Origin of the sequence: Pseudoclavibacter sp. CFCC 13796 (genome assembly GCF_008831185.1) — a bacterium.
In the GTDB taxonomy this organism is placed as follows: Bacteria; Actinomycetota; Actinomycetes; order Actinomycetales; family Microbacteriaceae; genus Pseudoclavibacter_A.
In genome coordinates, this window is the sequence record NZ_WBKD01000001.1 from 1948269 (window position 1) to 1996367 (window position 48099).

Genomic DNA, 48099 nt, shown 5'->3' on the forward strand with positions numbered 1-48099 from the left:
GCGCCGACGACCGAGCAGCCAGCAGCCACAGCACCAGGAGCACCGGCACCAGGCCGAAGCCGATCTGCGCCAGCTGGATCAGCAGATCGAGCCAGGGCTGCGACGCCTGACTGGCGTTCAGCGTGCTCGTCTGCGCACCGAGGCCACCCTCGGCCGTCAGCTTGCGCAGCAGCGAGAGCACGGCGAACACCGCCGACTGGCCGAGAGTGAGCCCGAGCACGATCCAGACCTCGGCGCGCACGCGCGGCCGGGCCCAGGCCGGCGTCACCTCGGTCTGCGGCCAGCGGAAGCTTTGGGTCATAGCAGCACCCTACTCGTCGGCGTCTCTGCGGTATCGTGGAACCCGTCGCCGGCAGAGAGGCAGTCATGATCACAGAGCGCGAGACGCATTCCGTCTTCTTCGTGTCGGACGGCACCGGCATCACAGCCGAGACCCTCGGCAACACGCTGCTGACGCAGTTTCCGAACGACAGCTTCATCCGCGCCACGATCCCGTTCGTGAACACCGTCGAATACGCGCGCACCGTGGTGCGCCACATCGACTCGCTCTCGAAGACGCAGCCCACTCCCCTCGTCTTCTCGACCGTGGTCTCAGACGAGATCCGTGAGGTGTTCACCGCCTCTGGGGCTCTGGTCATCGATCTGCTCGGCGAGGCGACCAAGCGTCTCGAGCAGACGCTGCACACTGAGGCCAGCCACTCCCCCGGCCGCGCGCACGGTCAGGGCGACCTCGAGCGATACAACGCCCGCATGCATGCCGTGGAGTTCGCGATCGAACACGACGACGGCCAGAGTCTGCGTGCGCTGGATCGCAGCGACATCATCCTCATCGCCCCGTCACGCTGCGGCAAGACGCCGACGACCATGTATCTGGCGCTTCAGCACGGCGTGCTGGTCGCCAACTACCCGCTCATCCACGAAGACTTCGGCTCGACCGAACTCCCGGCGCCGATCGCTCCCCTGGCCGACAAGTGCTTCGGGCTGCTCTCGACTCCGCAGCGGCTGAGCGAGGTGCGCTCGCAGCGCCGCCCCGACTCACGCTATGCATCGCTCGACCAGTGCCGCTACGAGCTGCGCAACGCCGAAGAGATGTACCGGCGTCACAACATTCCCTTCGTCAACTCGGCGAGCAAGTCGATCGAAGAGATGTCGTCTGTGATTCTGCACAGCATGAGCCTGCGCAAGTGACCTGTGCGACCGTGTCACCACGCGGAAACATATCGTGACTATACTTTTTTGCAGGGTGACGATGATGATCCATCGTCACCACTACCTCTGAAGGAGACCAGTGTCAGAAAACGTCCTGTGGTTCACCGAGGCCGGCCTCGATGACATCGACAAAGTCGGCGGCAAGAACGCTTCGTTGGGTGAGCTGATTCAGAACCTCTCATCGGCAGGCGTCAACGTTCCCGAGGGTTTCGCCACGACCTCGGCTGCGTTCCACACCTTCCTCGACGAGTCGGGTGTGCGTGACTACATCTTCAAGACTCTTGCCGATCTCGATGCGGATGACGTGGTCGCCCTGGCTGCGGCCGGCAAAGACATCCGTGCGAAGGTTCGCGACACGCCGTTCCCCTCGGCGCTCGAGGCCGACATCCGCAGCGCCTTCGACACGCTGACCGGATCATACGACGATCCCACGGCCGTCTCGTTCGCCGTGCGCTCTTCTGCCACTGCAGAGGATCTGCCCGACGCCTCGTTCGCCGGTCAGCAGGAGACCTTTCTGAACGTGCGTGGCATCGACCACATTCTGGCCGCCATCAAAGAGGTCTTCGCGTCGCTCTACAACGACCGCGCGATCGCCTACCGCGTGCACAACGACTACAGCCATGAAGACGTCGCGCTGTCGGCGGGCATCCAGCGAATGGTGCGCTCCGACATCGGCGCCTCCGGTGTGATGTTCACTCTCGACACTGAGTCGGGCTTCGACGACGCGGTGTTCATCACCAGCGCGTTCGGCCTCGGCGAAGGCGTTGTGCAGGGTGCCGTCAACCCCGACGAGTTCTACGTGTACAAGCCGGCGCTGCGTGCCGGCCGACCGGCCATTCTCAAGCGCTCTGTCGGCGGCAAGGCGCTGAAGATGATCTACACCGACGACCAGACCGTCGGTCGCAGCACCGAGTTCGTCGACGTCGCCGAGCCAGACCGTCTCAGGCTCAGCCTGACCGACGACGAGGTGCAGGAGCTGGCCCGGCATGCACTGGCCATCGAAGAGCACTATGGGCGCCCGATGGATATCGAGTGGGGCAAAGACGGGGTCGACGGCCGCATCTACGTGCTGCAGGCCCGGCCTGAGACGGTGCTCTCGCGCGACGACTCATCGGCGCTCGAGCGCTTCAGCATCGGCAAAGAGGGCAAGGGCGACGTGCTGATCGAGGGTCGCGCCATCGGCCAGCGCATCGGCGCCGGGCCGGTGCGCGTCATGCACTCGCTCGATCAGATGGTCGACTTCGTCGAGGGTGAAGTGCTCGTCGCAGACATCACCGACCCTGACTGGGAGCCGATCATGAAGCGCGCCAGCGCCATCGTGACGAACCGCGGCGGGCGCACCTGCCACGCCGCGATCATCGCGCGCGAGCTCGGCATCCCCGCGGTCGTCGGCACCGGCGACGCCACGCACGCCCTCGCCGACGGCAGATCGGTCACCGTCTCCTGCGCCGAGGGCGAGACCGGATTCGTCTACGACGGCATCGCCGACTTCGAGCTCAAGCGCACAGAACTCGATCACATGCCTGAGATCCCGGTCAAGGTCATGATGAACGTCGGCACGCCTGATCAGGCCTTCAGCTTCGCGAAGCTGCCGAACGCCGGAGTCGGTCTCGCCCGACTCGAGTTCATCATCAACCGCCAGGTGGGCATCCACCCGCGCGCGCTGCTGGAGCTGGACGACCAGGAGCCCGCGCTCAAAGCCGAGATCGAGAAGCGCATCGCGGCGTACGAGAGCCCCACCGACTACTTCGTCAAACGCGTGGCCGAGGGCGTCTCGATGATCGCTGCGGCGTTCGCGCCCAAGCCGGTGGTCGTGCGCATGAGCGACTTCAAGTCGAACGAATACGCCAACCTGGTCGGCGGAGCGCGCTACGAGCCCCATGAAGAGAACCCGATGCTCGGCTGGCGCGGTGCCTCGCGCTATGTCTCGCCTGACTTCCGGGCCTGCTTCGAACTCGAGTGCCGGGCCATGAAGTTCGTGCGCGACGAGATCGGGCTCACCAACGTGAAGCTGATGGTGCCGTTCGTGCGCACGGTCGAAGAGGCCAGAAACGTCATCGAGCTGATGGAGCACAACGGGCTGAAGCGCGGCGAGAACGGCCTCGAGATCTACATGATGTGCGAGATCCCGAGCAATGCGCTGCTCGCCGATGAGTTCCTCGAGTACTTCGACGGCTTCTCGATCGGTTCGAACGACATGACGCAGCTGTCGCTCGGCCTCGACCGTGACTCATCACTGGTCGCCGACGAGTTCGACGAGCGCAACCCAGCGGTCAAGAAGCTGCTGGCAATGGCGATCGAGCACTGCAATGCAGCCGGTAAGTACGTCGGCATCTGCGGTCAGGGGCCGAGCGACCACCCGGATCTCGCCGAGTGGCTGCTTGATCAGCACATCGTCTCGATGTCACTGAACCCCGATACGGTCGTCGACACGTGGCTGCGTCTGGCCGAGCACCAGAAGTGATCATGTGCCCGGTGTCGTGCTGAGCGTCAGGCTCGTCACGACACCGGAGCAGAAGGGCCGGCGCACGAAGTGCGCCGGCCCTTCTGCATCTGTGCGGGACGTCTGTTCGATCAGCTGTTCCACAGACCGAACGACGCGGCGAGGCGGCTGATCTTCTTCGCACGAGACAGTCGGGGCAGGTAGCTGCCGTCAGCTCCCCCATCGCCCTGTGCGTCTTTGTCGAGCAGGTCGCGCGCCCAAGCGATCTCAGACTGCGTGGGTGCGAGGTGATCGTTGATCTGGGCCGTCTGCTGCGGCTTGAGCACCAGCTTGCCGGTCATGCCCATCTCGGCCGTGACCTGGCAGGCCGCCGTGATCACGGCGGGGTCGTCGCTGAGCACAGGCCCGTCGATGGGCCCGGGCAGCTCGCCGACGCGCGAAGCCACCACAAGACGTGAGCGTGCGTACGCGAGCGCCAAGGCGGTGTTGCCCGCCCCGGTGTCTCGCCGAAAGTCGCCCACGCCGAAGGCCAGCCGAAAGGTTCCCGGGGCCTTTGCGATGAACGGCGCGTTCTCGACGCCCAGGCCGCTCTCGAGCAGCGCCACCACCGGTGTGCCCGGGTTGAGACCCTGCCCGGTGAGTGCGACCTGCTCAGCGGTCTCGGTCTTGGCAAGCATGACGCCGCGCAGCCCCTCGGCGCCACGCAGCGCGTCGAGGTCACGGTGCCACAGCTCGCTGCCTGCCGGGTTGATGCGCACCCACGCGCTCATCCCGTTGTTCAGTGCGTCGGCTGCCAGTGCGCGAGCGGCGTCTTTGCCCTCGTCTGGAATGCCGTCTTCGATGTCGAAGACGACGGAGTCTGCCTCACTCGCCAGCGCGTCGAGCAGCGACTGCTCGTCATGTGGCGGCGCGAGAAGCCAGCTTCGCGAGAGTTTGGCCGGAAGATTTGCCGCACGTTCGTTTCGAATGCCCATACCAGCCATGCTAGTCATGCGCCGACGTCTTGGCGTGTCTCACCGAGTTCCGACGCAACGACATATACGACTCGGAGCATACGCGTCTCGATTCGCCGGCTCAGGCGCTGACCGACCCGTGCACAATCGGAATCTCGCTCGTCACCACGGGGATCGACGTCGTGAGCAGCGTGCCGTCCTCACGCCGGAAGCCCTCGAGCTGATCGATGTCCGGTTCGCCCTCGATGATCGGCCCCTGGCCGTCGAGTACCACCGAGACCGGCTCACCGGCTCGCACCACGAAACGCTGTGCCCGCACCCAGAAGGTCAGCTGCGTTCCCTCCTCGACCTCGGCGAAGAACGTGTCTCGCGTGACGGTGAAGCGCACCCGTGTGCCGGCCTGCGCCAGCGGGAACGAGAGTTCCTGCCAGCCTGCGGGCAGCCGAGGGTCGAAACGCAGCACGCCGCCGACGTCGCGCAGACCGCCGAAGCCGCTGACGATGGTGCTCCAGATGCCTCCGGCGGATGCGATGTGGGCACCGTCCTCCGTGTTACGGTGCAGGTTGTCGAGATCAGTGAACAGCGAGCACATGAAGTGGTCGTAGGCGAGCTCCTGGTAGCCGACCTCGGCGGCGACGATCGACTGCACGCCTGCAGAGAGTGTGGAGTCTCCGGTGGTCAGCGGCTCGTAGTACTCGAAGTCTGCGCGCTTCTCGGCGTCGCTGAACAGATCGCTGCGCAGGTAGAGGGCGAGCACGACGTCTGCCTGTTTGACCACCTGGAACCGATAGATCACCAGCGGATGAAAGTGCAGCAGCAGCGGTCGCTGCTCGGGCGGGGTGTTCTCGACGTCCCAGATCTCGCGATTGAGAAACTGCTCGTCTTGAGGGTGGATGCCGAAGTGCTCGTCGAAGGGCAGCTCCATACGATCGGCGATCAGCTCCCAACGTCGGATCTCGTCGTCGGTGACGGCGAGCCGTTCGCGGGCGCGCAGCGCGTCGTCAGGGCGCAGCTGGGAGATCTGCTCAAGGGCGCTCACCGCATAGCGCAGATTGAACTGCGCCATGGCGTTCGTGAACAGGTTGTTGTTGACGACGGTGGTGTACTCGTCAGGCCCTGTGACGCCATGGATGTTGAAGCTGCGCTCTCCGTTCTTCCCTCGCCAGAACCCCAGCGAAGCCCACATGCGCGCGGTCTCGACCACCACGTCGATCGCCTCGCGTGCGAGAAACTCGTAGTCGCTCGTCGCCCCCATGTACTTCGCGATTGCATAGGTGATGTCCGCATCGAGGTGATACTGCGCGGTGCCGGCGGCGTAGTAGGCCGATGACTCCTCGCCGTTGATGGTGCGCCACGGAAAGAGCGCCCCTTCGACGCCGAGCTGCTCGGCACGCTGTCGGGCCTGTGGCAGCATCTGCACGCGAAAGCGCAGGGCGTTGCGGGCGACGTCAGGGTTGGTGTACGAGAGAAACGGCAGCACGAACACCTCCGTGTCCCAGAAGTAATGGCCGCTGTATCCCGATCCGGTGAGGCCTTTTGCCGGCACACCCCACCCTTCGGCACGTGCAGAGGCCTGAATGAGCTGGAAGAGATTCCAGCGCACCGCCTGCTGGATCACCGGCTGCCCAGGAATGCGCACGTCTGACCGCTCCCAGAACGCGTCGAGCCAGCGTCGCTGCTGCCGACGCAGCCCGTCGGCCCCGTACTCGTGCGCCCGTGACAGGCTGCGCACGCAGCGGTCGACGAGCTCCTGCACGGGATACCCGTTCGACGTGTGATACGTCACGAACTTGGTCACCGTCGTCGGCACTCCCTCGCGCGCATCCACCTCGAACACGTTGCGGGCGAGGTCGTCGGTGATGGTGTGCGAGCTTCGATACGCGTTGCGCGTCTCGATGAGGTGATCGGCTGCCACCGCGATCGTCTGGCCTGATTCCGCCACACGGTAGCCGAGCACGCTGCGCTGATCGTTCTGCATGCGATAGCGCGGCAGGAACACTCGGTGCTCGAACTGCTTCGCCTTGCGCGGCTCGATCCCTTTGCCCAACGCATGCTGACGTACGCCGAAGTCGTCTTCGCCATCCTGCCGATTCATGATCTGACACGAGATCGCGATGGGGGCATCCCCTTCGAGCATCGTCACCGTGAGGGTCAGCAGCGCCAGGTGACGCTGAGTGAACGAGACCAGACGCGACGATGTGATGCGCACTCGTTTGCCGGCCGGGGTTCGCCAGACCAGATCGCGAGTGAGCTGCCCGGTGCGAAAGTCAAGGCGACGGTGGTAGTCGACGATCTCGGCCTTGTCCGGTATGAACGGCTCATCATCGACGTAGACGCGAATCGGCCGCGCGTCGGGAGCGTTGATCATGCTCTGCCCGACCTTGGCGAATCCGAAGGCCTCTTCGGCGTGACGAATCTCCCAGGTCTCGTGCAGCCCGCTCACATACGTGCCCTGCTCGTAGCTGGAGCGTCCCTCTGAGAAGTTGCCGCGAAAGCCGATGTATCCGTTCGACACGGCGAACAGCGTCTCGGTGATGCCGATGTCGTCGACGTTGAAGCGATCTTCGCGCAGCCCCCACTCGTCGATGCGAAATCGCGTTCGGTCGATGTCGGTCGGGCTCCACTCGCGCCCCAACGCGAGACGTCCGGATGTCGTCATGCGTGCTTCCTCTCGCCCGTTTCACTCTGTTCTGCGGATGACTCGGCTGATGTTGGCAGTTCGTCATCGGTCTCGATGAGCTCGGCGAGATCGGTGACGACCACGTCCGCGCCGTGCTCGCGAAGCGCGGCGGCACCGGCTCCGCGGTCGACGCCGACCACGAGGCCGAACCCGCCGGCGTGCCCGGAGGCCACTCCCGAGAGCGCATCCTCGACGACGACGGCATGACGCGGATCGACCTGCAGACGACGTGCGGCCTCGAGGTACGTGTCGGGGGCGGGCTTGCCGGCGAGCCCGTGCTCAGCCGCGTAGGCGCCGTCGACGATCACCGAAAAACGCTGCAGCAGCCCCGCGGCCTCGAGCACACGTCGGGCGTTGCGCGAGCTGGAGACCACGGCGACGGGAGTGCCCCGGCGCTGCAACGCGTCGAGCAGTGCCCTCGACCCCGGATAGGCTTCGACGCCGTCACGGGCGAGCACCTCGGTGAAGAGCTCGTTCTTGAGATTGCCCAGTGCGCAGACCGTGCTGAACCCCGGAGCGTCGGTTGGCGCACCCTCGTCGAGGGTCACCCCTCGTGAGGCGAGCACCGCCGCCACCCCGGCATAGCGTGGGCGCCCGTCGACGAACCGAAGATAGTCGTCTGTCGTGTAAGGGCGTTCGACGCCGAAGTGTGCAAACGCGCGCTCGAAGAGCTGACTCCAGGCACGCTCGTGCACCAGCGCCGTCGGCGTCAGCACGCCGTCAAGGTCGAAGAGCACTGCCTGACACTGTTGATTGGTCGTCACCCTGTCAAGACTAGCGACGTCGCGAGCTCGTTGTGTCGCCGATCATTTCACTCAATGGTTACACCCGTGTCTTCGGCTGTGCACAGTGGGCAAAGTACTTTGGGGCGAAAGCACGCGCTCGTCGGCAGTCCCCAACCGCACTGACCGCTTCTCTCGTTCCATCCGCAGTCTGACCGCCTGATCTCCGTCAGGGGGCGCCCCGCATCCAGTGGGCGTCTTCTTGCGGCCGCTGAATCGACGATGACCCCGTGTGAGCCTCTGCTCCCGGCGATCCGTCGACAGGCTCCCGGCACCTGCCGCTCTTCGGCTGACAGGCGCCGCGCTCTCATCTGATTCCAGCCTTGATCCTGCCGTGGAGGCGTCCATTATGTCCCCTTCCAGACTGCTGTTCGCACGTCTCATCGCCGTTCTCGTCGCGGGGTTCGGCACCGCATACATCGTCTGGCGGTGGTCGGAGACCATCGCCTGGTCTGCTGCATGGCTCGCAGTTCCGCTGGTGGTCGCCGAGACCTACTACCTCTCGGAGTCGCTGCTCTACGCGCTGACGATTTGGAATGCCAGAAAGCGTCCACGTCCGCCTGCCGCTCCCCCGGGGCGCACCGTCGACGTGTTCATCACGACGTACGACGAGCCGCTCGGGCTCGTTCTGCGCACGGCGATCGCCGCCAAGAAGATTCGATACCCGCATCACACCTGGATTCTGGACGATGGGGACCGCCCCGAGTTCCGTCTGGCTGCGCGACGCATCGGTGTCGGATACATCACACGAGGCCCGGAGTGGCAGGGCCGGCCCCGTCTCGCCAAGGCCGGCAACATCAACAATGCCCTGTTTCGCACAGATGGAGAGTTCTTCGCCGTGCTCGACGCCGATCAGGTGCCTGAGCCCTCGTTCCTGGACGCCGTGCTCGGTTATTTCACCGACGACCGCGTCGCCTTCGTGCAGACTCCCCAAGAGTTCTGGAACATCGGGCGGCGCGACCCGCTCGGCAGCAGAGCCGAGCTCTTCTACGGCCCGATCCAGCAGGGCAAGGACGGCTGGGACGCCGCCTTCTTCTGCGGCTCCAACGCGGTGCTGCGTCGCGAAGCGGTGATGGCTCTGGGGCTCAAGCGCATTCCCTCACGCGCCCGGGTGCGCATCCACCGGCATCTGCGTCGGTCCCGGCATCGGCTGACGGCGCTTCGCAGGTCGGTGCGGGCCACCGACCAGGCTGCCGCATATGTGCTCGCAGACGTGCTGTCTGCGATCGATGAGGCTGCCGGCTCCCTTCGGCGGGCACAGCCGTTGGCGGCCGTCGTGCTGCGATTCCGTGCTCGTGTGCGCACGGCGTGCAGCATGGAGGTCATTCTTCCCCTCGAGGTGGCTGAGGCGATCGACGCCGTGCAGCAGCGCATGACCGTCACACGCAGCGATGCTGCGCTCGCCGTGCAGCCGGTGCGCACCACCTCGATCACCGAGGATATGGCGACGGCCATGCATCTGCATGCACTCGGCTGGTCCAGCGTCTTCCACGACGAGGTGTTGGTGCGCGGGCTGGCGCCCGAGCATATTCGCGACGCTCTCGCCCAACGGCACCGCTGGGCGACCGGCACGATGCAGGTGTTCTTCACGCAGAATCCGCTGGTCGTGCGCGGGCTGTCGATCGGGCAGCGGCTCATGTATCTCGCCACCATGACCAGCTACCTCAGCGGCTTCGCTGCGGTGGCTCTGTTGAGCGCTCCGATCGTGTTTCTCACCCTCGGCATCGCACCGATGGAGGCGAGTGCGATCGATTTCGCCGTGCGCTTCATGCCGCTCTTCGTGCTCTGCCAGCTGCTGTTCATCGTCACAGGCTGGCGTCGGCGAGGGCTGTGGCGAGGTCAGCAGATGTCGATCGCGCTCTTCCCCACCTGGATGCGCGCCTCGCTCGACGGCGTGCTCTCTGCACTCATCGGCCGTCCGGTGCAGTTCGCCGTCACTCCCAAGTCGGCCGACGGAGCCGCTCGCGGTGGATTCCGCGTGGTCATGCCGCAGCTGGTGGCGCTGTCGCTGCTGCTCGTAGCGGGTCTGATCGGCGGGATTCGCCTGATCATCGGAGCAACCGATCTTCAGGCGTCGCTGCTGGCCTTCGGCTGGACGGCTCTGGACGTCGTTCTGCTCTCGGTCGTGGTTCCGGCGGCGATCTATCGCGGGCCGAATCCGAATGCCGTGCGAGAGCCCTCGCCTCCTGAGGACGCGCTGTTCGCCGATCTGGTGGCCGCGGCGGCGAGCAGGCAGGACGCTGCCGCGGCGACCCGAGACGCGAGTGTCTCAGAAACTGCGACAGCGCTGTGCGGGCCGATCTCGGACCGAGCCGATGCGGTGGTCTTCACTCCGGATGCGATGACGCTCGATTCTCGTGCCGCCCTGCGGCTGCGCAATGAGGTCGCCGGGTTCCTGAGCGAAGACCGTCTGGTGCTCATCGACGTCTCCGAGGTTCGGAAGGTCACGCCGGCGGGGCTCGCGGGAATGCTGCAGCTGCTGCATCTCGTCCGGGCCGAGGGAGCAGACCTGCGCCTGTTCGGACTGTCGGCGGCCATGCGCAGTGCGCACGAGGCCTACCGGCTCGATCTGCTGACGCCGATACATCGGCAGGAGGCTGACGCCCTGCGATGGAACCCTGCACCGGCAGTCGCTCAGCCGCGGGGGCGCCGTCGACAGCAGTCTCTCACCGCACGACACGCGGGCACACGGAGGAACGATGTCAGATGAGTGCGGCGGCGGCCGACCGACGCATTCAGGCGAGTTCGCTGAGCGCCTGCCGAAACGCCGCAGCGCTCTCGGGGCTGGAGTCGATGCGCCAGTCTCGTTCTTTGTCCATCTGGAACCAGATGATCCCCAAGAGTCGCTCCTGGCTCGCGCTCAGCCGCATCAGCGAGTCGATCCACGCGGCTTTGCGCCGGGTGGCGCTGGTGTCCTCTGCGGAACCCGTCTCCGAGATCAGCAGCGGCGCCGTCGTCTCCAAGGCTCTCAGCTCGTCGAGCGATGCCCCGAACAGCTCCGCAGGCTCGGTCCAGTGATGCCCCTGACCGTCGCCCCAGTTGTACCCGCTCACCCCGATGAGGTCGACGGTCTCGGCACCGGGAAAGGTGTCGGGAATCGGGGTCGTCACGCCGCTCACCTTGACATTCGGCGACCAGAGCATCTGCACGTTGTCGGCTCTGTGCTCGGCCAGTATCCGATCGAGCCGGTGCCAGACCCGCACGTACTCTTCGGCGGTGTTGCCGTTGACGCCGACAGCCCACGGATACCAGTTCGCGTTCATCTCGTGGCCAAAGCGCAGGATGATCGGCGCCTCGACGGCCGCCAGCGCCTGCGCCCAGCGGTGCAGAGCGACGTCATGCTCTCCGGCGGCCAGCGTGCGCAGTGCGTACGACGGCTGATCGACGCCTGCCCCGGGCTGCCAGGGTTCCAGCGCCACGACCGGGGTGGCTCCAGTGGCGAGGTCTGCACGGATGCCGTCGACCGGCACCGGATCGTCCAGCGCTGCGAATCGCATGAGGTAGTCAGGCGTGTCACCGGCCACTTCGGTCACGTGTGCATAGTCGCTCGACGCCTGCCCGTCGTGCGGCAGGAAGACGCCCCAAGTCAGATCGTGCCGGGCACTGGTCGGTGCGTTCTCCGACTGCCCGCGCTCTGCCGGTGCACCCTTAGGCGATGCGGCACATCCCATCGCCATCACGGCGACCGCCATCACGCAGGCGGCTGCAGACAGCACAGACTGACGTCGACCTTGTCCAGTCTTCCTGTTGCTCGGCATTCCGGGCCTCCTGACCGCCGCATCCGATTGCATTGGAGTCTGACATGAACACCTCTGAGAATCGACCCCGAAGACTTGGTCGAACACGCGCATCCGTCGTCCTTCCTGTCGTCTTGATGGCGCTGTCCGCCACAGGAATCACCCTGGGGATGCGGCAGGCGCTTCCGCCCGAGCCCACTGCGGCTCAGTGCGCGATCACTGATCGAAACCTGCTCGACAGCACCGATGACGGCGTGCTGCTAGGTGTGAACCTCGATTGGGAGGCCAAGTCATTGGCCGAGCACGGCAAGTCGCTGTCGCATGACCCCGCAGTCGTCGTTCAGTTCACGGATATTCCCTATGATGACGAGACGTGGCAGCATACCGTCGAGGCGGCCGCCCAGGTCAGAGCGACCGGCGGGGCGCTGCTTCTCACCTTGGAACCGCACGGCGGGCTCACCACGCTCAGCGAACCAGTCGTCGACAAGCTGGTCGCCGACCTCGCATCCCTCAATGGGTCGGGCGTGCCGGTGATCGTCAGGCTGGCCCATGAGATGAACGGCTCCTGGTACGCCTGGGGCCAGCAGCCGACGGCGTACCGTGAGGTCTTTCGGCGCGTCGCCGAGGCCGTCTACGACGGTGCGCCCGGAAGCTCGATGATGTGGGCCCCGAACTACGGCGGCGGCTATCCCTTCGTCGGCGGCCAGTTCGCCGCGGTTCCGGGCAGTGTCGATCACCACCTTCTCGACACTGACGGCGACGGCACGATCACCATGCATGACGACCCGTATGCCCCCTACTATCCGGGCGATGACGTCGTCGACTGGGCGGGAGTCTCGCTCTATCACTGGGGCAATCAGCGCCCTTGGGGCGACAACGACCCGCTGATCGAGAGAACGAAGTTCACCGATATGCTCACCGGCACATATCAGGGCACAGCTGGCGACGACTCGGCTCTGCCAGATTTCTACGCGGTCTACGGCGAGCAGCACGGCAAGCCCATCGGCATTCCCGAGACGGCAGCCATCTACACGCCGTCTCGTGGCGGAGCCGACGAGCTGACGGTCAAGCAGGCGTGGTGGAACCAGGTGTTCGACGACTCCGTGCATGAGCAGTATCCACAGATCCGCATGATCAACTGGTTCGAGTGGCGCAAGTTCGAGATCGAGATCAACGACACCGTCGACTGGCGGGCTGCCGGGTCCGATGAGACGCGGGATGCGTTCCTTGCTGATCTGCCCGACTGGCTGCTGTACTCGTCTGCGCTCGGCACCTGCCGCGCTGGCCGGTAATCAGCGCCCGAACCGAAGCACCTCGGCCTGTGAAGAGCCGTGTGGCTCACCCGCACAGGATGAGCGCCGCCCCGAGCGCTCACCGCACTCGCAAAGAGATCCTGCCCGGGCACGCCCACAGATGAGGAAGGGGCCGGCACCGCATTATGCGGGCCAGCCCCTTCCTGCTCCAGCTGGGAAGCCTCACGCCGAGAGCGTGCGGTCAGACTCCTGCTGGCCTTCGCGCCTGAGGTTCGTCCTGTGACTCAGGCAGCCGGATCAGATCTCCACGGCCTCGGTAAGCGTGATCGCCTGACCGATGCCCGCCATCACCGCAGCGATGCGCAGCGTCTCGAAGACCTGCTCACGAGAGATGCCCTCGCGACGCACGGTCGCCTCATGAGCGTCGAGGCACTGCTCGCACCCGTTGATCGCCGATACGGCAAGCGACCAGAGTTCGAAGTCGGCCTTGTCGACGCCTCCTGCAGACCCGATGATGTTCATGCGCAGGCCCGCACGCAGATCGTCATAGGTGCCGTGCAGAAAGTGACGAGCACGGTAGAACACGTTGTTCATGCCCATGATCGAGGCCGCACCGAGCGCCGCTTTCAGCGCCGTCTCGTCGAGATGCTCTTTGGCTTCGCCGACGACCTCGACGATGACCGACTCGACTCTCGTCGCCGCAGCCGTGGCCGCCATCGCACCCCAGAGCTGCTGCTCGGTCAGCGTCGAATCGCGCAGCAGCGTGCCGATGTTGAGTTTGAGGTCTTTGGCGTAGTCCGGCAGTGCGTTCTTCAGGTTCTCGATGGTCATCAGTGCACCAGTTCGTGGAACGCGTCGATGGTGGCTGCGCCCTTCTGCCAGTTGCAGGCGCAGAGTTCGTCAGACTGCAGCGCGTCGAGCTGACGCAGCACCTCGTCGGTGTTGCGCCCGACCGAGCCTGCGTCGACCATGACGAACTGCACCGTGTTGTTCGGGTCGATGATGAAGGTGGCACGGTCGGCCACACCGTCTTTGTTCAGCACACCGGTGGCTGTGACCAGCTCGCGCTTGATGTCGCTGGCCATCACGAAAGGCAGATCGCGCAGGTCTTCGTGCGAACGACGCCATGCGTAGTGCGTGTACTCGTTGTCGACCGAAGCGCCGATGACGACGGTGTCCCGATCTGCGAAGTCATCGTGCAGCTTGCCGAAGGCCGCGATCTCCGTCGGGCAGACGAACGTGAAGTCCTTCGGCCAGAAGAAGACGACACGCCACTTGCCGGGGTTGTCCTTCGACGAGACCGTCGTGAAGAAGTCTTCCGGCTTGTTCGCCTCGACCTTGCTCAGATCGCCGGGCACCACACCCGTGAGCTCGTAATCGGGAAACTGATCGCCGATCGTCAGTACAGACATTCCGTGTTCCTCCATCTCTGCGGCACGGCATCACTCTGCACGACGCCGCGCCAAGGCGGCCCGATTGGGTCGTCGACTTATTTTGTCTGACTCAAATATACCGCATCTGTCGGAGAGTGACGACACGAACACGACGGGCATACAGCGCACAGCATCCGATCCGAGTCTGCGGGTGAAGCCGTCGTTGCCATTGGACGAGCTCACACGCCACAGGATCAGACCTCGTGCATGGCGAGCGTGCGCACCACGGCTTCGCCGGCCTCGTCCGAGGCGTCGAGATCGACCTCAGCGGTGATCTGCCAGTCGCGGTTCTCCTCCGGGTCTTCGAGCCGCTGCCGCACCGTCCACACTCGAGGGTTCGTCTCATCGATCTCGAGCAGGCGAGGGTTGCGTGCCTTCGCGTCGAAGCCGATCGCGTCGTACTGCTCACGATATCGGTCGAGCGCCTGCTGCCAGCCGGCAGCGTCCAGGCCGCCGTTCTCGGCATCCGCCGCCGCCAGATCATCGACACGCCAGAAAGCAGCAAGCTGCACTCTCCGGAACATCTCGTTGCGCACCAGCACGATGAAGCCGCGACGGTTGTCGGTGAGTCGCGGCGGGTTGGCCGGAAGAGTCCCGGGGCGCAGCGACTGCTCGGCATCGCGGGCGAGCTGCTCGGCATCGGGATGCGCAAGCTGCTCCCACTCGTCGATCAGGCTGGAGTCGACCTGACGCACCAGCACGCCGAGCCATTCGATGATCGTCGTGAGCGCCTCGTCTTTCCGGCCCTCGGGCACGGTGTGCGACAGCGCGCGGAAGGCATCAGAGAGATAGCGCAGCACGACCCCCTCGGAGCGCTGCAGATCGTAGAAGCCGATGACGTCGCGAAAGTCCATCGCCCGCTCGAACATGTCGCGCACCACCGACTTCGGCCGAAGCTCTTCGTCGGCAGCCCACGGCACCGACTGCAGGTACTGGTCGAAAGCCGCACTCAGCAGCTCGTCGAGCGGTTTGGGCCATTCGATCTGCTCAATGATCTCCATGCGCTCGTCGTACTCGACGCCCTCGGCCTTCAGCTCGGCGATCGCCGCACCGCGCGCCTTCTTCTGCTGCGCGACCAGCACGACTCGGGGATTCTCGAGAGTGGCCTCGATGATCGAGACCACGTCGAGCGCATAGGTCTCGCTCTCGGGGTCGAGCAGCTCGAGCGCCGCCAGAGCGAACGGCGACAGCGGCTGGTCGAGCGCGACCTGCTCGCCCACTCCGTCGGCGAGACGAATCACCAGGCGCCCATCGTCGAAGCGCTTCTGCTCGACGACGCCCGCAGCGCGCAGGGTTCGATAGATCTGCAGGGCGCGTCGGGCCAGGGCGTACTTGTTCTCGAGCGGCTCGGCGCTGTCGAAGATGAGCGATCGCACCCGGGCGAAGACATCGCCGCCGAAAGCGATCGCGTTGAGCAGGATGCCATGGGTGATGCGCATCTGCGAGCGCAGGGGCTCCGGTTGGGCCGCGATCAGCTTCTGAAAGCTGGGCTCGCCCCAGCTCACCATGCCCGCAGGCGCCTTCTTGCGCATGACTTTGCGGCGCTTCTTCGGGTCGTCGGCGTACTTCTTCGAGATCTTCGCATTCTCGATCTCGTGCTCGGGGGCCTGCGCGATGACGTCGCCCTCGGTGTCGAATCCGGCCCGCCCGGCACGGCCTGCGATCTGGTGGAACTCACGAGCCGTGAGATGACGCTGACGCACCCCGTCGAACTTGGTGAGACCGGTGAACAGCACGGTGTGAATGGGCACGTTGATGCCGACGCCCAATGTGTCTGTGCCACAGATGACGGCGAGCAGCCCCTGTTGCGACAGCTGCTCGACCAGCCGCCGATAGCGCGGCAGCATGCCCGCATGGTGCACGCCGATGCCAGCGCGCACCAGCCGCGACAGCGTCTTGCCGAATCCTGTGGTGAAGCGGAAGTCTCCGAGCGCCTCTTTGATGCGGTCACGACGCTCACGGCCGACCAGGCCGGCGTTGACCAGCCCCTGCGCGGTCTCGATCGCCGCCGCCTGTGCGAAGTGCACGACGTAGATCGGTTCGCGACGCGAATGCATCAGCTCTTCGGCGAGCTCGTGCAGCGGCGTCAGCGAGTATTCGAAGTGCAGCGGCACCGGCCGCTCGGCGTCGTCGACGAGGGCGACTGGGCGATCGGTGCGGCGGGCCAGGTCGGCTCGCAGCCCACTCACGTCGCCGAGCGTGGCCGACATCAGCAGAAAGCGCGCATCGGCGAGCAGCAGCAGCGGAACCTGCCAGGCCCATCCGCGTTCGCTGTCGCCGTAGTAGTGGAACTCGTCCATCACGACGGTGTCGAGACCGGCCCGGTCGCCGTCGCGCAGTGCCTGGTTGGCCACGATCTCGGCCGTGCAGCAGATCACGTCGGCGTCGCTGTTCACTGCGGAGTCACCGGTGAGCATGCCGACGCGATCTGCGCCGAAGATCTCGATCATGTCGAAGAACTTCTCGCTGACCAGGGCCTTGATCGGGGCGGTGTAGGCGGCCCGTCCGCCACGCCACAGCGCGAGGAAGATCGCTCCGATGGCAACCAGCGACTTGCCCGAGCCGGTCGGCGTGGCGAGGATCACATGTGCGTCACCGGCAAGCTCGAGCACGGCCTCCTGCTGATGCTCATAGGGCTCGATGCCTCGTGCGCTCACCCAGTCGAAGAACTGCTCGAATGCGGCGTCCAGATCGTCGCGATCGCGATCGGGCGTCAGCCGTTCGGCCAGCGACGGCACCGACGGCCCGTCGGCGTCACCGCCGTTCGCGCGTACAGCGTCATCGCGCTGCACATAGTCGAAAGCGGCATCGGTGTCAGAAGTCTGGTCAGCCATCACGTTCAGTCTAGGGGTGGCCGCCGACGGCCAGTAGACTGACGCCATGAGCGACCTGAACCAGCACCCCAGTGACCGGAGTCAGTATCTGCAGCCGGCGCCCGACGGCTATGTCGTTCGAGATTCGGGTGACGCCTGGGTCACCGGGCCTGACGGCAGCAGATACTGGGGGCGGTTCGGGGCGGCCGGACTGCTCGCCCATGACACCGACCGCGGCGTCCTCATGCAGCACCGAGTCGAGTGGAGTCACTTCGGCGGCACCTGGGGCATTCCCGGCGGCGCTCGCCGCGAGGGCGAGACCGCTCTACAGGCCGCCCTGCGCGAAGCCGGCGAGGAGGCCGGAGTGCCGAGCGACGCGATCGACCCCATCACCGAGCACCGATACGACTTGGGTTTCTGGTCGTACGTCACCGTGCTCGCCCGCGTCACACGGCCGTTCGACGCGGTGCGCTCCGATGCAGAGAGCCTCGAGGTCGCCTGGATCCCGCTGACGCAGGTCGCCCGTCTCGAGCTGCATCCCGGGTTCGCCAAGGCCTGGCCCGACCTGCAGCGCACGCTGCTCGAGCATCAGATCTGAGCAGAACCGCTACAGGACGATGTGCTCCGCCCACGTCAGTTCGGCGGCGTCTCGAACGCCAGCCGCAGCGAAGGCGGCGTCGTCAGAGAACTCTGCGACCGACGCATCCGCCGGCACCTTGAGCCGACGCAGGGCCTGTCTTGCGACGGCCTCGGCGCTGTCGAGCAGCACCGTTCCGGGCGGCAGGGCAGCGGCGATCACGTCGGCGACCAACGGGTAGTGCGTGCAGCCCAGAACCACGGCCGGCACTCGGGGCGTGCGCGAGACGGCGTCCCGAACAGCCGCCTCGATGCGGTCGGCGTCTGCGTGCTCGATCGCATCGGCGAGGCCATGGCTGCCGACGATGTCGACCTGCTTCGTACCGGCGAACACCTGCACCAGGTCGGCGAGGTAGTCGCTGTGCGCGGTCGTCTCAGTCGCCCAGACCGCGAAGTGGTCGAATCGCTGTGCGGCCGGCTTCACTGCGGGCACGGTCGCGATGATGGGGATGCGCGGCTCGAACTGGTCGCGCAGCGGCTCCCGTGCCACGATGCTCGCGGTGTTGCAGGCCAGCGCAATGCCCTGGGCGCCGGCGTCTCGGGCCCGACGGGCCATGGCGAAGACGCGTTCGACGACGTCTCCGGGGTCGCGTTCGCCCCACGGCGAACCGGCCGGGTCGGTCATCAGCAGCACACGCAGGTCGGGGGCCAGACGGTGGATCCACTGTGCGGTGGGCAGCAGCCCCTTTCCGGAGTCGATCAGCGCAACGCATTTCTCGGTAGACACGCTGTGCATTCTACGCCGCGGCGCTTCGACGCCTGCGCGGATTGCACGCAGGCGCACATCGCACACTAGGCTTGACGCATGCGCCTTGGGGTTCTTGACGTCGGATCGAACACCGTTCACATGGTCGTGGTGGATGCCCACCCCGGCGCAAACCCGTCACCGTACTCGACGCATAAGTCCGTACTGCGTCTGATGCGGTATCTGACGGCCGACGGTTCGATCAGCGATGAGGGCGTCGACCATCTCGTGACCTCGATCGGACAGGCCGTCGCGAGCGCGCGAGCAGAGAAGGTGCACGACCTCGTGGCCATCGCGACGTCGGCGGTGCGCGAGGCGACCAACGGCCCCGCAGTGCTCGAACACATCGAGAACGAGACCGGCGTGCACCTGCGGGTACTCGACGGAGAGGACGAGGCACGACTGACGTTTCTGGCAGTACGCCGCTGGTTCGGCTGGTCGTCGGGCACGATCATGCTCATCGACATCGGCGGCGGGTCGCTCGAGATGGCGATCGGCCCCTCGGAGTATCCGATCTCGGCACGTTCGGTGCCGCTCGGCGCAGGTCGCAGCACGATCGGCTATCTGCATGACGACCCTCCGACCAAAGATCAGATTCGTCGGCTGCGTCGCCATGCCTTCGAGCTGGTGTCCGACGCGGCAGACGTGTTCGCCGAGATGCCACGTCCAGACCACGTGGTCGGCAGCTCGAAGACCATCCGATCCCTCGCAAGACTGGCCGGCGAGACGCACACGCACGGCAACATCTCGTCACAGTGGCTGAAGCGCAGCGATCTCAAGAAGTGGCTGCCGAAACTCGCAGAGCTGCCTGCCGACCAGCGGCAGAGCCTGCGCGGCATCACCGCAGACCGGGCCTTCCAAATCGTCGGCGGCGGCATCGTCCTGCATCAGACCATGAAGGCGCTCGATGTGGACGAGCTGCAGGTGAGCCCCTGGGCGCTGCGCGAAGGCGTGATTCTGCGCTACCTCGACTCGCTGGAGCAGGGCGGGTCAGATCTCTGATCTGCCGACCGAGACGCTGAGGGCCTCGTGCGCTCTGCGTGCACGAGGCCCTCAGCCCTGCGATGGCCGGTCACGGCCGTCAGATCGACGTCAGTTCGCCGCACCCTGCCAGAGCACATCGAACGGGGCGTTCGACTCGACGCGCCCCTTGATGCCTGCGGTCACGAAGTCCTTCGCACGATGTGCGGCTTCGAGCGGGCTGTCCCCGAGAGCAAGGCCAGCCGTCACGGCGGCCGCGAGAGAGCATCCGGCGCCGGCCACCACATGCTCGCCGACTTTGGGCACGCGGAGCACCTCGAGCGTGGTGCCGTCGTAGAACACGTCGATCGCGTCGGGGCCGGGAATGCGGACGCCTCCCTTGGCGAGCACAGCCGCTCCGCTCTTGTCGTAGATGCGCTTGGCCGCCTCTACGAGGTCCTGCTCGCCGTCGATGCGGGCCATACCCGAGAGCTGTTCGCTCTCGAAGTGGTTCGGGGTGACGAACGTGGCGAGAGGCAGCACCTTCTCGGTCAGCGCGGTGTCGGTGTCAAGCGCGGCGCCGGGCTCCTGCCCCTTGCAGATCAACACGGGATCGAGCACGACGTTCTGGTACGAGCGCTCAGTCAGCGCGGCGGCCACACGGTCGATGGTCGGTGTGGTGCCCAGCATGCCGACCTTCACGGTCTTCAGCTGATCAGGGCCGTACGCTGCGGTGATCGCCTCGATCTGATCGCTGATCACCTGCGGCTCGACCGGCACGAACCGGTGGCTCCAGTTGTTCTTGGGGTCGAACGAGACGATGCAGGTCAGTGCGATGGAGCCGAAGACTCCGAGCTGCTGAAAGGTCTTCAGGTCGGCCTGGGCTCCGGCGCCTCCGGTGGCCTCAGAGCCCGCGATGGTCATGGCGAATGCAGGTGTCGATGGCATGCAGAGTATTCTACGCGCGACACGCATGGTCGATGTTCACATCAGCCGACGGTCGGTGACGACGCCGCGCACCCGACCCGCGGTGACCTGCACCAGGTGGGCGAGTGCGGCATCCGTCTCTGCGAGCGGCACGCCCAATCGCAGGGTCACCGACGCTTCCCAGACAGCACCGATCTGTGCCCAGCCGCGCTGACGAGCCGCGCGCTGCACAATGGCCGCATCGTGGTGGGCGGCAGCAACCTCGATGACCGCGCACTCGCGCACTTCGCGCAGCGACGCCCGGTCGATCGCGGCTGTGGCGGCCTCTCGGTATGCACGGGCGAGGCCGCCCGTGCCGAGCAGGATCCCGCCGAAATACCGGGTCACCACACAGACGACGTGCCCGAGACCAGCGCTCTGCAGCGCGTCGAGAATCGGGCGGCCGGCGGTGCCCGAAGGCTCGCCGTCGTCATTGGTGCGCAGAATGTCGGCGCGTTCGCCGACGATGAAGGCGCTGCAGTGGTGCCTGGCCTGTGGATGCGCCGAGCGCGCCTGCGCGATGGCTGCCCGAGCCTCCGTCTCGCTCTCGACCGAGACGAGCCTGCTGAGAAAGCGCGAGCGCTGCACCAGAATCTCACCATCGACCGGCAGTGACGGGGTCAGGAAATGCGTCATGTGGCGATGATACCGCCGGGTCTGAGACGCCAAGAGAAAGAGAGGGCCGCCTGCTGACGTGCAGCGAAGCGGCCCAATCGGCTCCCCCCGGATTGTGCACGCCAAGCGCTCACAGCCGATACCTCAAGATTAGCAAGCAGGTCTTCGTCAGCCGAACAGGTTGCCGAGAATAGATACCAAAGTATGCATACAGACGCGCTGGCCGTGCGCTTGGCATCAGAACAGCGGGATCACCACGCGCAGACTCCAGCGTTTTCCGTCCGCAGTCGCTGAGAGTTCCCCGCCGAGCGTCTCGACTCGGGCAGAGAGTCGGTCGAGCCCCAGATGCGTCGACTCGTCGAGGTCATCGTCGACGACGCCGACGGAGTTCGTAAGCAGACCCGTGACAGAGGCCCCCTGACGCACGATGTCCATGGTCACCGTCGGTGCCGGGCCGGCGTGCCTGACGATGTTGGTCGTCGCCTCTCGTATCACGCGCACCAGCGTGCTGGCCACTGCCGGCGGAAGACTCTCGAGGCCTTCCGTCCGGCTGTTCACAGTGGCTCCGATCGACTCCAGCTCGACCTGCGCGGTGCGCGCAGCTGCTGCGACGTCGGTACCCAACGGCTGATCATCGACGAGTTCGTCGGTTCGAACAGTGTTCAGCAGCCTGCGGATGTCAGCGAGCGACCGTGTGGCGCTGCCCTTGATCACGGCCAGTGACTCGCGATTCACCTCGGGATCGTCCATGGCCTCCATGACCCGCGCATGCATGGCAATGAGCGTCACATCATGGGCGAGGATGTCATGCAGCTCCGAGGTGATGCGCTCGCGCTCCGCAGCGACAGCCTGCACTCGCTCCGTTTCGTTGCGGGACGCAGCGTCTGCAAGCTCGACCGAGCGAAAATAGGCTCGCTTGGCGCCGACGCCGATCAACGCCGAGACGAGGGCGATGAAGGCCAGCGCGAATGGCCCCAAGCTCGTGAGTGTTCCCGCCTGTGCGTTGGCGATGACGCCCGCGGCGGTGATCACCGCCACATGCGTCCAGAGACACCACCGCGGGCAGGCGTAGACGACGAGCCCGATCGTGGCGGCAGCGAAGAGCAGATACCCGCCCGGAGACAGCATGACCGCCTGCGCGAAGACCAGTGCCGCCAGCGATATCGCGGCGGCGACCGGCGCCAGAGCGAACAGCGGAAGCATCAGCACCATCGCCAGTTCGAGGAGCTGCTGCTGCCAGGAGGTCGTCGAGTCAGAGACGAAGCTGATGCTCTCCAAGACGATGACGCCCGCAGCGATGACCACCAGGGCGAGACTTCCCCACCGCGGCAGACGCGCGTTCGGCTGGTCTGTCTGCGATCGAAAGACCTGATGGTTCGAAGAGCTCACACCACCATTGTCGCCCAAGGCGCATAAAACGGCCCCCTCGAGCCTGTCTGACGACGAATGGACATGACGATACACCGCGGGCCCGAGCACTGATACATACCAAAGTACTGACTTGGCAGAGGCCTGCACTCGTTGAACGTACGATGATCTCGTGAATCAGATCCGCGTGGCCGTCGTCGACGACGAAGCACTCGTGCGGCATGCTCTTCGCATGTTCATCGGGCTGGACTCCTCGCTCACCCTCGTCGCCGAGGGAGCCACCGGCCTCGACGCCATCGCGCTGGCCAAACACCACATGCCCGACGTCATCCTGATGGACACCCAGATGCCTCAGATGTCGGGCATCGACGCCACCAAGGCGATCACCCGTCTGCCCGTGGTCATGCGAGTGCTGATGCTGACGACGTTCTCGTCAGACCGACACGTCATCCCCGCCCTGCGCGCCGGGGCGTCTGGCTACTTGGTGAAAGACACCGAACCGCGCGACATCATCCGCGCTGTGCACGAGGTGTACGAAGGCCGACCGGTTCTCTCTCCCTCGATCTCACAGGAACTCGTCGCCAAGGTCGCTTCAGCCCCTGACCCTCGCGACGACGTGGCTCGCGAACCGCTGACCGCCCGCGAACTCGACATCGTGAGGCTCATCGCGCAGGGCAGGAGCAACGCTGAGATCGCTCACGAACTGCATCTGGCTGAGCCAACCGTCAAGGCGACGATCGGGCGCATCCTGCGCAAATGGAGTGTGCGTGATCGCGTACAGGCCCTGATCTACGCAGTGTCGAACGGGATCGTCGACCTGTCGTAGGCGGCCCTTCAGCACATATGGGGCTCCGGCGCAGATTGCGCTCGGCGCTGCCAGCCTGGCAGAGCTCTACTCGGCGGCAGTCACCGCGTCTTCTGCGTCAGCTGCGACCAGCTCCTGCTTCGCCTTGCGGTCGAACTCCGCCGACTCAGGCTGCTCAAGCGCCTGTTTCAGCATCTTGAGCGCGCCTTCTTTGGTCTTCGCCGCACCGATGAACCCCACTTTGTGCGTGAACACGACGTCGGGCACCCCAGTCAGTTCGGCGAGGTGCTCTTGATCAGCACCGCGCCAGGCTTCAGGCAGCAGCACGCGAGATTCGAAGCTCGCAGAGTCGACCTGCACGGTCTTGATAGCCCAGTCGCCGTTGGCATTGGGAAAGACCACGAACTGCAGCAGAGGCTGCTTGCTCGCGATGCCGCCGTGCGGCACGAACTGGTCGAGTACGACGTAGCGCGGATCAGGAGTCTGGTCATAGGCACGGGAGAAGTAGCGCTTGCCCTCGATGGCATCACGAGATTTGAGCAGCAGGCGCTTGAGCAGCTGTGTGGCCACCTTGACTGCGACCATGAACTGCTCGTCGAAGTCTTCTTCGCCGACCAGTGTGACCGGGTTGAACCAGCCCAGCACCTCGCTGATCTCGATGGGGCGCGCACGAAAGTCGTTCAGGGTGTAGAGGTCCTGTCCGTTGTCGCCCGCATCGATGCACTGCACCAGGCTGCGGTCGATGCGCTTCCAGACGTCTTCGTCCCCGTCGCAGAACTCCATGCCGTAGTGCTGCCAGAGCAGCCCGAACGCCGAGTAGAGAATGCCGTTGTCGCGTGCGCCGGAGGTCTTCTGGTGATGGTCGAAGCGCAGTTTCTTCGGGTCGTAGACGCCACCCACGTCGAGCACGATATCTGCACTGTCGAGCACCTTCGGATCTCGCGAGCGCACCACCGTGGCGTCTGGGTAGAGCTGAAGAAGCAGTGTGACGCCGAAGACGTCGTCTGCGTGGAATTTGCCGTTGTGCGTTGCGATGATCACGCCGTACATTCTACGCACTCGTCCGTCAGCGCCACCCGATGGCGTGCGCCGTCCGTGCACGCCGCCGCTGGGGATGCCGTGCAGCCCGGCGCCATGGGCACATCCCGATACCATGAGCACATGAAGAATCCATGGAAAGAGAGCCCGCGCGCACTGCTGCGCGCCGAGGGCGAGCACTTCGATCTGTCAGCCGTCGACCCGGCTTCGACACCGGGCTGGCGCAAAGGCTGCGACGCCGACGACTACCTCGCAGACACGGCCGGAGATCTCGCCGACCTGCAGGAGATGCTCTTCGCCAACGGCCGCACCGAAACCGGAGCGAAGCGTTCGCTGCTGCTCGTGCTGCAGGCCATGGACACCGCGGGCAAAGGCGGCATCGTCAAACACGTGATCGGCAACGTCGACCCGCAGGGCACCCACATCCATGGGTTCAAGAAGCCCACGCCAGTCGAGCTCAAGCACGACTTTCTCTGGCGCATTCGCAGAGAGCTGCCGGCGATCGGTCTGATCGGAGTCTTCGATCGTTCTCATTATGAGGATGTCCTGGTGCATCGAGTGCGCCACCTCTCGCCCGCAGAGGTGGTCGAACAGCGCTACGGCATCATCAACGACTTCGAGGCGGAGCTCACCGAACAGGGCACCACTGTGGTCAAGGTGATGCTGCACATCTCGAAGGACGAACAGCGTCGGCGTCTTGAGTCACGACTCGATCGACCTGACAAGCACTGGAAGTACTCCCCCAACGACGTTGACGAACGCGAGCTCTGGCCCGCCTACCAAGAGGCGTATCAGATCGCCATCCAGCGCACCTCGACTGCGGTGGCGCCCTGGCATGTCGTTCCCGCAGATTCGAAGCAGTACTCCCGTGCCGCTGTGCAGCGCATCCTCATTGAGACCCTCGAAGATCTCGCGCTCACCTGGCCGAAGGCCGACTTCGACGTCGATACTGAGCGTCGGCGCCTCGCCGCCAGCTGACCTCGCCGAGGCCTGCGTGCATCAGCGCAGCACCAGCCAGCACTGCACGGCGCTGCTCCGGCACCAGCCGGCACTGCACCAGCCCCGCACCAGCCAGCACCGCACCACACCGCACCACACTGCACCAGCACAGCTCCACCAGAGCCAGCGCTGCACCAGCTCCGCACCAGCACCAGTACCGAGCACGGTTCCGCTGGGATGGACACGGTTCCGCTGAGATCACCACAATCTCAGCGGAACGGTGTCAGTCTTGACGAAACCGTGCACGGCTGCGCTGCGCTCCACATCTGGCTGGGTCGACGCGCTGCAGGGTGCCGGCGAACGGCGGGGTCCGGCCGGCGAGTTGAGGGCTAAGGGACGCGAACTGCGGGGTCCGGCCGGTGAGCTGAAGGCTGAAGGAAGCAACCTGCAACCTGCAACCTGCAACCTGCAACAGCGTGTGCCAGAGCTGGTCTTACTTGCGACCGCGCTTCTCGCGAACACGCATGTTGATGCGAATGGGCGTGCCGACGAACCCGTAGACCTCGCGCAGGCGACGTGTGATGAAGCGTCGATACTGCGGGTCCATGAAGCCGCTGGTGAAGAGCACGAAGGTCGGCGGCTGTGTGTCCGCCTGCGTGCCGAACAGGATGCGAGGCTGCTTCCCGCCGCGCAGCGGGTGCGGGTTCGCCTGGGTGAGTTCGTGGATGAACGCGTTGAACTTGCCGGTGGGCACACGGGTGTCCCAGCCTTCGAGCGCGGCCTGCAGGGCGGGCACCAGCTTCTCAAGATGGCGACCGGTCTTGGCCGAGAGGTTCACCCGAGGCGCCCAAGCCACATGGCCGAGGCGCTGCTCGATCTCACGCTCGAGCTGGGGGCGACGTTCGTCGTCGAGCAGATCCCACTTGTTGAACGCGAGCACGAGCGCGCGACCGGCTTCGAGCACCATGTCGATGATGCGCAGATCCTGGTCAGAGATGCTCTGGCTCACGTCGATCACCACGATGGCGACCTCGGCACGGTCGAGCGCAGACTGTGTGCGCAGCGTGGCGTAGTAGTCGCTGCCCTGCTGCAGGTGCACGCGACGACGGATGCCTGCGGTGTCGACGAAGCGCCAGGTCGTGCCGAGAATGGTGACCAGCTCGTCGACCGGGTCGCGCGTAGTACCGGCCAGGTCGTTGACCACGGCGCGCGTCGAGCCGGTCGCCTTGTTCAGCAGGCTCGACTTTCCCACGTTCGGGCGGCCGATGATGGCCACACGACGCGGCCCGCCAGGCTGCTGCTGCGCAACCTTCGACTCCTTCGGCAGCATCTTGATCACCGCGTCGAGCAGATCGCCGCTGCCGCGTCCGTGCAGCGCCGAGACAGGGTGCGGCTCGCCGAGGCCGAGGCTCCAGAGCGCCGCGACCTCGGCCTCCTGACCGCCAGCGTCGACCTTGTTGGCGACCAGCAGCACAGGCTTACCCGAGCGCCGCAGCACGGCCACCAGCTGCTCGTCGGTCGAAGTCGGCCCCACCTTGGCGTCCACCACGAAGAGCACGCCGTCGGCCTCTTCGATGGCCAGCTCGGCTTGTTCGGCCACCGACCGGTCGAGGCCTTTGGCCTCGAGCTCCCAGCCGCCGGTGTCGACCAGTCGGAAGGGCTGACCGTTCCACTCGGCGTCGTACGACACACGATCGCGGGTGACACCGGGAGTGTCTTCGACGACGGCCTCACGGTGGCCGAGCACGCGGTTGACGAGTGATGACTTGCCCACGTTCGGGCGGCCGATCACAGCCAGCACGGGCGGGGCAGGACGAGCCGCCTGCGCATCGGGCGTCTCGTCGCCGCTGGCCAGCACCGCCGCGTCTTCGGGCTCGAGGTCGTAGTCGTCGAGCTCGGCGCGTGCCACGTCGGCGACCTGCTGCTCGATCTCGGGTTCGATGTGCTGCAGACGGGCGGCGAGCTCATCTGCGCTGGTGGCGCCGAACTCGGGGTCGATCGGTTCGCGTGATTCAGCCATGTGACTCCTGAGTCTGAGGATGAGATGGAAGGTTCGTGCCAGTGCCGGCCGCCGCAGGAACGAGCCCCGCAACTTTATCAGTGACCTGCTCGAGGGTGAGATCGCTGGTGTCGATGAGCGTCACGCCGTCGGCCGGGCGCATGAAGTCGACCACGCTGAGATCGCGGGCGTCACGCTCCGAGATGCTGCGTGCGATGGATGCCACGTCGGCCTCACCGATCTGTGCGGCTCGCCGGCGGGCGCGGGCGTCGGCGGATGCGGTGAGCAGCACCCGGACCTCGGCCTGCGGAAAGGTGACCGTGGTGATGTCGCGCCCCTCGGCGACGACGCCGGGCGCCGACGTGGTCGCGGCGAGGTGGCGGAATGCAGTGTTGAGATGGTCTCGTACGATGGGCAGCTGCGAGTAGCGGCTCACCGCACCGCTCACCTCGGGCGTGCGGATCGCGGCAGAGACGTCGCGCCCCCGAATCAGGATGTGCGAGTGGTCGAAGGCCTGGGCGATGATCTGATCGAACGCGTCGAGCAGCCCCCGTACGGCGGCCTCGTCGTGCGGATCGACTTCGGTGCGCAGCGCGATCAGCGTAAGTACGCGGTACCAGGCGCCGGTGTCGAGATGTGCGTAGTGCAGGCGTTCTGCAACTGCCTTCGCAGTGCTTGACTTGCCGCTGCCCGCCGGCCCGTCCAGGGCGATGATGACCGGCTTGGGCGCGACCGCCGGTGTGCGTGTCTCAATCATCGGCTCAACCGCCATCCGCGCTCCTTCAGTGCTTTGGTCAGCTCTTCGATGCGTTCGGGCAGCACCGAGACCTCGGCGAGTCCGAACTCGGCCTTGGGCGAGTGCTCCAGACGCAGATCTTCGATGTTGACGCCGATCTCGCCGATCTCGGCGAAGAGACGCGCGAGTTCGCCCGGCCTGTCGTCGACGAACACGATCGTCGTCGAGAATTCGGCATCGGTGCCGTGCTTGCCGGGGATACGACGCACTCCGGTGTTGCCTGCGATGAACAGCTCGGTGATCTCGCGGCGTGCACCGGCACGGTCGACGTCTTCGAGGTCGTGGATCATCGCGTCGAGGTCATCGCGCAGGGCACGCAGCACGCTGGTCACCTCGTCAGAGTTCGCGGCGAGGATCTGCAGCCAGAGCCCCGGGTCGCTGGCTGCGATACGCGTCGTGTCGCGAAGCCCCTGACCGGCAAGAGAGATCTGTGACGGCGTGCCGTCGACGAGCCGACCGGCCAGCAGCGTGGCGACGACTTGAGGCACATGCGAGATCAGGGCGACTGCCCGGTCGTGCTGCACGGGGTCGAGATGCACCGGCACAGCTTCGACGTCGAGTGCAAGTCGTTCGACGGTCTCGAGCGCATGAGCGGTGACGTGCTTGTGCTCGGCGATCACCCACGGCTGGCCGCGAAAGAGGTCGGCCCGCGCCGAGATCGGCCCGCCGCGCTCACGCCCCGCCATCGGGTGCGAGCCCAGATAGCGGTCGAGATCGGCGCCTTCTTCGATCAGCGCCCGCACGATCTGCGCCTTCACGCTGGTGACGTCGGTGACCACGGCGTCGGGCCAGCGACGCAGCTGCTCGGCCACGGCATCCGCCGCGATCTCAGGCGGCACCGCGACGACCACGAGCACCGGCTGGTCGCCGTCGGCCAAGGCACGACCTGCGCCGTAGTCGGCTGCGAGCGCCAGCGCGCTGGGCGAGATGTCAGAGAGCAGCACCTCGACACCGCGCTGCATCAAAGCGAGGCCGATGCTGGCGCCCAGCAGACCGGTGCCGATGATGAGCACCGGTGACGGAGTGCGCGCGAGATCGTGACTGATGCTCATATCGGGCCAGTCTAGTCGTTCTCGGGTGCGGCGCCCTGTGGCGCGACCGCATCGCCGGTCTGCTTGAGCAGCCGGCCGACTTCGTCACTGGTCAGCGGGCGCATCTGCCCCTCACGCAGCGTGCCGAGGTGAACGGGGCCGAACTGACGCCGAGTCAGCTCCATGACCGGGTGGCCGACGTGCCCGAACATGCGGCGGACGATACGGTTGCGCCCGGAGTGCAGGGTCACCTCGACCATGGTTTGGTCACGGCTGGCGTCGAGCACACGAGCGCGGTCGGCGGCGATCGGCCCGTCATCGAGCACGATGCCCTCACGCAGCTCGGCGAGGGTGCGCGGCGCGACCTTGCCGCGCACGAGGGCGACGTACACCTTGTCGATCTCGAATGAGGGATGCATCAGCCGATGTGCGAGCTCGCCGTCGTTGGTGAGCAGCAGCAGCCCGTGCGTCGCCTCGTCGAGACGGCCGACGTTGAAGATGCGACCGGTCTCGGCGGTCACGTAGCGGCTGAGATCGGGGCGGCCCCGCTCGTCGCTCATGGTGCTGACCACGCCGGCCGGCTTGTTGAGCGCGTAGTAGCGCAGATCGGGGTCGGTGACGATCACCAGACCGTCGACCTCGATGCGGTCGTCGGGCCTCACTCGAGAGCCGAGTTCGCGCACCACGCGCCCATTCACCGTGACTCGCCCGGCGGCGATGAGGTCTTCGCTCGCGCGACGAGACGCCACCCCGGCGGCGGCCATCACCTTCTGCAGGCGTTCGCCGTCGGCGCGCGGGGTGTGGTCAGCTGAGGTCGTCATCTTCAGGGTCCTCCGGAAGCAGGTCGGAAATGGGTGGCAGGTCGGCGAGCGAGTCGATGCCGAGGTGGCTGAGCAGCAGGTCGGTCGTCTCGAAGAAGGTCGCCTGGGTCTGCTCGTCGACATAGGCCTCGGCGATCAGCCCGCGTGCGAGCAGTGTGCGCACGACCGAGTCGACGTTGACCGCACGGATCGAGGCGATCTGACCGCGACTGATCGGCTGTTTGTAGGCGATCACCGAGAGGGTCTCGAGTGCGGCCTGCGAGAGTCTGGGCGGGGTCTGCTCCTCGATCATGCGGCGCACGACCTGTTCGCAGCCGGCACGCACGTAGAGCTGCCAGCCGCCGGCGATCTGTCGCAGCTCGAACCCTCGCACCGGGGGCGCGTCGTAGTCGGCGCGCAGCTCGTCCAGTGCCTGAGCGACCTCGGGCACGGGCGTCTCGACCGCTGCGGCCAGCGAGATCGTGTCGATCGGGTGGTCGGCGGCGATCAGCACCGCTTCGAGGCGGGCACGCACCGGCAGCTGCGCCAGTTCGTTGGCTGCGACGGGCTGGTCGCTCTCGCTCATGGCGTCCTCTCGGTCATTGGTCGTAGTCGGCTCCCAGCGCGGCGAGCTGATCGTCGCTCCAGTGCTGGCCTGTCCAGCGTACGCTGAGCGGCCCCAGCGGCTCGATCTGCTCATAGGTGATCGCCGCCTCACGGTAGAGCTCGAGCACAGCCAGAAAGCGGGCGACGATGACTCCCCTGCTGTCGGCGTCGGCGATGAGCTCCTGGAACGTCGCCTGGCCTGTGGCGCGCAGACGTGCGACGAGCACGGCTGCCTGCTCGCGGATGCTGACCGCCGGTGCGTGCAGATGCGCGAGTCCGATGGTCGGCGGGGTCTTGGGCGCTAGAGCAAGTCGAGCGATGACCGCGAAGTCGTCGAGCGACGTCGTCCAGACCAGCTCGGGCGGGGTGAGATCGATCTCGGCTGCGGCGCCAGCGGTGCGCGGCACGCGCAGCCGCTCGCTTTCGAGGTGCGTCGCGAACCAGGCAGAGACCTGTTTGAACGCCCGGTACTGCAGCAGCCGGGCGAAGAGCAGGTCGCGCGCCTCGAGCGCGGCGATGTCTTCGTCGTCGACGGCCTCGCCGCGTGGCAGCAGACTGGCGACCTTCATATCGAGCAGGGTCGCAGCGATCACGATGAACTGGCTGGCTTGCTCCAGCTGCCCGGCCTCGTCGAGTGCCCGCACATAGGCCACGAATTCGGTGGTGACCGCACTCAGCGAGATCTCTGTGACGTCGAGCTCGTGACGACTGACCAGCGTCAGCAGCAGGTCGAACGGGCCGTCGAAGTTGTCGAGCCGGACGGCGAAGCCGGGCTCGGCGTCAGGGCGCTCCGCCACGCGAGATCAGTTCTCTGGCGACGCGCCGATACGCCTCGGCCGCCGGGTGGCTGCTGGCGAACTCGGTGATCGGGCGGGCCGCGACCGACGCGTCGGGAAACTTGACGGTGCGCGGAATCACGGTGTCGAAGACCTTGTCGCCGAACGCCTCGCGCACGCGCGCCGACACCTCGCGGGCGTGCAGCGTTCGCGAGTCGAACATGGTGATCAGAATGCCGTCGAGTTCGAGCGCGGGGTTGAGCCGATCCTGCACCTTCTCGACCGTCTCGACGAGCAGAGCGACGCCGCGCAGGGCGAAATACTCGGCCTCCAGCGGAATCAGCACACCGTGCGCCGCGGTGAGCGCGTTGATGGCGAGCAGGCCGAGGGAGGGCTGGCAGTCAACCAGAATGACGTCGTAGTCACCGGTGACCTGCCGCAGGGCACGGCTCAGGGCCTGTTCGCGGGCCACCTCGTTGACCAGCTGCAGCTCGGCGGCTGAGAGGTCGATGTTGGCGGGCAGCACGTCGAGGTCTTGGATGAGACTCGGCACGATGACCGAGCGAGTGTCTTTGACCGTGCCCATCAACAGGTCGTAGATCGTGGGGTCGTCCATCGTCTGAACGCCGAGCGACGCCGAGAGTGCACCCTGCGGGTCGAAGTCGACAAGCAGCACGCGCCGCCCGTACTCGACGAGCGCCGCACCCAGACTCACCGTCGTGGTGGTCTTGCCGACGCCGCCCTTCTGATTGCACATCGCGATCACGCGTGCAGGGCCGTGGCTGGTCAACGGCTGGGGCACGGGAAAATCATTCACACCGCATAGTCTACCCGTCGCCTGACTCATGCATCACGAGCGGCTCGACGCCAACGCCCTCGGCTGACGTGTGTGCGGCCCGGCACCGTCAGCGATGCGCCCGCGGGTGGCTGGTCGCGTAGACCTGTCGCAGGTGCTCCTGCGTGACGCGAGTGTAGACCTGCGTGGTCGTCACCGACGCGTGCCCGAGCATCTCTTGAACGATGCGGATGTCAGCCCCGCCGGCGAGCAGATGCGTGGCGAAGGAGTGTCGCAGCACGTGCGGTGACACTCGATGCTCGAGGTCGACGCGAGCCGCTGCGCGTTTGATGATCGTCCACACGGCCTGTCGCGAGAGGCGCCCGCCGCGCACGCCGAGAAACAGATGCGCTCCGCCCCTCCCCTTCGCTGCGAGGGCTGGACGCACCCTGACCAGGTAGGCGTCCAGCGCGGCTCGTGCATAGGAGCCGAACGGCACGACGCGCTGCTTGCCGCCCTTGCCGCGCAGCCGGACCACGTCGATCGTGTCGGCATCGGCTCGTTCGACGTGCTGAACGTCGTCGACCAGTGCGTCGCAGAGTTCGCTCACTCGGGCACCGGTGGCATAGAGGAATTCGAGGATGGCTCTGTCGCGCACCGACTCCGGGTCGCTGCCGTCGACCCCGCCGAGCAGCCGCGACACCTCGTCGATCGACAGCGCCTTGGGCAGTCGGCTGGGCTTCTTGGGCGCATGGAGCACAGTGGCCGGGTCGTGTGGGGTGCGGCCGTCGAGAAAGAGATGGCGGTGCAGGCTGCGCACCGCGCTGAGCATACGGCCCGTGGTGGTGGCTGCCGTCGGCAGACCGGCCTCGGCTCGATGGTCGGCCAGCCACTGCGGATACTCGCTGAGATCGCGTTCGGTCAGGGTGGTCAGGTCGACGACGCCTCGCTCGGCCAGCCAGTCGGTATAGCTGCGCAGGTCGGAGCGATAGCTGCGCACGGTGTTCTCAGACAGGCCGCGTTCGATGCGCAGGTGGCGCAGGAACGCGTCAATCTCGCGGTCGACCGCAGGCATGGCGGCCTCGGTCAGCCCCGACGACTGCGGTTGGCGGCCTCAGCGAGGATGGACACCACAAGCGTCGGGTTGTGCAGACGGCCGGAGAGCACGGCGTCGAGCACTTCGTCGAAGGCACGCCAGGTGAGGCCCATGTCCTGCTCTTCGGCGGTGCGCTCGAAGTGCGCGGCCGGTGAGAGACCGGTGGCGCGATACATGCGCAGCCGTTCGTTGCTGCCGCCCGGCGTGGTGTACATGTCGATGAGGTGCAGCCAGTGTTCGGCGACGAGCTCGGCTTCTTCGGCGAGCTCCCGCTTCGCCGCGTCCAGCGGCAGCTCACCAGGCACATCGAGCAGACCTGCGGGCACTTCCCAGAGGCGCTCACGAACCGGATGGCGATACTGGTGAACGAGCGCGACACGGTCGAGGTCGTCGATCGCGAGCACGCCGACGGCACCGGGATGCTCCACGAACTGTCGGGTGAGCTGCCCGCCGTCGTAGTCGAAGCGTTCGCTCGTCACATCGATGACATGACCCTGCAGATCGAGATGCCGTTCGCGGATCTCATGCTGCTCTGCGCTGTCGCACAGCTCCGATTCGTCGGCCATGTCGGTTCAGCTCTCGGTCGTGGAGTTCTCGACGTCGAAGAGACGAGAGGCCTGCTGACGCTCCAGCGCCGCTGCGATCAGCCCGGCGAACAGCGGGTGAGGAGCCGTCGGGCGTGATTTGAACTCGGGGTGCGCCTGCGTGCCCACGTAGTAGGGATGCACATCGGCCGGCAGCTCGACGAACTCGACGAGGTGCCCGTCGGGCGACGTGCCGCTGAAGCGCAGGCCGGCGGCGGCGATGCGATCGCGGTACACGTTGTTCACCTCGTAGCGGTGGCGGTGACGTTCGGTGACGTCGGTGCTCCCATAGGCCTGGGCCACGATCGAATCGTCGGCCAAGGCAGCCGGGTACGAGCCGAGTCGCATGGTGCCGCCAAGGTCGCCCTCGGCGAGGATGTCGACCTGCTCGGCCATGGTCGCGATGACCGGTTCGTGCGTCTGCGGGTCGAACTCGCTTGAGGATGCCTCGGCCAGGCCGGCCTCGGAACGTGCGTATTCGATGACCATGCACTGCAGTCCGAGGCAGAGCCCGAGTGTGGGGATGCCCTGCTCTCGGGCGAAGGTGAGCGCGGCGAGCTTGCCCTCGATGCCGCGGATGCCGAAGCCGCCGGGCACGCAGATCGCGTCGACGGCGCCGAGCTCGCGCTCGCGCACTTGTTCGTCGAGCAGACTGTCTGAGGGGATCCAGCGCACGTTCACCTTGGTGGTGTGGGCGAAGCCGCCGGCTCGAAGCGCCTCGGTGACCGACAGGTAGGCGTCGGGAAGATCGATGTACTTGCCGACCAGCCCCACGGTGACCTCGTGCTTGGGGTTGTGCACCGCGTCGAGCACCGGCTGCCAGCGGGACCAGTCGACGTCGTGCGTCTGCAGGCCCAGCTGCTCGGCGATGACTTTGTCGAGTCCCTCGCTGTGGATGATGGTCGGAATGTCGTAGATGCTCGACGCATCCGGGCAGTTCACGACCGCACCGGTCTCAAGGCTGCACATCAGGGCGATCTTCGACTTGATGCTGTCGCCGACGGGGCGATCCGAGCGCAGCACGATGGCGTCGGGCTGCACGCCGATCGATCGCAGTGCGGCAACCGAGTGCTGAGTGGGCTTGGTCTTGAGCTCGCCGCTGGGGCCGATGTAGGGCACCAGCGAGACGTGCACGAAGAACACGTTGTCGCGGCCGAGCTCCTGACGAACCTGACGGGCGGCTTCGAGGAAGGGCTGTGACTCGATGTCGCCGACGGTGCCGCCGATCTCGGTGATGATCACGTCGGGCGTGTGCTCGCCGTGGGCCTGTGCACGCATACGACGCTTGATCTCGTTGGTGATGTGCGGGATCACCTGCACGGTGTCGCCGAGGTATTCGCCACGACGTTCTTTGGCGATGACCTCGCTGTACACCTGACCGGTGGTGACGTTCGCCGCCTGGTTCAGGTTGATGTCGAGAAAGCGCTCGTAGTGACCGATGTCCAGGTCGGTCTCGGCGCCGTCTTCGGTGACGAACACCTCGCCATGCTGAAACGGGTTCATGGTGCCGGGATCGACGTTGAGATAGGGGTCGAGCTTCTGCATGACGACTCTCACACCGCTGGCTCGAAGAATATGGCCGAGGCTGGCCGCCGTGAGGCCCTTTCCGAGCGAGGAGACCACGCCCCCGGTCACGAAGATCTGCTTTACCGTCCGAGTGCTCTGCGCGTTATCCACGGGTCTTCATCCTATCTCATTCGCAGCGGTCTTCGAACACTGCGATGTCGTCGTTGCTCTGATCATGTCTCTGACTGCGGTGCTCATGCACGGCTCTCTCTTTCGGCCTCAAGGCGTGACTGCTCCAGCAGCTCGTGTGCATGTGCCAGCGCGGTGTCGCTGACGCGGCCGGCCAGCATGCGGGCGAGCTCGTGCACGCGCTGCTCGGCGTCCAGGCGAACCACATCGCTGGTCGTGACGCGTTCGTCTCCGACCTTGGTGACGACGAGATGCGTATCGGCGTAGGCCGCGACCTGCGGCAGATGCGTCACGACGAGCACCTGCGCATGCCGTGCGAGTCTGGCCAGCCGCTGCCCGATCTGCACGGCAGCCGCGCCGCCGACCCCCGAGTCGACCTCGTCGAACACGAAGGTGCGATCCGCCAGGTCGCCGCTCGCCGCCAGTCGCAGCTCCAGAGCGAGCATGACGCGTGACAGCTCGCCGCCGCTCGCTGATCGGGCCAACGGCAGCGGGTCGGCACCGGCGTGCGCTGCCAGCAGGAACGCCACCTCGTCTGCCCCGGTCGCATCCACCGCACACGGCGTGACCTGCACGGCGAACGCTGCGTCGCGCATCGCGAGGCTGCCGAGTTCGCCGGTGACCTCTTCGCTGAGTCGCTGCGCAGCACTGCGGCGGATGTCACTCAGGCGACGCGCGGTGAGGTCGCGCTGGTCGAGAGCCTCGGCGAGCGCGACGGCGAGCTGCTCCCGGGTGTCGCCGTCGGCGTCGAGTTCGGCCAGTCTGGCGCTGCCGTCGTTCAGCAGGGCGATCGCCTCGTCGAGGCCGCCGAACCGACGTTCGAGGTCTCGCAGCGTGTCGAGACGCTCGTGCGCCGCGGCCAGCTCGCCGTCGCCCACGTCGTCGAGCGCGGCGATGTAGGAGCTGAGGTCGCCAGAGAGATCCTGGGTCATGGCCTCGACCTCGTGCAGCCGGGTCGCAAGATCGCTCAGGTCGGGATCGCCTGCGCTCTCAAGATCGGCGCGCGCACCGCTGAGCAGACCGAGTACGTCCTGCGGGCCGGCCACCGCGTCGATGTCGGCCGAGAGCCGCTGCCGGGCTTCGCCGGCTCGACGCAGCAGATCTTGTCTGGCGTCGAGCCGTGCGACACGGGCCTCGATCTGGTCGAGCTCCCCGGGCTGGGGTGAGACGGCTTCGACTGCCTCGATCTCTTCGCGCAGCCGGTCTGCCTCGGCTCGACGGGCCTCGGCGTCGTCGGCGAGCGCCCGTGCCCGACGGTCGAGATCACGCCAGCGTCGATAGGCGTCGTGAAAGGCCTCTGCCACGGCGCGCAGCTCTCGCCCGCCGAACGCGTCGAGCACGTCACGCTGCTGAGCGGCGGTGCGCAGCCGCAGCTGGTCGCTCTGGCCGTGAATCGAGACCAGCTGACCGATGGTGTCGGCGAGCACGCCGTTCGGCACCGCATGGCCACCGAGCCAGGCTCGAGTGCGACCGGTGGCGGCCAGTCGGCGAGTCACGATCAGATCGCCGTCGTCGATCTCCCCGCCGGCGTCTTCAACGGCCTGGGCGACGTCGCTCTCGGAAGACACCTGCAGCAGACCCGAGACCTCTGCGCGATCGGCGCCGGCCCGCACGCGTGAGGCGTCTGCTCGCGCACCCTGCAGCAGCTGCAGCGCGGTGACGACCATGGTCTTGCCCGCGCCGGTCTCACCGGTGATGACGGTGAGACCGGCACCGAGCGCCAGGGTCGCCGACTCGACGACGCCGAGGTCGTCGATGCGAACTTCGTCGATCACGTGCGGTCTCCGCTCGTGCGCTCGGGGCTCTCGTCGGCCTCCGGGCGGGCCCGCCCCTGTTCGGCTGCCGCTGGTTCGGCCAGGTCGAGCATTCGCTCGGCCTCCTGCAGCGCCTCCTGCGTCTCGCGCGTGCGAACGGCATGCTGCTGCCAGCTCAGCGAGGGCAGCGAGAACTTGTTCACCAGACGATCGACGAACGATCCACGTCGCAGGCGGGCGAGCCGAACCGGAATGGTCGAGCGACCGACCTGGATGAGCGACCCTGGAGGCAGCGTCTGACTGCGGCGACCGTCACACCAGCTGATCGCGCCATCGGCGTCGTCGCCCAGCTGTACGTTGACCGAGCTATATGGCGAGATCACCAGCGGGCGCGCGAACAGGGCGTGTGCGTTCAGCGGAACGAAGAGCAGCGCTTCGAGATTGGGCCAGACGATCGGGCCGCCCGCAGAGAATGCGTAGGCGGTCGAGCCGGTCGGCGTACTCACCATCACGCCGTCACATCCGAACGCGGTGAACGGCCGATCGTTGATGCTGACGTCGACGGTGATCATCTTGTTGCTGCGTGGCTTCTCGATGGTCACTTCGTTGAGCGCCCAGTCTTGAAAGAGCAGACGGCCTGCTGAGAACACCCGCACGTTCAGCGCGAGACGCTCTTCGACCTCATATGTGCGAGAGACCACGTGCCGCACTGCGTCGACGAGATCGCCACGCTCGCTCTCGGCCAGAAACCCCACGTGTCCGAGGTTCACGCCGATGATCGGTGTGGCGTCGAACCGCACCAGCTCTGCTGCGCGCAGAATCGTGCCGTCTCCGCCGAGCACCATGACGATCTCGAGATCCGGGCCGGTGCAGTCCTCGCCCAGCACCTCGGCGTCGTCGATGTCGATGCCCCACTCGCGCAGCGGTGCGATCGCATCCGGCGGGAACACCGGCACCAAATGCGACTCGCGCAGCAGACGCAGAGTCGTCTGAGTCGACTTCAGCGCCACCTCGCGCTTGGGATGTACGACGAGCAGCACTCGCCGAGGCTGATCGGCCCGTCGCTGTCGGGCGCGGGGCGTCGGCTGAGCCGAATGCGCGCTGACGGCCATGCGTCACCTCCTGCCGATCAGTTCGTCGACTCGCTCATGCCAGTCGACGGCTCTGTCCCCGTTCGGGGCGAGCCAGATGGGAAACTCCTGGTTGCCGGTGCCGCCCACCACGCTCGTTCGTGTGATGCCGGCGACGACGAGGCCGATCTGCTCGGCGCAGGCGGCCACACGCTCGATGGCGGCCCGATGCCCGGCCGGATCGTGCACGAGACCACCACGGTCAAGGTTACCGCGACCGACTTCGAACTGCGGCTTCACCAGCAGCACGAAGTCGTGCGCATCGAGCTGCTCGTGCAGTCGAGGCAGCACCTGGGTGAGCGAGATGAACGACAGGTCGCCGACGACCAGGTCGATCTGATCGGGCGACGGTGCGCACGACGCGGCCGCGGCCAGTTCGGCACGCGTGAACCAGCGCAGGTTGACCCCTTCGATCGAGCTCACCCCGGAGTCTGCGGCGATCGCCGGAGCGAGCTGATCGTGCCCGACGTCGACGGCGAAGACGTGTGCGGCGCCGCGTTCGCGAAGCACTTGGGTGAATCCGCCCGTGGAGGCGCCTGCGTCGAGCGCGACACGGCCCGAGACATCGATGTGGAACGCGTCGAGCGCATCGATGAGCTTGCCCGCGGCACGCCCCACGTAGTGATGGTCGCCGCTGACGGCGAGCGTCTGTCCGGCGTGAACCGGATACGACGCCTTGTCGACGATGCGCCCGTCGAGGGTCACCTGACCCGTGCGAACGAGCTTCTGCGCCTGCGTGCGAGATCGTGCGAGCGATCGCTCGACGAGCGCCTGATCAAGCCGGATGCCGGTGGGTTTCATCGCCCGCCCAGCTGGGTCTGACCGACCGCCTGCTCGAGCCGCCGGCTCAGATCGGCGTAGAGATGTTCGTATTCGACCGCACGCTGATCGATCGGCAGCTCGTCGATGCGCTGCAGCGTCGATGTGATCAGCGCACGATCGATCGCTCCGTTCTCGTCGCTCGCCGGCTGCGGCCGTTCGGGCATCTGCTGATCGGGCATCGTCATGTGCGGCATCCTACCGCGGCGGGCCGACGAGGTCTTCGGGCAGGCGCAGCGCAGAGACGGGGATGCTGCATTCCCAGACAGCGGCGGCTGCGGCCCGCAGCGTGTCGATGTCGCTCGGGTCGCCGCGCTCGATGATGACATCGGCTCCGTCGATGCGCACCACAGAGTGTCCGCTGACGGCCCCGTTGGGCGCAATCTCGAGCACTGGATACGGTCGGTGCAGGTCAGCCAGCGTCTGCAGCAGAAAATCCGGCCGTCGCTCTGGCGCTGCCTCGATGATCTCACGCGCCTGGTCCACACCGGTCAGCACGTGGGCCGAGGTGATGCCGACACGACGTGCTCCCTCGATGTCGGTGTCGAGGCGATCTCCGATGAACAGAGGCTGAGCCGCTCGAAAGCGGGTGACTGCAACGTCGAAGATCGGCCGCTCCGGCTTGCCTGCGATCGTCGGGAAGGTGCCCGTCGCCGTGTGCACAGCGGAGAGCAGCGTTCCATTGCCAGGCGCCAGGCCGCGTTCGTTCGGCAGCGTCCAGTCCTGGTTCGTACCGATCCACACCGCACCTGCGGCGACGGCGTAGGCGGCCTCGGCCAGGTCCGCCCAGCTGACGTCCTTGGCGAAGCCCTGCACGACGGCGGCGGTCTGCTCGCTCTGTGTGCGGGTCACATGATAGCCGGCCTGCTGCACGGCTTCGAGCAGCCCGACACCACCGACGACGAGCACCTCCGAGCCGGGGGCAATGTGGTCAGCGAGCAGCGGCACGGCGGCCTGAGGGCTCGTCACAATGTCATTCTCCGCAACGTGCAGACCCATTGCGTTGAGCTGGTCGGCGACCATCTTCGGCGTGCGTGAGGCGTTGTTCGTCAGATAGCTGACCTGCAGCCCGGTGCGTTGCGCGAGGTTCAGCGACTCGACGGCATCGGACACGGGCTCGGGGCCGCGGTAGACGACGCCGTCGAGGTCGGCGAAGATCGCGTCGGCCCCGTCAAGCGGCGAATGCGGCACCACTTTGACGGCTGGTTCCGCGCCGGCATCATTCTGCAGAGTCGTCGGTAGGCTGCTGCGGCTTCCAGGAGTGCCGGAGCTCTCCTGCTCCCCCGGACGTTCGCCGGTTGTGGCTTCGTCGCGATGCCGCTGTGTGAGACGCTGCAGGAATCCAGACATGACGTCCATCCTACGGGTAGAGCCATGGGTGCCCAGACCACGCTGCCAGACGTTCGATCTCGGCGGCGATGCGCAGCAGGTGGTCGTCATGGCCGAGACGTCCGATCAGCTGCACGCCGAGCGGCAGCCCGTCTCGTGCCAGCCCGGTGGGAATCACAATCGCCGGCGCGCCCGACACGTTCACGAACGAGGTGAACGGCGTGAACGCTCCCTGCTCCGCGAAGTTGCGACGGGCATCCGCCGTGTCGAACCAGCCGTTCGGGCGGGCTGTCAGCGCCAAGGCGGGCGTGAGCACGACATCCCACGGAGCGAACGCCGCAGTCACGCGTTCTCCATAGTCGTGCAGGTATCGCAGTGCTCGCGTCTTCGTCGCCCTGGGAAGGGCGCGACCGCTGCGAATCAGCCACTGGGTCAGCGGCTCGACTTCGTCGATGCGGTTCGAGGGAATCGGCAGACCGGCCGCGCCCATCTGCCACACAGCGCTGAACGACTGGCCGTACTCCACTGAGTCGGGCAGCCGCAGAGAGCGCACGTCATGGCCTCCTTCGTCGAGCAGGTCGGCGATTCTGCTCACCTGTGCCGCGGCCTCGACCGACACCTGCACCTGGACGAACGCGTCCCAGGGGCTCCCCTGCAGCACGCCGACGCGAAGACGGCCCGGTGACGCTGCGCCAGAGCGCACCTTGGCAGGAGCCACCGAATCTGCGAGCGGGGTCGCAGAAGTCCCGTTTCGTCCGGGGCCGCTCGCGTACGGGTGACGGGCACCACGAAGCCTAGCGAGGCCGCCGAGCAGACCGTCGACGAGCAGAGCCGCATCGGCGACGCTGTGTGCGATCGGCCCGGGCACCACCAGATCGAGCTCGGGTGCGCCTCGCTCAAGATCGTCGGCCGCCGTTGCACGTCGTGCATCGAAGCTCTTCAGGCAGAAGAGGTCGCGGCTCAGCTTCATCCCCACCAGCCCGCAGCTGGCAGCCGGGATACGAACCGATCCGCCGCCGTCGGTGCCCACCGCGAAGGGCAGCATTCCTGAGGCCACGGCTGCGGCGGCACCGCCGCTCGATCCGCCGGCGTTGCGCGACAGCTTCCAGGGGTTCAGCGCAGGACGCCCCGCATCAGGTTCGGTATACCCAGAAAGACCGAACTCCGGAGTGCTGGTGCGCCCGATGCTCACCGCTCCAGCAGTGTCGGTCGCCACCAGCATTGGGTGCGTCTCGGTCGCCGGTGTGGTTGCGTGCACTCGTGAGCCGTAGCGGGTCACGCTGCCCGAGCGGTCGTAGAGATCCTTGTCTGCCAGTGCGAGCCCCCAAAGCGGATGCTGTGCCGCCGAGTGCGGCAGACGCATGCCCGTCTGAGTCAGTGAGCGTGCCCGTTCCAGGGCGGATACCGCGCTGAGTTCGGTGAACGCGCCGATCGGGCGCGGAGTTCCGATCGGTCTCTCGGTCAGATCCAGGAGTCGCACACGATCGAGGAACGCCTGCACGACGTCCAGCGGGCTCACTTCGCCGCGAAGCAGCAGAGCTCGAAGAGCGACCGCGCTCATTTCGTGCAGAGAGCTCATGTCGAGCAGTCTACTGGGCGTGTTGCGTGTGTGATTGGCGTTCGTGTGTGTGGTTAACGACGGAAGGCCACCCCGCTAGCGGGGTGGCCTTCCGTGAATAATGTTCCGGCGGTGTCCTACTCTCCCACACGGTCCCCCGTGCAGTACCATCGGCGCTGTGAGGCTTAGCTTCCGGGTTCGGGATGTGTCCGGGCGTTTCCCTCACGCTATGGCCGCCGTAACGGCTTCGATCACTATTCAGTTCAACCCACACCCACACCCCAAGAAGGTGTGTTGTGGTGGTTCCCGGTCATGGATCGGGAACCGCAGAGTGGACGCGTTCATCGTTACAGAAAGAATTTATGTGTGTTGTCAAGTTCTCGGACTATTAGTACCGGTCAGCTCCACACCTTACGGTGCTTCCACATCCGGCCTATCAACCCAGTGTTCTGCTGGGGTCCTCTCACCATAAATGGTATGGAAATCTCATCTTGAGGCCGGCTTCCCGCTTAGATGCTTTCAGCGGTTATCCATTCCCAACGTAGCCAACCAGCCATGCTCCTGGCGGAACAACTGGCACACCAGAGGTTGGTCCATCTCGGTCCTCTCGTACTAGAGACAGATCCTCTCAAATTTCCGACGCACGCAGCGGATAGGGACCGAACTGTCTCACGACGTTCTGAACCCAGCTCGCGTACCGCTTTAATGGGCGAACAGCCCAACCCTTGGGACCAACTCCAGCCCCAGGATGCGACGAGCCGACATCGAGGTGCCAAACCATGCCGTCGATATGGACTCTTGGGCAAGATCAGCCTGTTATCCCCGAGGTACCTTTTATCCGTTGAGCGACAGCGCTTCCACAAGCCACTGCCGGATCACTAGTCCCGACTTTCGTCCCTGCTTGAGATGTCTCTCTCACAGTCAAGCTCCCTTGTGCACTTACACTCGCCACCTGATTGCCAACCAGGTTGAGGGAACCTTTGGGCGCCTCCGTTACTCTTTGGGAGGCAACCGCCCCAGTTAAACTACCCATCAGGCACTGTCCCTGACCCGGATCACGGGCCGAGGTTAGATATCCAAAACAGTCAGAGTGGTATTTCACCAATGACTCCACGACCACTAGCGTGACCGCTTCAACGTCTCCCACCTATCCTACACAGACTGCACCGAATACCAATACCAAACTATAGTAAAGGTCACGGGGTCTTTCCGTCCTGCTGCGCGTAACGAGCATCTTTACTCGTAGTGCAATTTCGCCGAGTTCATGGTTGAGACAGCTGGGAAGTCGTTACGCCATTCGTGCAGGTCGGAACTTACCCGACAAGGAATTTCGCTACCTTAGGATGGTTATAGTTACCACCGCCGTTTACTGGGGCTTAAATTCTAGGCTTCGCCGAAGCTAACCCTTCCTCTTAACCTTCCAGCACCGGGCAGGCGTCAGTCCGTATACATCGTCTTGCGACTTCGCACGGACCTGTGTTTTTGATAAACAGTCGCTTCCCACTGGTCTCTGCGGCCCGACAACGCTCACGAAGTAAATCCGATCACATCACCGGGCCCCCCTTCTCCCGAAGTTACGGGGGCATTTTGCCGAGTTCCTTAACCATGATTCTCTCGATCTCCTTAGTATTCTCTACCTGACCACCTGAGTCGGTTTGGGGTACGGGCAGCTAGAACCTCGCGTCGATGCTTTTCTCGGCAGCATAGGATCACCCACTTCGACCATACGGTCTCACCATCAGGTCTCAGCCGCATGAGGAGCGGATTTGCCAACTCCTCGGCCTACACCCTTAGACGGGGACTACCATCGCCCCGCGGAGGCTACCTTCCTGCGTCACACCAGAGATACGCTAGCCGCACCAGACAGGGTCGAGCGCTAGGCCTCTTTCCCACCCCGAAGGGCAAGCCAGAGGATTCGGGCTCTTAGCATCACTGGGTTGGCTCTGACGGTTCTTCGCCGGTACGGGAATATCAACCCGTTGTCCATCGACTACGCCTGTCGGCCTCGTCTTAGGTCCCGACTTACCCAGGGCGGATTAGCCTGGCCCTGGAACCCTTGGTCTTCCGGAGGACGGGTTTCTCACCCGTCATTCGCTACTCATGCCTGCATTCTCACTCGTGTGGCCTCCACCGCTGGGTCACCCCGCGGCTTCAACGCCCACACGACGCTCTCCTACCCATCCGCACGACTGGACCACGAAGGCCTGTCACAAATGCGAATGCTACGACTTCGGCGGTGTGCTTGAGCCCCGTTACATTGTCCGCGCAGAATCACTTGACCAGTGAGCTATTACGCACTCTTTCAAGGGTGGCTGCTTCTAAGCCAACCTCCTGGTTGTCTATGCAACTCCACATCGTTTCCCACTTAGCACACGCTTAGGGGCCTTAGTCGGTAGTCTGGGTTGTTTCCCTCTCGACAATGAAGCTTATCCCCCACTGTCTCACTGCCATGCTCTCACTTACCGGCATTCGGAGTTTGGCTGACGTCAGTAACCCTGTGGGGCCCATTAGCCATCCAGTAGCTCTACCTCCGGTAAGAAACACATGACGCTGCACCTAAATGCATTTCGGAGAGAACCAGCTATCACGAAGTTTGATTGGCCTTTCACCCCTATCCACAGCTCATCCCCTCAGTTTTCAACCTAAGTGGGTTCGGTCCTCCACGCGGTCTTACCCGCGCTTCAACCTGGCCATGGATAGATCACTTCGCTTCGGGTTTAGAACATGCGACTCAAACGCCCTATTCAGACTCGCTTTCGCTACGGATCCCCCACACGGGTTAACCTCGCCACATATCACTAACTCGCAGGCTCATTCTTCAAAAGGCACGCCGTCACACCAACAAGGGCGCTCCGACGGATTGTAGGCAAACGGTTTCAGGTACTATTTCACTCCCCTCCCGGGGTACTTTTCACCTTTCCCTCACGGTACTCGTCCGCTATCGGTCATCTGGAAGTATTTAGGCTTACCAGGTGGTCCTGGCAGATTCACACGGGATTTCACGGGCCCCGTGCTACTTGGGAAATCCTCCGGGCGATCACAGCATTTCGTCTACGGGACTCGCACCCACTACGGTCGGCCATTCAAGACCATTCAACTATGCTATTCAACTACCCTCGCCGCTCAGCAGCGCGACAGGAGACTCCCACAACCCCGACCATGCAACACCTGCCGGCTATCACACATGATCGGTTTGGCCTCATCCGCTTTCGCTCGCCACTACTCACGGAATCACTAAATTTGTTTTCTCTTCCTGTGGGTACTGAGATGTTTCACTTCCCCACGTTCCCTCTCACAGCCCTATACATTCAGACTGGAGTAACCAGGTCACAGCCCGGCTGGGTTCCCCCATTCGGAAATCCTCGGCTCAAAGCTCGTTTATCAGCTCCCCGAGGCATATCGCAGATTACCACGTCCTTCTTCGGCTCCAGATGCCAAGGCATCCACCGTTTGCCCTTCGAAACTTGACCACATAAGTAACGAACACAACAAAATCAATTCATCATGTTCACCAGTGTCATCAGTCCGAACCACCACGACAACAGCCGCAATGGTGCAAACAAAATTGACTACAAATATCTATCCGACACACCCACCAAAAGGCGAGCGTGTCCGATGCTCGCGTCCACTATGCAGTTCTCAACCAACGACCAGCACCGCACCCCAACCAGCCACAAAGACCAGCCAGACCACGGCCCAGAAGGGCCAAAGCCCAAGGAAAACCGTCCAACCACCAAAAGCGGCCGACCCGATCCCCCAGGACCCAACAGTATGCACCCCACGCCCAACACACCCAAACACTTTCCAAACCCTCCGAAGAAGACCGTACTCACACTCAAATGCACCAGACGCAGGCATGTCGATGATTCCACCCATGAGCAACCCACCAGCTCTCTTGGAAACACTGGCAGGCACTATCAACGAAACCAAACGGTTCCGAAAGCTCCTTAGAAAGGAGGTGATCCAGCCGCACCTTCCGGTACGGCTACCTTGTTACGACTTAGTCCCAATCACCAGTCCCACCTTCGACGGCTCCTCCCAAAAGGTTAGGCCACCGGCTTCGGGTGTTACCGACTTTCGTGACTTGACGGGCGGTGTGTACAAGGCCCGGGAACGTATTCACCGCAGCGTTGCTGATCTGCGATTACTAGCGACTCCGACTTCATGGGGTCGAGTTGCAGACCCCAATCCGAACTGAGACCGGCTTTCTGGGATTCGCTCCACCTCGCGGTATCGCAGCCCTTTGTACCGGCCATTGTAGCATGCGTGAAGCCCAAGACATAAGGGGCATGATGATTTGACGTCATCCCCACCTTCCTCCGTGTTGACCACGGCAGTCTCCCATGAGTTCCCACCATAACGTGCTGGCAACATAGGACAAGGGTTGCGCTCGTTGCGGGACTTAACCCAACATCTCACGACACGAGCTGACGACAACCATGCACCACCTGTATAGAGACCTTGCGGGGCGACCATCTCTGGCCGTTTCCTCTATATGTCAAGCCTTGGTAAGGTTCTTCGCGTTGCATCGAATTAATCCGCATGCTCCGCCGCTTGTGCGGGCCCCCGTCAATTCCTTTGAGTTTTAGCCTTGCGGCCGTACTCCCCAGGCGGGGTGCTTAATGCGTTAGCTACGACACGGAAACCGTGGAAAGGCCCCCACGTCTAGCACCCAACGTTTACGGCATGGACTACCAGGGTATCTAATCCTGTTCGCTCCCCATGCTTTCGCTCCTCAGCGTCAGTAACGGCCCAGAGACCTGCCTTCGCCATCGGTGTTCTTCCTGATATCTGCGCATTCCACCGCTACACCAGGAGTTCCAGTCTCCCCTACCGCACTCTAGTCTGCCCGTACCCACTGCAAGCCCGAGGTTGAGCCTCGGGATTTCACAGCAGACGCGACAAACCGCCTACGAGCTCTTTACGCCCAATAATTCCGGACAACGCTCGCGCCCTACGTATTACCGCGGCTGCTGGCACGTAGTTAGCCGGCGCTTTTTCTGCAGGTACCGTCACTCTCGCTTCTTCCCTGCTAAAAGAGGTTTACAACCCGAAGGCCGTCATCCCTCACGCGGCGTTGCTGCATCAGGCTTTCGCCCATTGTGCAATATTCCCCACTGCTGCCTCCCGTAGGAGTCTGGGCCGTGTCTCAGTCCCAATGTGGCCGGTCACCCTCTCAGGCCGGCTACCCGTCGTCGCCTTGGTGAGCCATTACCTCACCAACAAGCTGATAGGCCGCGAGTCCATCCCCAACCAAAAAATCTTTCCAACCGCTACAGATGCCTGTACGGTTCATATCCAGTATTAGCTACCGTTTCCAGCAGTTATCCCAGAGTCAGGGGCAGGTTACTCACGTGTTACTCACCCGTTCGCCACTAATCCACCGAAGCAAGCTCCAGCTTCATCGTTCGACTTGCATGTGTTAAGCACGCCGCCAGCGTTCGTCCTGAGCCAGGATCAAACTCTCCGAAGAAAATCTGACATGGCTCTAAAAACCACCACAAAAGTGATGGCATAAAACCAAAAGAAAACATGAACCACCAAAACCAAACGGCTCCAGCAATCCAAATCAATTGGCATCGACATGTGCACACTGTTGAGTTCTCAAGGATCGGACGCAACCAACCATCACCACCCAAACCTGGGCGACTACCTGCCGGCGCAACTTTTCCAGCTTACCACAACCATCCACCAAGTCAAACCAGAACACCCAGACAAAACCAGGAGAACCAGAAGACCAGAACGGCCAAGGCGCTTCACCATGTTACCAGAAATTCACACAACGTCAACCCGGAAAACCAGACCAACACGCAAACAACCAACAACACAGACACCCACCATACACCAAAACCAAACGGCCCCAGCAACACAATGAGCGGCCCCCGCTTGAGGCCCAGAACCCTACAGATCCCAGCACCTTTGGGGTGACAAGAAGAAACAATACCCACACCCCACCAACCACCCAAAACCACACCA

The 48099-nt window shown here is 64.9% G+C and carries 38 protein-coding genes and 3 rRNA genes (1 of these 41 cut by a window edge); 8 read left to right on the plus strand and 33 right to left on the minus strand.

The features are described 5' to 3' along the window. Nucleotides 1-301, minus strand: the 5' end (the start) of a protein-coding gene (locus F8O07_RS08770) for a CPBP family intramembrane glutamic endopeptidase (protein ID WP_158031675.1). It extends 551 nt beyond the left edge of the window; 301 of the gene's 852 nt are visible here — the first part of the coding sequence; it begins with the start codon at nt 299-301; the stop codon falls past the left edge of the window. Between the two features lie 65 nt (nt 302-366). Between F8O07_RS08770 and F8O07_RS08775 the strand changes: the two genes are divergently transcribed. Next, nucleotides 367-1188, plus strand: a complete 822-nt coding sequence (locus F8O07_RS08775; RefSeq protein WP_158031676.1) for a pyruvate, water dikinase regulatory protein — start codon at nt 367-369, stop codon at nt 1186-1188. A 100-nt stretch (nt 1189-1288) separates the two neighbouring features. Beyond that, nucleotides 1289-3673, plus strand: a complete 2385-nt coding sequence (ppsA, locus tag F8O07_RS08780; RefSeq protein WP_158031677.1) for a phosphoenolpyruvate synthase — start codon at nt 1289-1291, stop codon at nt 3671-3673. A gap of 110 nt (nt 3674-3783) precedes the next feature. Here ppsA and F8O07_RS08785 read toward each other — a convergent pair whose 3' ends face one another. The 3 genes from F8O07_RS08785 to F8O07_RS08795 form a co-directional block, all read right to left on the minus strand. Beyond that, nucleotides 3784-4626, minus strand: a complete 843-nt coding sequence (locus tag F8O07_RS08785) for an HpcH/HpaI aldolase/citrate lyase family protein (protein ID WP_192496718.1) — start codon at nt 4624-4626, stop codon at nt 3784-3786. A gap of 100 nt (nt 4627-4726) precedes the next feature. Then, on the minus strand, nt 4727-7264 hold the full coding sequence (locus F8O07_RS08790; protein WP_158031678.1) for a glycoside hydrolase family 65 protein: 2538 nt from the start codon (nt 7262-7264) through the stop codon (nt 4727-4729). Continuing rightward, nucleotides 7261-8049, minus strand: a complete 789-nt coding sequence (locus tag F8O07_RS08795; protein ID WP_158031679.1) for an HAD family hydrolase — start codon at nt 8047-8049, stop codon at nt 7261-7263. The genes F8O07_RS08790 and F8O07_RS08795 overlap by 4 nt, the downstream gene beginning before the upstream one ends. 367 nt (nt 8050-8416) lie before the next feature. Here F8O07_RS08795 and F8O07_RS08800 point away from each other — a divergent pair, with 367 nt between their 5' ends. After that, nucleotides 8417-10777: a glycosyltransferase family 2 protein gene (locus F8O07_RS08800; protein ID WP_158031680.1), complete on the plus strand. Its 2361-nt coding sequence runs from the start codon at nt 8417-8419 to the stop codon at nt 10775-10777. A gap of 25 nt (nt 10778-10802) precedes the next feature. On the opposite strand, the gene F8O07_RS08805 is transcribed toward F8O07_RS08800, so the two are convergent. After that, the gene (locus F8O07_RS08805; RefSeq protein ID WP_192496719.1) at nt 10803-11783 is read right to left on the minus strand and encodes a glycoside hydrolase family 26 protein; all 981 of its coding nucleotides are present in this window, start codon (nt 11781-11783) and stop codon (nt 10803-10805) included. 158 nt (nt 11784-11941) lie between these two features. Between F8O07_RS08805 and F8O07_RS08810 the strand changes: the two genes are divergently transcribed. Beyond that, on the plus strand, nt 11942-13096 hold the full coding sequence (locus tag F8O07_RS08810; RefSeq protein WP_225733235.1) for a glycoside hydrolase family 26 protein: 1155 nt from the start codon (nt 11942-11944) through the stop codon (nt 13094-13096). 258 nt (nt 13097-13354) lie between these two features. On the opposite strand, the gene F8O07_RS08815 is transcribed toward F8O07_RS08810, so the two are convergent. The 3 genes from F8O07_RS08815 to F8O07_RS08825 all read right to left on the minus strand — a co-directional run bounded on the left by F8O07_RS08815 (nt 13355) and on the right by F8O07_RS08825 (nt 17324). Beyond that, on the minus strand, nt 13355-13888 hold the full coding sequence (locus F8O07_RS08815) for a carboxymuconolactone decarboxylase family protein (RefSeq protein WP_158031683.1): 534 nt from the start codon (nt 13886-13888) through the stop codon (nt 13355-13357). Next, nucleotides 13888-14469, minus strand: a complete 582-nt coding sequence (locus F8O07_RS08820) for a peroxiredoxin (RefSeq protein ID WP_158031684.1) — start codon at nt 14467-14469, stop codon at nt 13888-13890. The genes F8O07_RS08815 and F8O07_RS08820 overlap by 1 nt, the downstream gene beginning before the upstream one ends. A 215-nt stretch (nt 14470-14684) precedes the next feature. Then, the gene (locus F8O07_RS08825) at nt 14685-17324 is read right to left on the minus strand and encodes a DEAD/DEAH box helicase (protein WP_158031685.1); all 2640 of its coding nucleotides are present in this window, start codon (nt 17322-17324) and stop codon (nt 14685-14687) included. Nucleotides 17325-17370: 46 nt separating this feature from the next. Here F8O07_RS08825 and F8O07_RS08830 point away from each other — a divergent pair, with 46 nt between their 5' ends. Beyond that, complete coding sequence (locus F8O07_RS08830) at nt 17371-17901, plus strand: NUDIX domain-containing protein (RefSeq protein WP_158031686.1); 531 nt, start codon at nt 17371-17373, stop codon at nt 17899-17901. A 9-nt stretch (nt 17902-17910) separates the two neighbouring features. On the opposite strand, the gene F8O07_RS08835 is transcribed toward F8O07_RS08830, so the two are convergent. Then, on the minus strand, nt 17911-18666 hold the full coding sequence (locus F8O07_RS08835) for a glutamate racemase (RefSeq protein WP_192496720.1): 756 nt from the start codon (nt 18664-18666) through the stop codon (nt 17911-17913). A gap of 78 nt (nt 18667-18744) precedes the next feature. Between F8O07_RS08835 and F8O07_RS08840 the strand changes: the two genes are divergently transcribed. Next, on the plus strand, nt 18745-19686 hold the full coding sequence (locus F8O07_RS08840; protein WP_158031688.1) for a Ppx/GppA phosphatase family protein: 942 nt from the start codon (nt 18745-18747) through the stop codon (nt 19684-19686). A 90-nt stretch (nt 19687-19776) separates the two neighbouring features. Here F8O07_RS08840 and F8O07_RS08845 read toward each other — a convergent pair whose 3' ends face one another. From F8O07_RS08845 to F8O07_RS08855, 3 genes are all read right to left on the minus strand, one after another. Next, nucleotides 19777-20592 carry a hydroxymethylpyrimidine/phosphomethylpyrimidine kinase gene (locus F8O07_RS08845; protein ID WP_225732777.1) on the minus strand — a complete coding sequence of 272 codons (816 nt, stop codon included), beginning with the start codon at nt 20590-20592 and terminating at the stop codon, nt 19777-19779. Between the two features lie 36 nt (nt 20593-20628). Next, on the minus strand, nt 20629-21246 hold the full coding sequence (locus F8O07_RS08850; RefSeq protein WP_158031690.1) for an IMPACT family protein: 618 nt from the start codon (nt 21244-21246) through the stop codon (nt 20629-20631). A 216-nt stretch (nt 21247-21462) separates the two neighbouring features. Beyond that, nucleotides 21463-22614 (minus strand): sensor histidine kinase, encoded by a 1152-nt coding sequence (locus tag F8O07_RS08855; RefSeq protein ID WP_158031691.1) that lies wholly within the window; start codon nt 22612-22614, stop codon nt 21463-21465. A gap of 151 nt (nt 22615-22765) precedes the next feature. Here F8O07_RS08855 and F8O07_RS08860 point away from each other — a divergent pair, with 151 nt between their 5' ends. Continuing rightward, nucleotides 22766-23419, plus strand: a complete 654-nt coding sequence (locus tag F8O07_RS08860) for a response regulator (protein WP_225733236.1) — start codon at nt 22766-22768, stop codon at nt 23417-23419. 66 nt (nt 23420-23485) lie between these two features. Here the strand turns inward: F8O07_RS08860 and F8O07_RS08865 are convergent, their stop codons facing one another. After that, on the minus strand, nt 23486-24439 hold the full coding sequence (locus tag F8O07_RS08865; protein WP_158031692.1) for an MYG1 family protein: 954 nt from the start codon (nt 24437-24439) through the stop codon (nt 23486-23488). 120 nt (nt 24440-24559) lie between these two features. Here F8O07_RS08865 and F8O07_RS08870 point away from each other — a divergent pair, with 120 nt between their 5' ends. Next, complete coding sequence (locus F8O07_RS08870; RefSeq protein ID WP_158031693.1) at nt 24560-25414, plus strand: polyphosphate kinase 2 family protein; 855 nt, start codon at nt 24560-24562, stop codon at nt 25412-25414. 454 nt (nt 25415-25868) lie between these two features. On the opposite strand, the gene der is transcribed toward F8O07_RS08870, so the two are convergent. The 20 genes from der to F8O07_RS10735 all read right to left on the minus strand — a co-directional run. Beyond that, a complete protein-coding gene (der, locus tag F8O07_RS08875) occupies nt 25869-27395 on the minus strand; it encodes a ribosome biogenesis GTPase Der (RefSeq protein ID WP_158031694.1) in 1527 nt (508 codons plus the stop codon). Next, nucleotides 27388-28131 carry a (d)CMP kinase gene (cmk, locus tag F8O07_RS08880; RefSeq protein ID WP_192496721.1) on the minus strand — a complete coding sequence of 248 codons (744 nt, stop codon included), beginning with the start codon at nt 28129-28131 and terminating at the stop codon, nt 27388-27390. Before cmk ends, der begins: the two co-directional genes overlap by 8 nt. Further along, on the minus strand, nt 28128-29222 hold the full coding sequence (locus F8O07_RS08885; RefSeq protein ID WP_158031696.1) for a prephenate dehydrogenase: 1095 nt from the start codon (nt 29220-29222) through the stop codon (nt 28128-28130). The genes cmk and F8O07_RS08885 overlap by 4 nt, the downstream gene beginning before the upstream one ends. 11 nt (nt 29223-29233) lie before the next feature. Beyond that, nucleotides 29234-30022, minus strand: a complete 789-nt coding sequence (locus F8O07_RS08890) for a pseudouridine synthase (protein ID WP_158031697.1) — start codon at nt 30020-30022, stop codon at nt 29234-29236. Beyond that, nucleotides 30006-30587 (minus strand): SMC-Scp complex subunit ScpB, encoded by a 582-nt coding sequence (gene scpB / locus F8O07_RS08895; RefSeq protein ID WP_158031698.1) that lies wholly within the window; start codon nt 30585-30587, stop codon nt 30006-30008. Before scpB ends, F8O07_RS08890 begins: the two co-directional genes overlap by 17 nt. 13 nt (nt 30588-30600) lie before the next feature. Beyond that, nucleotides 30601-31404, minus strand: a complete 804-nt coding sequence (locus F8O07_RS08900; protein ID WP_158031699.1) for a segregation and condensation protein A — start codon at nt 31402-31404, stop codon at nt 30601-30603. Further along, nucleotides 31388-32230 carry a ParA family protein gene (locus tag F8O07_RS08905; RefSeq protein ID WP_158031700.1) on the minus strand — a complete coding sequence of 281 codons (843 nt, stop codon included), beginning with the start codon at nt 32228-32230 and terminating at the stop codon, nt 31388-31390. The genes F8O07_RS08900 and F8O07_RS08905 overlap by 17 nt, the downstream gene beginning before the upstream one ends. A gap of 58 nt (nt 32231-32288) precedes the next feature. Further along, complete coding sequence (xerD, locus tag F8O07_RS08910) at nt 32289-33233, minus strand: site-specific tyrosine recombinase XerD (protein WP_158031701.1); 945 nt, start codon at nt 33231-33233, stop codon at nt 32289-32291. 11 nt (nt 33234-33244) lie between these two features. Then, nucleotides 33245-33820, minus strand: a complete 576-nt coding sequence (locus tag F8O07_RS08915) for an NUDIX domain-containing protein (protein ID WP_158031702.1) — start codon at nt 33818-33820, stop codon at nt 33245-33247. A gap of 6 nt (nt 33821-33826) precedes the next feature. Continuing rightward, nucleotides 33827-35515 (minus strand): CTP synthase, encoded by a 1689-nt coding sequence (locus F8O07_RS08920; protein ID WP_158031703.1) that lies wholly within the window; start codon nt 35513-35515, stop codon nt 33827-33829. Nucleotides 35516-35598: 83 nt separating this feature from the next. Continuing rightward, nucleotides 35599-37308 carry a DNA repair protein RecN gene (recN, locus tag F8O07_RS08925; RefSeq protein ID WP_158031704.1) on the minus strand — a complete coding sequence of 570 codons (1710 nt, stop codon included), beginning with the start codon at nt 37306-37308 and terminating at the stop codon, nt 35599-35601. Beyond that, complete coding sequence (locus F8O07_RS08930; protein ID WP_158031705.1) at nt 37305-38399, minus strand: NAD kinase; 1095 nt, start codon at nt 38397-38399, stop codon at nt 37305-37307. The genes recN and F8O07_RS08930 overlap by 4 nt, the downstream gene beginning before the upstream one ends. Nucleotides 38400-38402: 3 nt before the next feature. After that, the gene (locus F8O07_RS08935; RefSeq protein ID WP_158031706.1) at nt 38403-39218 is read right to left on the minus strand and encodes a TlyA family RNA methyltransferase; all 816 of its coding nucleotides are present in this window, start codon (nt 39216-39218) and stop codon (nt 38403-38405) included. Continuing rightward, complete coding sequence (locus tag F8O07_RS08940; protein WP_158031707.1) at nt 39215-39424, minus strand: hypothetical protein; 210 nt, start codon at nt 39422-39424, stop codon at nt 39215-39217. The genes F8O07_RS08935 and F8O07_RS08940 overlap by 4 nt, the downstream gene beginning before the upstream one ends. A gap of 10 nt (nt 39425-39434) precedes the next feature. Then, nucleotides 39435-40586, minus strand: coding sequence for an HAD-IIA family hydrolase (locus F8O07_RS08945; RefSeq protein ID WP_158031708.1), 1152 nt, complete (start codon nt 40584-40586; stop codon nt 39435-39437). Between the two features lie 10 nt (nt 40587-40596). Continuing rightward, nucleotides 40597-42144, minus strand: coding sequence for an amidase (locus F8O07_RS08950; protein WP_158031709.1), 1548 nt, complete (start codon nt 42142-42144; stop codon nt 40597-40599). A gap of 103 nt (nt 42145-42247) precedes the next feature. Further along, nucleotides 42248-42364: ribosomal RNA gene (gene rrf / locus F8O07_RS08955) — 5S ribosomal RNA — on the minus strand. A gap of 127 nt (nt 42365-42491) precedes the next feature. Then, nucleotides 42492-45593: ribosomal RNA gene (locus F8O07_RS08960) — 23S ribosomal RNA — on the minus strand. A 481-nt stretch (nt 45594-46074) separates the two neighbouring features. Then, nucleotides 46075-47596: ribosomal RNA gene (locus F8O07_RS08965) — 16S ribosomal RNA — on the minus strand. Together the 16S, 23S and 5S rRNA genes form the textbook arrangement of a ribosomal RNA operon. 283 nt (nt 47597-47879) lie before the next feature. Beyond that, nucleotides 47880-48099: hypothetical protein (locus F8O07_RS10735; protein WP_225733237.1), on the minus strand; the 220-nt coding region annotated here is incomplete at its 5' end.

What these genes read in the sequence shown, in the direction of transcription:
- F8O07_RS08905 (WP_158031700.1), bottom strand. Translation starts at nt 32,230, where the DNA reads ATGAGTCAGGCGACGGGTAGACTATGCGGTGTGAATGATTTTCCCGTG.
- F8O07_RS08915 (WP_158031702.1), bottom strand. Translation starts at nt 33,820, where the DNA reads ATGGCCGACGAATCGGAGCTGTGCGACAGCGCAGAGCAGCATGAGATC.
- F8O07_RS08890 (WP_158031697.1), bottom strand. Translation starts at nt 30,022, where the DNA reads ATGACGACCTCAGCTGACCACACCCCGCGCGCCGACGGCGAACGCCTG.
- F8O07_RS08800 (WP_158031680.1), top strand. Translation starts at nt 8,417, where the DNA reads ATGTCCCCTTCCAGACTGCTGTTCGCACGTCTCATCGCCGTTCTCGTC.
- F8O07_RS08820 (WP_158031684.1), bottom strand. Translation starts at nt 14,469, where the DNA reads ATGTCTGTACTGACGATCGGCGATCAGTTTCCCGATTACGAGCTCACG.
- F8O07_RS08930 (WP_158031705.1), bottom strand. Translation starts at nt 38,399, where the DNA reads ATGGCCGTCAGCGCGCATTCGGCTCAGCCGACGCCCCGCGCCCGACAG.
- F8O07_RS08810 (WP_225733235.1), top strand. Translation starts at nt 11,942, where the DNA reads ATGGCGCTGTCCGCCACAGGAATCACCCTGGGGATGCGGCAGGCGCTT.
- F8O07_RS08850 (WP_158031690.1), bottom strand. Translation starts at nt 21,246, where the DNA reads ATGACGCATTTCCTGACCCCGTCACTGCCGGTCGATGGTGAGATTCTG.
- F8O07_RS08950 (WP_158031709.1), bottom strand. Translation starts at nt 42,144, where the DNA reads ATGAGCTCTCTGCACGAAATGAGCGCGGTCGCTCTTCGAGCTCTGCTG.
- F8O07_RS08885 (WP_158031696.1), bottom strand. Translation starts at nt 29,222, where the DNA reads ATGAGCATCAGTCACGATCTCGCGCGCACTCCGTCACCGGTGCTCATC.
- F8O07_RS08785 (WP_192496718.1), bottom strand. Translation starts at nt 4,626, where the DNA reads ATGGGCATTCGAAACGAACGTGCGGCAAATCTTCCGGCCAAACTCTCG.
- der (WP_158031694.1), bottom strand. Translation starts at nt 27,395, where the DNA reads ATGGCTGAATCACGCGAACCGATCGACCCCGAGTTCGGCGCCACCAGC.
- F8O07_RS08840 (WP_158031688.1), top strand. Translation starts at nt 18,745, where the DNA reads ATGCGCCTTGGGGTTCTTGACGTCGGATCGAACACCGTTCACATGGTC.
- xerD (WP_158031701.1), bottom strand. Translation starts at nt 33,233, where the DNA reads ATGCCTGCGGTCGACCGCGAGATTGACGCGTTCCTGCGCCACCTGCGC.
- F8O07_RS08775 (WP_158031676.1), top strand. Translation starts at nt 367, where the DNA reads ATGATCACAGAGCGCGAGACGCATTCCGTCTTCTTCGTGTCGGACGGC.
- F8O07_RS08830 (WP_158031686.1), top strand. Translation starts at nt 17,371, where the DNA reads ATGAGCGACCTGAACCAGCACCCCAGTGACCGGAGTCAGTATCTGCAG.
- F8O07_RS08935 (WP_158031706.1), bottom strand. Translation starts at nt 39,218, where the DNA reads ATGAAACCCACCGGCATCCGGCTTGATCAGGCGCTCGTCGAGCGATCG.
- F8O07_RS08945 (WP_158031708.1), bottom strand. Translation starts at nt 40,586, where the DNA reads ATGTCTGGATTCCTGCAGCGTCTCACACAGCGGCATCGCGACGAAGCC.
- F8O07_RS08815 (WP_158031683.1), bottom strand. Translation starts at nt 13,888, where the DNA reads ATGACCATCGAGAACCTGAAGAACGCACTGCCGGACTACGCCAAAGAC.
- F8O07_RS08870 (WP_158031693.1), top strand. Translation starts at nt 24,560, where the DNA reads ATGAAGAATCCATGGAAAGAGAGCCCGCGCGCACTGCTGCGCGCCGAG.
- F8O07_RS08790 (WP_158031678.1), bottom strand. Translation starts at nt 7,264, where the DNA reads ATGACGACATCCGGACGTCTCGCGTTGGGGCGCGAGTGGAGCCCGACC.
- scpB (WP_158031698.1), bottom strand. Translation starts at nt 30,587, where the DNA reads ATGAGCGAGAGCGACCAGCCCGTCGCAGCCAACGAACTGGCGCAGCTG.
- cmk (WP_192496721.1), bottom strand. Translation starts at nt 28,131, where the DNA reads ATGATTGAGACACGCACACCGGCGGTCGCGCCCAAGCCGGTCATCATC.
- F8O07_RS08845 (WP_225732777.1), bottom strand. Translation starts at nt 20,592, where the DNA reads ATGCCATCGACACCTGCATTCGCCATGACCATCGCGGGCTCTGAGGCC.
- F8O07_RS08940 (WP_158031707.1), bottom strand. Translation starts at nt 39,424, where the DNA reads ATGACGATGCCCGATCAGCAGATGCCCGAACGGCCGCAGCCGGCGAGC.
- F8O07_RS08825 (WP_158031685.1), bottom strand. Translation starts at nt 17,324, where the DNA reads ATGGCTGACCAGACTTCTGACACCGATGCCGCTTTCGACTATGTGCAG.